We start from the raw sequence: 44309 nt of genomic DNA on the forward strand, positions 1-44309 counted from the left end.
TGAAATCCTAGCACTTTTTTCTAAAAAAGTCAATAATTTATAGTTAAATTTTATTAAAACTTTAGTCACTTATACTAAAGTTTTATGATATGTAAAACTAATATAAAGGAAATTTATGAAAAAAATAGCCTATTTAGTAGTGGCTTTGGGGCTGATAATCCTTTGCATTTTTGGCTTTATCTTTAGCTCTTTTGGTAATAAATTTATAGCCAACAAAATAGAAAAAGAGGCACTTGCTCGCGGTATCGATGTGAAATTTAAAGATTTTAACCTTGGGCTTAGCACGCTAAATTTAGAAGCGACCGTGATGAATGCCATAAATTTAAAGGCTAATGGCGATCTCTCCTTGCTTGCACAAAGTATGAATTTAAACATAGACATAAACGCCGACAAGGCAAAGGCTAGCGAGCTTGGACTTAAACAAGATATCGCGCTTAAGGCAAACGCGATCGGTAAGTTTAGCAACTTCAAGCTAGTGGCAACTGGCACGGCACTTGGTTCAAACATAAATTTAAATGCAAACTTAAAAGACTACCTGCCAAAAGCTCTAAATATTGACGCTAAAAACATCGAGCTTTCTGAGATATCAGCTCTTGTTAAAAAGCCGAATTTAGCTAGCGGTAAGCTTGATCTAACGAGCAACATGCAAGAGGTTGATGAGAAAAATGAGCCCATCATTAACGCTCAAATTTTAGCAAGCGATGCAGCGATAAACAAAGAAATTATAAAAAATGAATTTGGGCTAGATTTAGCAAAAGATATAAGTTTTAAAGGCGGAGTAAATGCTAAATTTGCAAATGAAAAAGTGAGTGCAAAAACCATTATCATCGCACCTGAAGCCACTTTAAAGGCAAATGAGACGACCTATGATCTAGCTAGTAAAAATTTAAAGAGCGACTTTTCGCTAAATGTGCCTGATCTTGCGCTTTTTGGCAAGCTCTTGGGCGAGCAGCTAAGTGGTGCAGTGGATGCAAACGGCGAAATTACAATGCAAGAAAATGCGCTTAAAAACTTAAAAGCTGAGATAAACGGCCTTGGCGGCAAGATAAATGCAAATTTTGATAGCAAAAACTTAGCACTAAATGCAACTAACATCAAGCTAAAAGAGCTTCTAGCGCTTGCTTTGCAGCCTAGCTACGCAGACGGGCAGATAAATTTAAACGCAAATTTTAGTGGCTTTGACGAGCTAAAAAAGCTTGTAGGCGAGGCTAAATTTGAGATAAAAAATGGCCTTATAGATAATGGTCTTGCAAAGCTTAAAAACGCAGCTAAATTTGAGCTAAAAGGTGGCGCCACAGCAAAAGGTGAGCTTGTAAATTTTGACGCAAACGTGCTTAGCGACCTTGGCGAGCTAAAGGATGTAAAGGGCGTTTATGACCTAAAAAACAGCCAAATTTTTAGCAAATTTGCCCTGCTTATTAGCGACCCTGAGAAATTTAAAGCAGTTAGTGGCTTTGAGGTGGGCTCAAAGATGGCGCTTGCGGGCGATGTGAAGGTTAGAGAGAGCAAGATAGATGAGCTAAATTTAGGTGGCGATGCCTTTGCTGGCAAGCTAAACGCCACCATAAAAAATGAAAATCTTGATCTTAGCCTAAAAGAGGCACAGCTAGGAGAAATTTTAGCCATAAGTGGCAACGATAGACTGGTAAATGCTAAGGCAAATGTCCAAGCAAAAGGACAAAATATCTTTAGCAAAAGCCCAAGCGTCGCCGCAACGATCGCTTTAAATGATGGCAAATTTAACACCGCAGCTCTTAGCAAAATGCTTGATAAAAAATTCCCTGAAAATGAGAAATTTAGCTCAAATTTGAGCCTAGACTATAAAGGCGATGTAGCGAAATTTAGTGGCGACTTTCTTAGCTCGCTAGCTGATATAAAGGGCCTAGACGGCAGCTTTGACGTGGGCAAAAGCACGCTAAGCTTAAAGCTTCAAGCCGTTGTTTCAGAGCTAAATAAGCTTGCATTTTTAGCTGGCCGCGAGCTTCACGGTAAATTTGCAGCGCTCATTACCGCAAATGGCAAAGTGGATGATCTAAGCGTAAAAGCTACCTCAGATGATCTATTTAAGGGCAAACTCGAGGCAAACTACAAAGGTGGCGCGCTTGATGCGGTGCTAAAAAATTTTGAAGTCAAAGGGCTAACGCAGACCCTAGCGCTTGATCATCTTTATGATGGCAACGGCGATGCTAAATTTGACTACGAAACGAAGCAAAAGTTCGGCAAATTTGACATCTTGCTAAAAGAGGGTCACCTAGCCAGTACAAATCTCACAAACAACATAAAAACCTTCACCGGCAAGGACATCACAAAAGAAATTTACAAAGACGGCAAAATTTACGGCGATATAAAGGGCGACAACGTCATCTTTAACGTAAATTTAAGCTCGCCAAAGAGCGATATAAAGGTTACAGGCGCCACTTATAATACCGTGACAAAAATGCTTAACGCGCCGCTTGTTTGCAGGCTAGAAAAGACCGACCTAAACGTGAAAATCACAGGCACGACAGATAACCTAAAATACGACGTCGGCTCGCAATATCTTGAAAATAAGGTCAAAAAAGAGATAGGTAGATTTTTAGATAAAAAGCTTGGCAAAGATGATGAAAGCACAAACGGCGAAAAGCAAAATTTAAAGGGGCTTTTAAAAGGGCTATTTTAGATGAAAAAGGCGGAAAATTTAAAGTATCTAATGGGGCTTGGGCACTTTTGTAGCGACATAAACCAAAGTGCCCTTGGCGCGATGCTGCCCTTTTTCATCGCGAGCTACCACTACGACTATGCAACAGCCGTCTCGCTCGTGACCGCCACAAATTTAGCAAGCTCGCTCATCCAGCCACTTATCGGCCGCCTAAGCGACAAAAAAGAGCTTCCCTACATCATCCCGCTTGGGCTGCTGCTTGCGGGCGGGGGCATGAGCCTCACTGGCTTTGTGACAAACTACTACCTCATCTTGGTCTGTGTGATGATAAGCGGTATCGGAGCCGCGCTCTTTCACCCAAGCGCCGCAAGGATCGTAAACTACGCCTCAAACGCACAAAATAGAGTAAAAAGCATAAGTATATTTTCATTTGGCGGAAACGCAGGCTTTGCCGTTGGACCTATTTTGGTCGCCGTTTTTGTGGGAAATTTTGGCCTAAAAGGGACGCTAGTCTTCATCATACCTCAAATTTTTCTGACACTTTTATACCTCAAAAAGGGCAAATTTATAAAAGCACTAGAAGGCAATCACAAAAAGCAAATTTCACAGAAAACTACCCTCTTAAAAGACGATTTGAGCGCATTTTTAAGACTTTGCGTATGTATATTTTCACGCTCGATCGTCGCATTTGGCTTTTCGGCATTTTTTAGCATCTACCTCATCAAAATTTTTGGCCTTAGTAAAGAGGCTGCAAATGTAAATTTGAGCCTGTTTTTTCGCCGCAGGTGCTATTTCCACGCTATTTGGCGGAGTACTAGCAGACAGATACGGTCTAGTTAGACTCATCAAAATAAGCCTAAGCATCGCCGCGCCGCTAGTCGTGCTAATGCTCTTTATCGATAGCTACGCGCTGTTTCTTGCGGCCTCCATCTGCGTGAGTGCTTGCATAAGCCTATCTTTTAGCCCTTCAATCGCCCTTGCACAGCTTTATCTACCAAATCAAATCGGCCTAATCTCTGGCGTAACGCTTGGACTTAGTATCACAATCGGCGGCATATTTGCAACGGTCATCGGAAAGATCGCTGACATTTTTAGCCTAACGCACTCATTTTACTTTATCGCTGCAGTATCGTTTACCTGCGCGGTTTCGAGCTACTTTTTAAAGCCAGTAAGCAAAACTTAAATTTATAAAAATAGCTCGCTAAAAGCGTAAAGCACGAGCTTGCCACCAAATATAACTGAGACTATCTCCCGCACAAGAGATCTCCCGCCTTTTTTTGACTTCACTACGAGGAGACGAGGCGAAATTTTACGATACGAATAGGCTCAAAAGCGGTAGTATTTTGTGATAGATTTAAATGTTGCACGGTTTAAATTTGCGCAGACTAGACGCATAAAAAATCTAAATTTTGGCTACCAAAACATCAAGGCAAAGTATCTTGTGATGATTTTAAATGTTACGAAGAAATTTTCGACCGAAGATAGAACATATAAGTTCAGCTCGTAATAATTTTAAGTTACCAAGACAAGAAAATTTTTGTTTTGTTTGGTAATTTTTAAAACCCAAGATGCAGTATTTTTTTGCTAGGCGAGGCGAAATTTTACGATACAAAGGAGCATACATATAGTATGTGACTGAAGTAGAGTGAAATTTCAACGACGTATAGCAGAAAAAGAAAAATCGCCTTATAACTTTCTCATCTTTGCTATCTCATCACGCAGCGCCGCCGCCTTCTCAAACTCCAGCTGCGCCGCCGCTTCAAGCATCTGCTTTCTTAGCTCTTTTACGATTGCGGCTCGCTCGCTAGCTGGCATCTTCTCTAAATTTTTACCTCGTTTATAAATTTCACCATCATCTTCGACGTGCAAGCTCTCTTCGATATTCCTGCTTGCAGAGTGCGGCGTTATGCCGTGAGCTTTGTTGTATTCATCTTGAAATTTACGCCTCGCAGTCGTCGTATCGATCGCCTCTTTCATCGAGTGCGTGATCTTTTTGGCAAACATTAGCACCTTGCCATTTACGTTTCTAGCTGCGCGCCCCATCGTCTGTATAAGGCTCGTTGTCGAGCGCAAAAAGCCCTCTTTATCGGCGTCCATGATCGCTATCAGGCTCACTTCAGGCAGGTCCAGCCCCTCACGGAGCAAATTTATGCCTATTAACACGTCAAATTCACCGCTTCTAAGCCCTCTAATGATCTCATTTCGCTCGATCGCGTCGATGTCTGAGTGCATATACTTGACCTTTACGCCAAGCTCAATGTAGTAGCGGCTTAGCTCCTCGGCCATCTTTTTAGTTAGCACCGTAACTAGCACGCGCTCACCTCTTGCGATGACTGCCTTTGCCTCGTCAAATAGCACCTCGACTTGATTGTCGCTATCTTTTATCTCGATGATCGGGTCAAGTAGTCCCGTAGGTCGCAAAATTTGCTCATAGACATGCCCCTGGCTGATACCAAGCTCATACTCGTTTGGCGTGGCTGAAACAAAGAGAAATTTCGCCTTTTTGCTTATAAACTCGTCAAATTTAAGCGGCCTGTTATCAAGCGCTGATGGCAAACGAAATCCATACTCCACAAGTACCTCTTTACGGCTCCTGTCACCCGCGTACATACCCCTAAACTGCGGCAAACTCACGTGGCTCTCATCTACGATAACCAGATAGTCTTTGCCGCTTATCTCAAAGTAGTCAAACATCGAGTACGGCGTCTCTCCGGGCTTTTGACCAGTTAGGTGGCGCGCGTAGTTTTCGATGCCCTTGCACATGCCCGTGCTTGCCATCATCTCAAGGTCAAACTCCACCCTTTGCTTTAGTCTCTGCGCCTCGACTAGCTTGCCCTGCTCGTTAAATTCTTTCAAACGCGCATCAAGCTCCTCTTCGATCTCTTTCATCGCGATCTTTAGTCTATCAGCGCCTACGATGAACTGGCTGGTGGCGTAAAGTGTAAATTTAGAGATATCCTTTAGTCTTTTGTTATCAAGCACGTCAAAATGATACATCGCATCGATCTCATCGCCAAAAAACTCAACTCTTAGGGCTTCGTCGTTATAGTAAGCTGGATAAATGTCCACCACATCGCCATTTACACGAAAGTCGCCCCTGTCAAAGTAGTTGTCATTGCGCTTGTAGCCCATATCCACAAGCTGTTCTAAAAGCTTTCTTTGGCTTATCTTCTCACCCACGCTAAGATATGCCACCATCCCCTTATACTCGCTTGGATTACCAAGGCCGTAGTTTGCAGAGACTGAGGCGACACAGATGACGTCGTCAAAGCTTAGCAAGCTAGCCGTTGCAGAGAGGCGCAGGCGCTCAAGCTCTTCATTTACCGAACTATCCTTTTCTATATATAGGTCGCTTCTTGGGATGTAGGCCTCTGGCTGGTAGTAGTCGTAGTAGCTTATGAAGTACTCGACATGATTTTTTGGGAAAAAGCCCTTAAATTCGCTGTAAAGCTGAGCAGCTAAGGATTTGTTATGCGTCATGATAAGCGTTGGCATGTTTAGCTCACGTATGACATTTGCCATGGTGAAAGTTTTGCCGGACCCTGTCACACCTAGAAGTGTTTGGTATTTATTGCCTGATTTTATGCTTTTTACTATCTCTTTTATCGCTCTTGCTTGGTCGCTGCTTGGGCTAAATTTAGATGAAATTTCAAATTTACTCATTGATTGCCTTTAAATTTGGGCGAATTTTATAGCAAAGATAGTGCTTTGTCAAATGAGAATTTTAATAAGAATTTAGCCTCTGCGTGTTAGAATACGAGCCTAATTATTATTTTAAAGGAATCTTGATGTTTGAAGACAACGCTATCTTAACCACACTAAGCGATAAAGTAAATGACCTGATTACAAAATATGACGAACTTTGCAAAACGAACGAAGAGTTGCGTAATGAGATCGTAACTTTAAAAGCACAAAATGAGGCAAAAAGCAATCAAATCATGCGTTTAGAAGAGGATCTTGACAAGAAAAATACCGAAGCTGACGATGTAATGAGAAAAATCGAAGCTGTCCTTGGCAGATAAGCTTGGCTAAAATATGAAAAAAATTACGCTCACGATATCATCTCGCGACTACACGATCACGCTTGATGATGATTTTGCTAAATTCTTTGAAGATGACTGGCAAAATTTAATGGGCGGACGCCAATTTATCGAGCCAAAAGAGCTTTTAAATGCCTTTATAGAAAAATGTTATGAAAATTATGCTGTGATAAAGACAGTAAAAAATTTAACTGGCAACGTTGATGAGATATTAAAGCGAGAAGAGAGATGAAGAGACGAGCTTACACCTTGCTTGAGCTAATATTTATAGTAGTTATACTAGGTATTTTAAGCACAGTCGCTATACCTAGACTATTTTTTTCTAGAAGCGATGCTACCGTCTCAAATGCCAAAACTCAACTTGCCGCTATAAGAAGTGGAATTTCACTAAAATATAATGACAACATCTTGCAAGCAAAGCCAGAATTTCCACAAAAACTAGACGATGGCGATCCAAGTAAACTTTTTAAAAATGTTATAAATATACCGATAAAAGATAGCGGTAGCAAAAATGGCTGGCACAGAATAGGCGATGACAAATACACATTTAGGTTAGATGGAAAAGTAGCAAATTTCAAATACGACAAAAGTACTGGAGATTTTGGTTGCAGTGATGAAAATGAAATTTGCAAATCACTTCAATAATGCATTATTACATACTCGCATTTTATGGGCTAAATTTAGCCCCGCTCACTTATGAAAGCGATCAAAAACTAGAAAAATTTCAAGGTGTAAAAGCTTCTTTAAGAGGCAAAATTCTCACTGCTTTTATCATAAAAGAGACTGGCAGGCCAGAGTTTAAAACAAGTAAAATTTTAGAAATTCTACCGATCAATCTAACTTCAATGCAAAGTGAATTGGCAATATTTATCTCAAAATATTACACATGCGAGCTTGGCGTCAGCCTAAATTTATTTGAACCAAACGACACTATTGCCACAGATCAAATTTATGAAAATCAAAATTTTAATGTGGCACCCAAACTAAGCGAAAAACAGCAAGAGGCTTTGGATTTTATAAATAAACGTAAAATTTCACTCATCTTTGGCGACACTGGAAGCGGAAAAAGCGAGATTTACATCGCTAAGATCAGAGAAATTTTAAACGCAGGCAGCCAAGCACTATTTTTAATGCCTGAAATTTCACTCACGCCACAAATGCAAAAACGCCTTGAGAGCTTCTTTGGCGAGGCAGTGGCTGTTTGGCACTCAAAGATCGCATCAAAGAAAAAAGAGCAAATTTTAAAAGATATAAAAAATGGGAAAGTTAGACTCGTTGCAGGTGCAAGATCGGCTTTATTTTTACCACTTGAGAGGCTAAAACTTATCATCATAGACGAAGAACACGACGATAGCTACAAAAATACAGGCTCAAAGCCCCACTACAGTGCAAGAGACCTTGCCCTCTTTCTAACTAGTAAATTTGATCTACAAGTGGTGCTTGGAAGTGCCACGCCAAGCCTTACTAGCTTTTATAAGCAGGAGCATTTTCGCTTAAAAGGGACATATTTTGATTCGCAAAAAAATTACATTTTTGATGAGAGCGAGACCGGAATTAGTGAAATTTTAAAAGATGAAATTTCAAAGACACTCGCGAATAAAAAACAAGCTGTCATCTGCCTACCAACAAGGGCAAATTTTAAATATCTAGTCTGCAAAAACTGCGGTGAAACGCTAAAGTGTCCATTTTGCAGTATCGGTATGAGCTATTACAAAAAACAAAACGTGCTAAAGTGTCAATACTGCGAGCATAAAATGGCAGTGCCAAAGACCTGCCATCAGTGCGGTAGCGAGATGATAGAGGCCAAAAAAATTGGTACTAGCGAGCTACTTGAGCGGCTGCAAGCTGAGTTTGCGAACGTCAGAATCGCTAAATTTGATAGGGATGAAATAACGACGCAAAACAAGCTCGTAAAGGCCTTAAAAGAATTTAACGACGGCAAGATAGACATCCTTCTAGGCACGCAGATGCTAAGCAAAGGGCATGATTATCACAACGTAGAGCTTGCTGTCATCATGGGATTTGACGAGCTTTTAAATTTTCCTGATTATAAAGCCAGAGAGCGAACGCTCGCTCTTGCCATGCAAGTAGCCGGAAGAGCTGGTAGAAATGGAGTTGGTAGAGTCATCATCCAAAGTAAGCAAAGAGAATTTTTTGAAGGCTTCATTAGCGACTACGACGCATTTTTAAAAGAAGAGATTGGCTACCGCGAGGGGCTTTATCCGCCTTTTACTAGGCTCCTTCGCATTATCATCTCGCATAAAGATGAAAACATAGTAAAAAATACGATGAATGAATTCGTACAAAGAATAGAACCTTTAAGAAGCGATGAGCTTGAGATTATAGGATACGGAAAGTGCCAGATAGAGTATCTTGGAAGTAAATTTAGATATGAAATTTTACTCCGCTCAAACTCTCATATACCTCTTTTAAAAGCTGCAAACCTATGCAAAAGCGAACTTAGCGATATCGATATAGACCCAGTCAATTTTACTTAAAATGTTAGTCTAAAAACTATTTAACAAAGACATGGTAAATTTTAAAATAGATAATAGAGAAACCTAAGGCTTATGAAAGCATTATGAAATTTGATAAGTTGGCTATAAAGAGTAAGTAAAATTTTAGAAACTACATCCAATAAAAATACTAATTTTTATAAACTATTAAAAATAAATTTTCAAGCCTTTTAAAAGCCATTTTTCTTTATAATCCCCAATAAAAATTTAAAGGCAAAATTTTGCAACGATACCCAACAAAACAGATAAAAATTCGCAATGTTTTAATAGGTGGCGACGCGCCAATATCCGTGCAGTCGATGACCTTTTCAAAGACAAAAGACGTAAAAGGCACGCTTGAGCAGATACAAAGGCTATATTTTGCGGGCTGTGATATCGTGCGTTGCGCAGTTTTTGATAAAGAGGACGCCAGCGCGCTAAAACAGATAGTTGCAAGCTCCCCAATACCAGTCGTTGCAGACATTCATTTTAATCACACCTATGCGCTCATCGTTAGCGAATTTGTCGATGCTATCCGCATAAATCCAGGCAACATTGGCTCAGCCAAAAACATAAAAGCAGTCGTTGATGCCTGCAAACAGCGAAATTTACCTATCCGCATAGGCGTAAATTCTGGCTCGCTTGAAAAGCAGTTTGAGGACCGCCACGGCCGCACTGTGGAGGCGATGGTGGAGAGTGCGATGTATAACATCAAGCTTCTTGAGGATTTTGACTTTACAGATATCAAAATTTCACTTAAATCAAGCGACGTTGAACGCACAATGCAAGCTTATAGAGCGCTTCGACCAAAGACAAACTATCCGTTTCATCTTGGTGTTACTGAGGCAGGTACCACTTTTCACGCAACTATCAAGTCCGCGATCGCACTTGGTGGACTTTTGCTTGAAGGCATCGGCGATACGATGAGAGTTAGCATAACAGGTGAGCTTGAAGAAGAGATCAAGGTCGCAAAGGCGATCTTAAAAGATAGTGGCCGCCAAAAAGAGGGACTAAATATCATCTCATGCCCAACTTGTGGGCGTTTGCAAGCTGATCTAATGGCTGCAGTAAAGCTCGTAGAAGAAAAGACAAAAGGGATAAAAGAGCCGTTAAACGTCTCAGTTATGGGTTGCGTGGTAAATGCGATCGGCGAGGCAAAAGGCGCAGATGTTGCCATAGCATTTGGCAAAGGAAATGGCATGATCATGCGTCACGGCGAAGTGGTCGCAAGACTGCCTGAGAGCGAGCTTGTAGATAGATTTTTACAAGAGATCGATGATGAGATAAAAAGTAGGAACTAAAGGAAAAGTTGTGGCAAAGCAAAGAGTTAACGAGATAGAATTTACCAACCTTTACGACATTGATATGGAGCGAGCTATACTAAGCTCCATTTTGCAAAACAACGATATTTTAGGTGAAATTTTTGACATTATTAAGGCAAAGGATTTTTATCTAAAAGGGCATTCGCAAATATATGATGCAATGGTGGCATGCCTAAATAGCGATGATCCTATAACTATGCCATTTTTAAAAAATAGACTTGGCGAAAAATACGACGAAGAGCTAATACTAGATATTTTGGGTACAAATTCCCTAATAGACATTCAAAAATATGCAAATGAACTAAGAGAAAAATCTATAAAACGAAGTCTTGTAAAGATCGCTCACAATATACCAAGCAAAGTAAATGAAGATAAGCTAAGCCGCGATATGGTCGATGATCTTAGCCAGGAATTTTACTCTTTGATAGAAGGTGGAAGCACTGGAGTTATAAAAGAAGGCAAAGAGATCATCATGAAAATGATGGATCATATTAATGCTCAAGCCTTGCTTGGTGAAAAAGATATCGTTGGGCTTGATACTGGATTTAAAAAGCTAAATGAGATGATAAAGGGCTTTAAAAATGGAGACCTCATCATTGTCGCAGCTCGTCCAGGCATGGGAAAAACGACACTTTGTTTAAATTTTATGAGTCAGGTTTTAAAAAATAATGCTGGAGTTGTTTTTTTCTCACTCGAGATGCCAGCTGAGCAAATAATGATGAGAATGCTAGCAAGCAAGACCTCTATCCCACTTCAAGACATAATGACTGCAAAGATGGATGATGAAGCGTTGGCTAGATTTAGCGATGCTTGCGAGGAGTTTGCGGCTAGCAAGCTTTTTGTGCATGATAGTGGCTATGTAAATATCCATCAAGTAAGAACGCAAATGCGAAAACTAAAGGCAATGCATCCTGAAATTTCACTTTGCGTGATTGATTACATCGGTCTTATGATGAGTACAAATAACTACGCTGATCGTCACGTCCAAATAGCTGAAATTTCTCGTGGATTAAAGCTTTTGGCACGTGAGCTAGATATGCCAATCATCGCTCTTTCTCAGCTAAACAGAAGCCTTGAATCTCGCGCAAACAAGCGCCCTATGCTAAGCGATCTAAGAGAGTCAGGTGCGATCGAGCAAGATGCTGACATCATTCTTTTTGTTTATAGAGATGAGTTTTATCTAGAACAAGAAGAAAAAGAGAAAGAAAAACGCGCAAGTGCTGAGGGTAAAGAGTACAAGAGCAATCACGTCTTTAATAAGCTTCAAGAAAAGGCTGAGATCATCGTTGGCAAAAATAGAAATGGCGAAACTGGTTCAGTTGATGTGCTCTTTCAAAAGCAACACTCAAGGTTTGAAGATATGTCTGCAATGCCAGTATCTGATGTTTCATTTGAAGGCTGATGCGTTTTAAAGCTTTAAAAAATAGAGAAATTTTTACTATATTTTGTCTGTTTTGCCTTTGCATTTTTTCTATAAATTTAGCTATTAGCTATCATAAATATCAAATTTTTATGGACAAAGGCGAACAAGAGCTAACAGCAACCGTGATTTCTAGCTACGAAAAGCTTGGAGATGACGGCAAGAAAAGGCAAATTTTAAAGCTTAAGACTGATGAGTTTTTATTTTATACGCTTGGAGCTAAAACAGATGAGTTTAAAGCTGGAGATAGTATATTTCTAAGCGTCATAAATTTAGACGTTAGTTTTAAAGACTATCTTGCTTCCTCTTTTTACATGCCTAGCTTTTCACGCGAAAAACTACCACGAAAAGCCACGCTAAATATCAATCAAAAATTACAATCACTAATCTACGCCCAGCATGAAAATAGTAAAATTTCACAGCTCTACTCGGCTCTATTTTTAGGCACAAGTATTGACGCAGAGTTAAGAGATGATGTCTCGCACCTTGGTATAGCGCATCTTATAGCCATAAGTGGCTATCATTTAGGTTTTATAAGCGCAGTTATATTTTTTGTATTTAGGCCGCTTTTAAAATTTTTATATGCGAGATTTTTACCTTTTAGAAACTACAACTTTGATCTAGCTATTGTCGTTTTTATAGTCTTGTCATTTTACTTTTTTATAATAGGCTTTATACCAAGCTTTTTGCGAGCATTTTTAATGAGCATTTTAGGATTTTATTGCACGTTAAAAGGCGTCAAAATTTTAAACTTCAAAACACTTTTTATAGTAGCGCTTGTTAGCATGTCGCTCTTTCCGCAGCTACTTTTTAGCGTAGGTTTTTACTTTTCACTCATGGGCGTTTTTTACATATTTTTATATTTTAAACACTTAAAAGATAAATTTTCGCCTTTCATTCATCTTATACTTTTAAATTTATATGTTTGCTTTGCAATGGAAATTTGCGTGCTTTATTTCTTTCCGCTCATTAGCTTACAGCAGCTTAGTGTCCTTGCTATCAACTACATCTTTAGCGTTTTTTATCCATTAAGTGCTGCGCTTCACATCGCTTCGTATGGCGGCATTTTTGATGGATTGCTAAATAATGTTTTTAATTTTAGACTAAGCTCGACTAAAATTTTTGTGCCAGCCATTATTTTTATCTTTTATAATATCGCTTCACTTCTAGCTATAAAATTTAGATCTATATTCTACATTTTACCGCTGCTTGGGCTTTTGTGCTTTTTCGTTGCCAGCTATAAAATTTACGCCTAAGCGATCTTCATACCATAAAATTTCATTATCTTGTTATGAATTATCAAAGATATATACATTATAACAGCGCCTAAAATTAGCCTAGTTAAGTTTGTATCCTTTTGCCAAAAGACTAAATTTACAATGATAGCAGCTGGAATGAGAGCGTTATTCATGATGGCAAGCACGCCGCTATCGACCTCGCAAGCGCCTTTGTTCCACATAAAATATCCAACTCCACTAGCGACTATGCCAAGCCAGAGAAGCACTAAAATTTGTGTTGAAGTAAGTGAAAATTTGGCTGGATTGCCAAGAGCAAGAAGCGCAACGATAGCTACAAAAAATGCACCAAAGTGAAAGTAGCCAAAGACATTTTTTTGATCCACGTCAAATTTTTCTAAAAGTGCCTTATATGCGCTCTGCCCTGCTCCAAAGCAGATATTTGCCGCTTGCACTAGCAAAAAGCCCTTTAGTACACCATCGTTAATAGCGCCGTATTTTATAACCAAAGCTCCAAAAACCGCAACGCCAACGCTAAATAGATAAAGTGGCCTAAATTTAAAGCTAAATGCGTCATATATAAGCGTCACGTAAAACGGCGTAAAAATGGTAAAAAGTGCGACTTCTGGCACACTTAGATACAAAAATGAATTGTAATAAAATAGATACATAAGTCCTATTTGCACCGCTCCGATCGCCATGATGCCAAATGCTAGCTTTGGACTGATGCCACGAAATTTTGTAAATGGTAAAAAGACTAAGCTCGCAAGCGCAACCCGAATAAAAACAGCCAAATAGCTATCAACCTTGCCAGCTAAAAACTCGCCTATCAAACTAAAGCTAAACGCCCACAAAATGGTTACAAAGATTAGTTTATTCAATTATCACCTCGTTTATTTTTCTTGCACATTCGAAAAAGTACTCAAGTTTATTTAGCTCAAGTAAATCGCCATCAAGTATGAAATTTGCCCTATCGCTAAAATTTTTCTCACTCACAAACAAAAATTCTTCATATTTTATCTCGCCATCAAGATAGCCATTTAGCAGATCAATAAAATCACTATCAAGCTTATCTTGCTTCAAATCTTGCAAATTTAACTTCGCGCTTAAGCCTTTGATCGTGCCTTCTAGCTCTTTTAGGCGAGTGATTATCCTATTTTCTTCATCGCTTAGATCAAGTGCCGCCTTTTGCTCTTCAATGCGTTTAACTTGACTTTGCTTACTAAGACTTAAGCTATCAGGCAGCTTCCACTCAAACTCCACTCTAGGCCTGTTCGCATCAGCGTAAGCGCCTATCATCTGTGAAGTCGTCCTCTCACCTTTTTTAAAGCTGTTATTATTCACACTTTGCGTATCTTTTAAGTAAATTTTTGGAGCAAATTTACTCTTTTGCTTCTCATTTTCTTGCTCTTTTATAAATTTTTCTTGCTCCATTGCCCCAAGTTTTGCGCTTATATCATCTTTGCTAAAATCTGGCATCATTATCTTTGAGCCAGCGTTAAAGCCGATCTCGCCGTTTGAGAGCAAATTTATCCTTGAGTTTAGCTCGGCTAGCTTAAGCCCAAGCTCGTCTAGCTCGGCTCTTTTTTTATTAAGAGTGAAATTTATCGCATCAAATTCGCTCTTATCTATCTCGCCATACTCAAACCAAAACTCATTTTCAGCCGCAGCCTTGGCAAAGCTATCAACAAATTTTGTCTCTAAATTTATAAGAGAATTTAGTGCAACAGCATTAAAATAGACCTTTGCGACCTGAAAAGCAGTGAGATTCATAAGCTCTTCATCTTTGTAAATTTTCTCCACGCCCTTGTGGTCTAAAATTTTATCAGCAGCCTCACTCGCACCACCGTCAAAGATGAGGTACTCGACCTTTGCCGTGATCGATCCAGCCTTTGTCATATACCCGCCCTTTAGCTCGTCAGGCACAAAGGTATATCTGCCATCAAGGGATAAATTTAGCTTGTTGCTCTTATTTTTATTTATATATTCGTTTTTATTAAATTCTTTCAAACTCTCAAGCTTCGCACTTTGCGCCAGAGCGATGATCTCTAGTAAATTTCCAGCCCAAAGAGGCAAAGCAAAGAGCAAAACCGCCAAAATATTCTTCAAATTCTCTCCCTTTCATAAAATTTTCTTATAAATTTATCAAGATTATAGACCCAAGCAAAAAGCACTGGCACGACAAGCAAGCTTAGCAAGGTCGAGCTAATGAGCCCAAAGATGATGCTTATAGCCATAGGCGAGTTGGCTTCAAAGCCAGCGCCTCTGCCAAGCGCAAGAGGCAGCATGGCAAATATCATCGCAAAAGTGGTCATCAAAACAGCCCTTAGTCGCTTTTTAGCAGCTATTTTCACAGCTTCGTTTGCCTCCATGCCGCTATTTGCAAAGTGGTTTGCAAAATCAACCACCAAAATGGCGTTTTTACCGACCATGCCAAAGAGCAAGATGACGCCAACCATGACAAATAGGCTAAATGGATTGCCGCTTATAAAAAGTCCGATCACTACGCCACAAAAGGCAAGCGGCATGGCTAGCATGATGAGAAATGGCAGCAAAAAGCTCTCATAAAGCGCAGCAAGCACCATGTAAATAAGCACCGCACTAGCGCTCACTGTAAAGATAAAAGAAGCGTTCGTATCGTCCATCAGCTCGACAAAACCAAGAAATTTATACTTGAAATTTGCTGGCAAAATTTCATCAAGCTTCTTTGAAATTTCATTTGCCACGTTATTTAGCGGAGCGTTGTTTTTGGTATTTGCTAGAAATTTGATCTCATCGGCTCTATTAAACCTTGAAATGCTAGCTGGCTTTTGCTCAAAACTAAGCGTCGCCACATCACCAAGTGTGACAAAAAAGCCCTCATTGCTTCTTATCTTGGTCTTTAAGATATCATTTGTATCGCTTCTAAATTTATCATCAAGACGCATGTAAAGCTCATACTCTTTGCCATTTTCGTTTTCAAAAACAGAGACCTCGTTCTGGCTAAATGCGCTATAAACAGCACTTGCAACGCTGGCTTTGTCTAAATTTAGCCTCTTAGCCTTATCTTCATCGATAGAAATTTGCACACGCTTTAGCAGATCTTCTTCGGGCGAATTTACATCCGTTGCGTCATTTATCTCTTTTAGCATCTTGCTAATCTTTGGTACAAATTTCTCTAAATCTTTGCCATTTTCAGAGGTGATAGTAAGCTTAACTGGCTGCACATCGCCACCTTCAACTACCGGAAGATCAGCTACAATGACGCTCATATCGTCACTTTTTAGCTTGTCGCGAAACCTCTGCATGATAGCGTTTTGCCGCTCGTGATTAGCTCTATTTTTTAGCTCCTTTAACCTAACGTAAGCTTTTACAAGATAAGGCTGCTTGGCGTCTGTGTAGCCAAGGATGAAGTAGGCGCAAGCGACCTGAGGATCGGCATTTATGAGTGAAATTTTATCTTTTAGCCTCTCTTTGCTAGCTTGCAAGCTAAGTGATGGCTCAAGCTTAAAGTAGATGTTAAACTCCGAGTTATCCTCGCTTGGCATGAAGTCACCGCCTACAAATTTAGCCAGTCCAAACGAGCAAACAACGACCACAAGCGTTATGGCTAAAAATATGAGCTTAAATTTAAGCGCTAAAGTTAAAAGCTTCTCGTAGCCATTTTCAAGCGCTTCAAAAAATGGCTCGCTCTTTATATAAAATTTGCTCTCCTTAGCATTTACAAACCTAGCGCTAAGCGTTGGCACGAGAAAAATGCTAACAAAAAACGAGATGACGATGCCAGCTGCCACGCTCATGGCAAAAGAGTTAAAGTATTTGCCAACGATACCACTCATAAAGGCGATAGGCACAAAGACGCAAAGCAGAACGAGCGAGATCGCAAAGACGCTAAATGCTATCTCTTTTATGCCTGCAAAGCTTGCTTTTAGGGCATTTGGCTCATCTTTTAGCTTGCTAGCGATATTTTCAGTGACAACTATCGCATCATCGATGAAAATTCCAATGCCAAGCGTTAATGCGATAAGGCTTAAGCGATTTATATCGTATCCTAGGGCATTTATGATGAAAAATGTCGCCACGATGCTAGTTGGTATCGCTACGACTGAGATGATGGTGATCGAGAAATTTCTTAAAAATAGATATACGATCACGATGGTTAGCAAGATACCAAGGATCATATCAAAGGCGGTTTGATCGATGTGCTTTTGTATCACTTCGCTCTTATCGTAGGCTACTTTTACGTCGTATTCGCTGCCAAGCAGGCTTTTAAACTGATCTAGCTTTGACTTAGCTAGAGCGATCACGGTTAGAGCGTTTGCGTCTGGAGCTAGCTCAAGACCAAGCAAGACGCCACTTTTTTTATCCATTATCGCTGCTTCGTTTGCGTCTTTGTAAGAGAGATCAACGCTTGCGATATCTTTTAAAAAGACCCCTTGTTTGATCGTTAAATTTCTTATCTCATCTATGCTTTTGGCGCTGAAATTTGACTTGATAGCCATTTGGATTTTTTCATTTTCTATCTTGCCAAGCGGCGCTTTTAAATTTTCAACCTTTATTAAATTTGCCACTTCGTTTGCGCTAAGAGCGTTTTTATCAAGCTTAAATCTATCTAGTAAAATTTTCACCGCTGGCTCTAAAAAACCATTTGTCTTGACCTTTGAAACGCCGCTAATTCGCTCCAAAAATGGCTTTGCCACGTCATCGATCTCTTGCATGAGCTTGGTTTGATTATTATCAAGCCTTGTGATAAAGAGACTAAAGACAGAAGATGAGAGACCATTTAGCTTTTCTATCTCGTAGTTTGCGTTTAGGCGTGCTTTTTGCATCTTGTCGCGGACGTCGTTTGTAGCGCTCTCTAGGTCTTTGTTTAGCTCAAATTCGATGCTTACCACGCTTAGGTTGTCAAAGCTAGTTGAGTAAAGCTTTTTTATCCCCTCGATGCTTGAGACCTCGTCCTCTATCTTTTGCGTGATCTTTGTCTTGATGTAGTTCATATCGCCATTTGCGTAGGTCGTGATCTTAACGATTGGGATATTTACTTGCGGGTATAAATTTACATTCATCGTCTTTAGCGAGTAGATGCCAAAGACAACGAGGCTTAAAAATATCATAAGCGTAGTTATGGGGCGGTTTATGGCTATTTTTATCATTTATTTTCGCCGATTATCACTTTTCCTTGACCAAACATGCCAGGTTTTAAGCTCGTATCATAAGCCTCGGCGTAAAATTTTCTAGTCTCTCTTTTTATCTCTGGATAAATTAGCGCGATCTTAACCTCTTTTTCATCGCTTGTTGCGTCAAGCCTAAATTTAAAAATGTTGCCAACTTTTACTAAATTTGCATATTTTTCATCGATCGATATTAAAATTTTAGCCTCTTCGGAGTTTAAGACAAAGGCTGGCTGAAGCGGCGAAGCACTCTCGCCAAGCTCAATGTTTTTACTAGCGATAACGCCATCAAATGGAGCTTTTAAAACAGCTTTTTTAAGGCGATCTTGCGCATTTAAAATAGCGATTTGTGCACTTTGAACCCGAAGTATCGCTTCGTCAAATTTATACTTTACCTCGTCAAATTCTTGCTTTGAAGTGACGTCCCTTACTTGAGTAAATTTGCTTAAAGTATTTTTTGCAAATTCACTAGCATTTTTTGCCAGCTCAAGATCATTTTTTGCCTTTTTTAGAGCGATTTCTAAGCTGCTTTGATCAAGAATAGCTAAAGCATCGCCTTTTTTAACGTGGCTTGAAACATCTACAAAAATTTTATCCACTTTACCACTGCTCTCAAATGCGAGCTTTGAGCTTTGCTTGGCATAGACTTCAAAGTCGGCAAAAATTTCCTCACTAGCAAATGAAAAAATGCCAAATATCATCAAAACTATCAGCTTTCTCAATCTCTAATCCTCTCTAAAATCGACTCGCCATTTTCAAAAAAGAACTCCGCTTTTTTAATCTCAAGCTCATCTTTTGCACTCTCAAAAAGGCTAATGGCATCAAATTTTTGAGAAAGTGCCTCAAGCAGGTCGCTATATCCCAAAAGCCCGGAGTTATACTTTTCATAGCTAGCTTTTAATGCCAAATCGCTTGCTCTTACATATTCGTTTAGTGAAGCGATTTTTGAAGTGAGCACCACGATTTCACTTTGCAAATTTTTAAGCCTTGTCTCGTTTTCACGCTTTTTATACTCCAAATTTAGCCTTGCCTCATCAAGCGCGATCTTTTGAGCCTGACTCATCTTGCTAGTGGCGAAAAAATCAAAAATTTTCCATTTAAAAGCGATACCAAATTTATTGCCATGAGTATCTTCTTTTAGGTATTTATCCACGTATGAGCGGTAAGAACTAAGCCTGCCTAGATCGATATCGTAGTTATTTTTATAAAATCCATAGCTATCATAAAGCACAACCTGAGGCAAAAAGCCAGACCTTGTTTCATCAAGCTTAGCCTCATTTATAAAAATATCCTGGCTTAGTCTATCAAGCTCGGCATTTTTTGAAGCTAAATTTGAGCTAATATCAGCCATCTTTGCTCCAGCTACTGGCAAAATTTTCTCACCAGTTAGCAAATTTATCTCATTTAAGATTTGCTCCATTTTGTTTTTGTATTCAAGCTGTGTGCTATTAGCTAAGTAATATTTAGCCCTTACATTTTCAAGCTCATCTTTTGCGGCAAGGCCTGCAATGTTTGCCTTTTCAAGCTTATCTAAAACGCCTTTTAAAAAATTTGCCTGAGCCTGCTTGGCTGCGATTATATTTTCAAGTGCAGCTGCGTTAAAGTATAAATTTACAGCCTTAAGTGCAAGGTAGTTTTTAGCTTCATCACTTGCTATGGCGGCTTTGTTTTTTAAAAGCTGACTCATCTTTAGCCTCGCCTCTCTAGCTCCGCCATCATATAGTAAAAAATCAATTCTAGCCAGCACACCGGCTGACTCTTTAGCGACTATGCTTGGAAATGTGCTTGCGTTTTTGCCGTATGAGCCCTCTAGGCTAAGGCTTGGCATATATGAGCTTAATGTGGCTTCATCGTTTAAATTTGCTCTTTTTAGCTCAAGCTCTTTGATCTTTGAAATCTCATTTTGCGTTGCCTTGTTTGCGATCACACTTAAATTTGAACCAAACAAAAATACCGGCAAAAAAATGAATAAAATTTTTTTCATTAGTGAAAGCTTTTTACAAGATTTCCTATTAGTAAATTCCAGCCATCAACAAGCACGAATATGAGCAGTTTAAATGGCAGTGAGATCATTACAGGAGGAAGCATCATCATACCCATGGCCATCAAAACGGAGCTTACGACCATGTCGATGACAAGAAATGGCAAATAGAGCAAAAACGCTATCTCAAAAGATGTCTTTAGCTCACTTATCATGAAAGCTGACATTGCGATACTTAGCGGTATCTCTTCGATATTTGCTGGATTTTGTAAATTTCTAATCCTAAAGAAAAGCGCAAGGTCTTTTTCTCTTGTGTTTTTTACCATAAATTCTTTAAAAGGCTTTAAGCTCTTATCAAGCATCTCTTCATAGCCTATTTGCTCAGCTATATAAGGCTTTATGCCATCATTATAGCTCTTTTGCCCAACTGGCTCCATAATAAAAAATGTAAGAACCATCGCAAGCGAGATAAGCACTGTTGAAGGAGGAACTTGCTGTGTGCCCATCGCTTGGCGTAAAAATGAAAATACGATAACAAGCCTTAAAAAACTTGTCATCATAAAAATGAGCGAAGGAGCAAGTGCAAGTGCGGTGAGGATTAGTAAAACGTTTAGAGAATTTACAAGTTGCTCGGCATTTGTTGGAGAATTTAGACTTAAATTTATAGTTGGTAGCGCAGGATCAGCCCCAAAAACCGTGCAAAGTAAAACCGCTAAAGCAAGCAGTGCTTTCACGACTAATTCCTCATATCAAGGATACTTTTCTTAGTAGCCTCTTTATTTTTTGGCTCAAGCGATATGAAGTGAATTTCTACTCTATTGTTCTTGACTCTGCCATCTTCTGTGCTGTTACTAGCGATCGGATCAAACGAAGCTTTGCCAGAAGCTATTATTCTATTTTGTGGCACGCCATCGTTAATTAGCTCTTCAACCACGCTTAAAGCCCTTGCAGTTGAGAGCTGCCAGTTATTTTTATAAGCTGAGTCTTTACTTGGTTCTATATTATCTGTATGGCCGATGATATCGGCTTTTACATCATTAGGCATTTTCGCCACAATCATGCCTATTCTTTTTAAAAATAGCTTCGCATCTTCGCCAGAAATTTCAGCACTATCTTTCTCAAAAAGCATAGCCGCTGGAAGCCTTACGATAAAGCCATCCTCGCTCTCTTCCATCGTAATCTCAGGTGCCCCGCTAGCAGCTAGCAGCTCATTTATCTTTTTAACATTCATATTTAGCTCGCTTTGTGAGCCCTTTTGCTTGCTTGTTTTTTTTGCACGAGTATTTTCTGGATCTGTCTCTTTTTCTATCTGATTTTCAGGTCTAGCACCACCTTCAAGCACACTTAAAGCACCAGCTAGTGAGCCAACGGCAGCCTCCATCTTTTTAGCATCCATTGTCGCCATAGAAAGCAATAAAACGAAAAAACAAAGCAAAAGCGACATGAGGTCACCAAAAGCAGCTAGCCACTCAGGCATACATTTTGGACACTCTTCTGGTTTTATTAACTTACCCATTATTCAAACTGACTTTTTCTATCTTTTGGTGGTAAAAATGCTAAGAGTTTAGCTTCAAGCGTTCTTGGATTATCGCCTGCTTGTATCGACATGATTCCCTCAAGTACGACTTGTTTTTCAAGTGCTTCATCAGCATCGCGAATAGAGAGGATATTTGCCACAGGCGCACCGATGATGTTACCTATCATCGCACCATAAAGTGTCGTAAGCAAGGCAACCGCCATTGATGGACCGATCGCACTAGGATCCGACATGTTAAGAAGCATCGCAACAAGACCAATGAGCGTTCCTATCATACCCATCGCACCCGCAAAACCGCCGACTTGCTCAAAAATTTTAATATTATTTGAATGCCTTGTGCTAGTTTGATCGATATCGATCTCCAAAAGTGCTCTAATCGCATCTGGTTCATTGCCATCGACCGCCATTGAGAGGCCTCTTTTTAAGAACTGATTTGTCTCATTATTTACTTCGCTTTCGAGCGATAAGATACCATCGCGTCTAGCTTTTGTAGAGTAATCAACTATCTTTTTTATAGTCTCAGGCAAATTTACAACAACAGGTGGCTTAACGGCAACACCGTAAAATTTACCAATACCTTTAAGCGTCTCCATCTTGAAGCCAACCATCATAACGCCGATAGTACCACCAAAAACGATCATCACAGAAGGGATATCGATGTATGGTCCTATACCAACGCCTATCGCCATTGATCCAAACAAAAGCACCAGGGTCAAAACCCAGCCGACGACGGTTCCTAAATCCATTTAAGCTCACTTTATTTATAAATTCTTAAGAATTGCTATTTTATTAGCTTTTTGTTGAAACAATCGTTAAATTAAAAAAAATGTTTGCCATTTTTTGCTACAATCTGCGAAATTTTTAACGTTAAAAGGCTTAAAAATGAACAATACTTCAATCATAATTTTAGCGGCTGGTCTTGGCACCAGAATGAAATCAAAACGCCCAAAAGTCCTATTTGAGCTATGCGGCGAGCCAATGATCATTCACATCTTGAAGCAAGCTTATGCGATCACAAATGACGTTAGTGTCGTGCTTCACTACGAAAAAGAGTTAATTAGCAAAAAGATAAAAGAAATTTTTCCTCAAACTAAAATTTTTGAGCAAGATCATACAAATTACCCAGGCACTGCTGGAGCGATAAAAAGCGTAAATTTAAGCGGCGAAAAGGTGCTAGTAACTTGCGGCGACATGCCTCTTGTAAAATCAACCGACCTAATGCGTTTAGCAAATGCTGAAGCTGACGTGGTTATGAGCTCATTTGAAGCAGCAAATCCTTTTGGCTACGGCAGAGTCATCATAAAAAATGGCAAAGTTGAAGGCATCGTCGAACAAAAAGATGCTAGTGAAGCGCAGCTTGCCATAAAAAGCGTAAATGCTGGTTGCTACTGCTTTAAACGCGAAGCGCTAGAGCAAATTTTACCACTCATAAGCAATCAAAACGTGCAAAAAGAGTACTACCTAACAGATGCCATAAAAATAGCAAATGAAAAGGGTTTAAAGTGCGTTGCAGTGAATGTAAATGAGCAAAATTTCATGGGCATAAATGATAAATTTCAGCTTAGTATCGCTGAAAAAATAATGCAAGATGAGATCAAGCAAAATTTGATGAAAGCTGGCGTTTTGATGCGCATGCCTGAGAGCATTTTCATAGACAGCAGGGCCAAATTTGAAGGCGAGTGCGTGCTCGAAGAAAACGTAAGCATCCTTGGCGAGTGCGTCATCACAGAGAGCATCATTAAAAGCTCATCGGTGATCGAAAGCAGCAGCATCAAAAACTCAGACATTGGCCCACTAGCTCACATAAGGCCAAATTCTGAAATTTCAGACACTCATATTGGAAATTTTGTCGAGGTTAAAAAAGGCGTTCTTAGCGGCGTAAAAGCTGGGCATTTGAGCTATCTTGGCGACTGCGAGATAGAAAGTGGCACAAACATCGGATGTGGCACTATAACATGCAACTACGATGGCAAGGCTAAATACAAAACCAAAATCGGCAAAAACGTCTTTGTTGGCTCAGATACGCAGCTAGTTGCTCCTGTAAATATCGCTGATAACGTTATCATCGCAGCAGGAAGCACCATCACAAAAGACGTTGAAAGTGGTGCGCTAGCAATCAGCAGAGGTCGTCAAGAGAACAAAAGCGGATTTTTTGAGAAATTCTTTGGCAAAGACGATGTTAAAAAATAAGAAAATTTTACTTGCCGTTTGCGGTAGTATCGCCTTTTATAAAGCTTACGAGATTTTATCACTGCTCAAAAAGCAAGGCGCTGATGTTTACGTGGCTTTAAGTGACGGCGCACTTGATTTTTGCTCAGTAAGTGGCTTTGAAGCGTTAAGTGAGCATAAAATTTTAAGCTCACAAACGCAAAACTGGCAAGATGGCGTAAATCACATAGCCTACTCCAAAATGGATCTAGTGCTCATCGCGCCAGCCTCGGTAAATACAATAAACAAACTAACAGCTGGCATCTGCGATAATGTCTTTATGCAAACACTAATCGCCGCCTCGCATATGCCTTTAGTCATAGCCCCTGCTGCAAACAACAATATGATCGAGCACTTCGCGACACAAAATTCGCTTGAAATTTTAAAGAAAAACGGCGCTTTAGTGGTTGAGCCAGTTCTTAAAACTCTAGCTTGTGGTGATGTTGGCAAGGGCGGTCTTGCAAGCCCTGAAGTGATAGTAGAAACAGCAATAAAAAGGCTTAGCAAGACCATTTTTGCAGGCAAAAAAGTAGTGATCACTGGTGGCGCAACGATAGAAAAGATAGATGACGTTAGAGCCATTACAAATTTCTCAAGCGGTAAGATGGCGATGGCGATTGCAAGGGCTTTTTACTACGCTGGCGCTGATGTTACGCTACTTGCTAGCTTTGAAACCGCAAACGAGCCATTTGAGATTTTAAAATTTAGCTCAAGTAGCGAACTTTTAGAGCTTTGCAAGAGCGAGTGCGAGAGTACGAATTTGCTTGTAATGTGTGCTGCGGTAAGCGATTTTGTTCCGACAAAAATTGATGGCAAGATAAAAAAAGAGGACGTCGGCGAAATTTTAAGCTTAAGTCTAAAGAGAAATGTCGATATTTTGCAAAGCTTAAAAGAGTTTAAATGCAAAAAGATCGGCTTTAAGCTTGAAATCTCAAGCGAGAGCGCACACAAAAACGCTAGAGCAATGCTAGAGCAAAAGGGGCTTGACGCAGTTTGTCTAAATATCTTGGGTGAGAAAAATGGCTTTGCAAGCGAGCAAAATGAGGTAAATTTCATCACGAAAAATAGTGAAACTTTGCTGCCGCTTGCCGCAAAAGACGAGATCGCAAGACATATCGTGGAGCTAGCGGCAAATTTATGATAGAGAAAATTTCTCGCATTCAAAAAATAGCAAAAAATGCAAATTCGCCGTTAGTAGCTATAAATTCGTCACTTCCGCTTAGTATCTTAGTAAGCCAAAAGATCGGTTTTAACAGATACATTTTAAATTTCGCAAATAGAAATTTAAACACAAAAAGCGCAAAAGAGCTAAACGTGGGCTCTAGATACTGGGGCGAGGTGCAAAGTCAGGGCGAAAATATTGTCATAAAAAATTTATACGAAAAGCCAAGAATTTTAGATGAGGATGTCTTGGCTGATGGGCTAAATCTTATCGAAAATTTGATAGAAAATGAGAATTTATCGTGGTTTTATGACCATTTATTTAAAAGTTTAAGTGAAGCTAAGACAAAAGACGAGATGAAAGTGCTAGCAAAAATGCTCTTTGCTCTGCAAGAAAATGTCGTGCATATACCATTTATTTATAATGGCATAAACGGCGTTTTTCAGCTAAAAAAAGAGGAGAGTGATATGAAAATTTTTTTAATATTTTCAAATTTTGCTCCACTTATTTTTAAATTTAAAGATGAAGTTTTATACGAGATCGTGACTCCATTTAATAATGTAGCTAGCTTGTTAAAAAGTGAATTTAGCGCCAACATAACAGTGCAAAATGTAAGTGCTCTTTGGAGCAAAAAAGAACAAATTATTGATATAAAAGGCTAAAGATTGAATGAATTAAACCACCTTGCTATTATCATGGATGGAAATGGGCGCTGGGCTAAAAAACGTGGATTTTTACGGACAAACGGGCACGAAGCCGGAGCAAATGTAGTAAGCGATATGTGCGAATTTTGTATCGATAATGGCGTGAAAATTTTAAGTCTTTACGCATTTAGTACTGAAAACTGGAAAAGGCCACAAAAAGAGGTCGAGTTTTTGATGAATTTGCTTAAGAAATTTCTCATTTTAAAGCGTGCTGACTTTATAAAAAATGGGATCAAATTTAACACGATCGGCGACGTTTCACCATTTAGCGATGAGCTAAAAAACGAGATAGAAATCACCAAAAACGCTACACGAGAGAATAAAAATTTATTATTAAATTTAGCGATAAACTACGGCTCAAAAGATGAGATCATTAGAGCTGTGAGAAAGCTAAATTTAGAAGGCTGCGAGATAAACGAAGCAAGCCTAAATGCAGCACTTGATGAGAGTGAGCCGGTGGATCTTCTCATTAGGGCTGGTGGCGAGAGCAGGCTTTCAAATTTTATGCTTTGGCAAGCAAGCTACGCGGAGCTATTTTTTACGCCAACACTTTGGCCTGACTTTAGCAAGGATGAGCTTACAAGCATCGTTAGCAAATTTAAAAATATAGAGCGAAGATTTGGCGGAGTTTAGCGAGATAATGGATAATTTAGTCATCTTTTTTACCGTTTTTGCTTTTGTTTTGGGTATTTGCGTGGGCTCATTTTCAAATGTACTGATATATCGCTTGCCAAGAAATGAAAGTATAAATTTTCCAGCTTCTCATTGTCCAAACTGCGATCATAAGCTAAATTTTTATCACAATGTTCCAATTTTTTCGTGGCTATTTTTAGACGGCAAATGTGCTTTTTGTAAGCAAAAAATAAGCCTCATCTATCCAGTGATCGAACTAATTTCTGGGATACTTTTTTCGATCTGTTTTTTTAAAGAATGCAGCGAAATTTTAAGTGTAGAAACATTGCTTTACGCGCTATTTTTAGGGCTTTGCTTTATAATGCTGCTAGCTCTTAGCGTCATAGACATAAGATATAAAGCTGTGCCAGATCCACTTCTTTTTGCGGCGCTATTTTTCGCACTTATCTACGCTCTAATGCTTTTTGTATTTAAAGGAAATTTTGCCCAGATTTTAAATTTATTCCTTTTTGCACTTATCTTTTGGACGCTTAGACTTGTCGTAAGCTTTGCCATAAAAAAAGAAGCGATGGGTAGTGCAGATATCTTTATAGCAGCGATCATCGGAGCTATCTTGCCGGTCAAACTAGCTCTAGTGGCGATCTATCTTGCAGCACTTTTTACACTTCCAGTCTATGCGCTAGTTCGCAAAAAGAACTACGAGCTAGCCTTTGTACCATTTTTAAGTCTTGGCTTACTTATTACATACGCTTTTAAAGAGCAAATTTTAGAAATTTTAAGGTTTATTTATGAGTAGAGTGAATAGATATCTTTTGTTTAACTTCCTAGGGACTTTTGCGTCGCTATTTAGTACGCTTTTTTTGATCATGTCGATCGTATTTTTCATCCAGATCGCGCGCATCACTTCTTACATTGAGATCAGCTTTGGCGAGCTTTTTAAACTCTACTCATTTATGCTTCCACGCGTACTACTTTTTGTCGTGCCTATCGCATTTTTCGTCTCACTTGCGATGACGCTTTTTAGATTATCAAAAGAGAATGAAAGTATCGTTATCTTTACGCTTGGTGGCTCACCAAATAAGATTGCTAAATTTTTCTTAATATTTTCAGCATTTTTAAGCACCGCTCTACTTGTCATCGCTACCATAATGATACCAATAGCCGCACAGCTAAATGCAAATTTTATTGATTATAAAAAGACTGTCGCAAAGCTAAATTTAAAACCAACTCAGTTTGGACAAAAATTCTCTGACTGGATGGTCTATGTGGGTAGTGAAATGCAAGATAACAACGGCACTACCTATAAAGATATCGTGATGTTTAATCCTTACATTAAAGACTCCCAACGCTTAATCACTGCAAAAAATGCAAAGATCACTAATACAAATCAAAACATTGAGCTCTCTTTAGTAGATGGAAAAATGTATGACATAAAAGATGAAATTTATCATCAAAGCAACTTCAAATCTATGAAGATAAGGACTGCCCAAAGTGAAGAGATAAGCGATATAGGCAGCATCAAAGAGTACTGGGCTGAGGCAAATAGTAGTGAAAAAAGAAGAAAAGACCTTAGCACCTACGTCCTAGTGGCCCTCTTTCCGCTTGCAAGCACGCTCTTTGCGATCAGCCTTGGTATCGTCACGTATAGATACGAAAAGGGCATGGTCTATGTGGGCACCTTTGGCGTTTTGTTTGGGTATTTTACGCTCATAATGCTATTTTCATCAAAGCCAGCTTTTGCGATTCCGCTAATATTTTTCGTCTTTTTATTGGCAGGAATTTTGCTTTTTAAAGCTAAGATCATGCGAAGATACTAATGAAAATCCAACTAATTTATAGCTACGATGGCTCCAAATTTCAAGGCTCGCAAACTCAGCCACATGAAAATGGCGTAGAAGATGAGCTTTCGCGTGCTCTAGCTCACGTTGGAATATTTGAAAAAATAGTCTCTAGCTCACGTACAGATAAAAAAGTTCATGCGATTAATCAAAGCTCAAGCGTAATTTGTGGCGATCATTTTAGAAATTTAGAGCACTTAAAAGAGCTAATCAACCGCCATGCCCACCCAAATATTCATATAAAACGTATAAATTTAGTTGATGAAAATTTTCAAGTAAGATTTGACGCCGTAGCAAGGTCTTATAGATACATTATAGATCATGGAGAATTTGATGTTTTTAGCTCAAATTATAAAGTCTTTTTGCCAAAATTTGATATCAAAAAAGCAAATGAAATTTTATCTAACTTTGTTGGTGAGCATGATTTTAGCTCCTATATGAAAACAGGAAGTGACACAAAAAGCCCAGTACGAGAAATTTTTAAGGCATTTTGCTATGAATACAAAAACCAAACTATCATAGTTTTTAAAGCGAATGGCTTTTTACGCGCTCAAGTACGGCTTATGGTTGCAAATCTACTTAAAGCCTTGAGTATAAAAAATAGTGGTGAGCTCATCAATGCTTCGCTTAATGGACACCTTGCCTTAACTCGTATCCCAGCTCCAGCTGAGGGACTTTATCTAAATAGAGTTTTTTATAAATTTAACTAGGCATTTAGAATATTTGATAGTAAGCTTACTTAAAATATTAAATAGAGAATCCTAACCCTCCTTCAAATTTTTAACGCAGTAAATGATAAAGAAAAACTTTTTAAAATTCACTCTGACTCACCTAAAGCCTGCCCACTTGGTAGCAAGATCGAGGGACTTTTAACTGGTCACTTCCTAAAAGCACAAGAAGCTTTAGAGGATAGTTTAAGAAGCATTACTTTACAAGACCTATTAGATGAGCTTATTAATTTATAAAATTTAAAAAGTAGGTAAACTAAGTTATAGAATTTAAAAAGTAGGCTGATATATAAAAAACCAATCTATTTTATTTATTAGGAACGCTATGCGCTCCTAACTATTTTTATATATCTTTATGTAAGAATTTTTATAAATTTCTAGCTTTTTATTACTCTTTACTCTTCTCTTTTTTAGCTTTACTCTTTTTCTCTGTTTTATCTTTTAGCTTTTCTTTCTTATCTTTTATCTCTTTTATACTATTATCTTTAGCGCTATCTTTTTTCTCTTTTACTTCATCACTCTTTTTACTTGCTTTTTCTTTTATCTCATCTTTTTTAGATTTTATTTTTGATTTTGTGTCATCTATCTTTGTAGTGCCTGATACTGATATATCTGATTTTAAATTTTCAAATGTCTTATCACCTATACCATTTACATTTTTTATATCTTCTATTGAGTTAAATTTATTTGCTTTTCTATACTCTATTATTGCATCTGCCTTTGAAGATCCTATACCATCTAAACTCATTAACTCTTCTTTTGTAGCTGTGTTTAAATTTATGGCTGCTAGTAATGTAGAAGCTGCTACTAATAGTGAGAATACAATCTTTTTCATTTTTGTCCTTTTTGGGTAAATTTGGGTTTGGAGTCTATCATATTTGGTGTTTTTAGTCAACACTCGCATAAAAGCATAAACTAAAAGATATTTATAAATGTAAAGATAAAAAGTCTAATTATTTAAAAATATAAATAAATATAAGATTTGATATTTTGTTATAAATTAAGAAATAATATTAAAGGAAGATTGTTTAGATAAAGAAGATTAAAAATTAACAAAGCCCGCAACGACCTACTTTTCCAACATCCCAGTAAGGGAGAGTATCATCAGCCAGGACGAGCTTAGCTTCTTGGTTCGAGATGGAGCAAGGCGTTTCCTCGTCTGTATAGTCACGGGCAGTGTTAAATAAAAGATACATTAGATAAATCTCTTATTTAACACTACTTGATAAAGTTAAAAGTCATAAACAAAGTTTTATAAAAACATATCTTATTAAGTTTTTATCCTTAACAAGGAAGTGATGCTTATTAAAAGATAAGCAGACGAGCTATTAGTACTGGTCAGCTAAAGGACTTTCATCCATTACACACCCAGCCTATCAAACACATAGTCTATATGAGCTCTTAAAAGAAGATTCATCTTGGAGTTGGCTTCCTGCTTAGATGCTTTCAGCAGTTATCACATCCCAACATAGCTACCGAGCGGTGCTCTTGGCAGAACAACTCGTACACCAGTGGTTGGTTCGACCCGGTCCTCTCGTACTAGGGTCAACTCTCCTCAATCTTCTTGCGCCCACGGCAGATAGGGACCGAACTGTCTCACGACGTTCTGAACCCAGCTCGCGTACCGCTTTAAATGGCGAACAGCCATACCCTTGGGACCTGCTCCAGCCCCAGGATGCGATGAGCCGACATCGAGGTGCCAAACCTCCCCGTCGATGTGAGCTCTTGGGGGAGATCAGCCTGTTATCCCCGGGGTACCTTTTATCCTTTGAGCGATGGCCCTTCCACACAGAACCACCGGATCACTAAGACCGACTTTCGTCTCTGCTTGACGTGTATGTCTCGCAGTTAAGCTGGCTTATGCCTTTATACTCTACGAACGATTTCCAACCGTTCTGAGCCAACCTTTGTAAGCCTCCGTTACATTTTGGGAGGCGACCGCCCCAGTCAAACTACCCACCAGACATTGTCCTACTTGAGGATAACTCAAGCTAGTTAGCTATCAGAATAAAAAAGAGTGGTATCTCAACAACGGCTCACCATAAACTGGCGTCTATGGATCAAAGCCTCCCACCTATCCTGCACATTTTTATCCCAATAGCAGTGTCAAGCTGTAGTAAAGGTCCACGGGGTCTTTCCGTCTTGCCGCGGGTAGGAGGAATTTTCACCTCCACTACAATTTCACTGGATCCCTCTTCGAGACAGCTCCCATCTCGTTACGCCATTCATGCAGGTCGATATTTAATCGACAAGGAATTTCGCTACCTTAGGACCGTTATAGTTACGGCCGCCGTTTACTCGGGCTTCGATCAAACGCTTCGCAGAGCTAACGTCATCAATTAACCTTCGAGCACCGGGCAGGCGTCACACCCTATACATCCTCTTACGAGTTAGCAGAGTGCTGTGTTTTTGGTAAACAGTCGGGAGGGACTCTTTGTTGTAACCTTCAATGCTTACGGAGTAAATCCTTCACAAAGTTAGGCACACCTTATACCGAAGATACGGTGCTATTTTGCAGAGTTCCTTGAAGAGAGTTCTTCCACGCGCCTTAGAATACTCATCCCACCCACCTGTGTCGGTTTACGGTACGGGCAACTATAACTAAACTTAGAAACTTTTCTTGGCTCGACAGTATCGGCAATTCGCTATCCATTCCGAAGAACTTCAAACGCCTGTGGGGTCTCGGCTTAAAAAGATCCGGATTTGCCTGGATCTTAACCTACACCTTTCGACTAGCACTACCATCCGCTAGCTTGCTTAACTCTAAGCGTCCTTCCATCGCACATTATAGTTGGCATTGGAATATTAACCAATTTTCCATCGCATACCCCTTTCGGACTTTGCTTAGGACCCGGCTAACCCTACGATGACGAGCATCGCGTAGGAAACCTTGGGTTTACGGCGTTGGGGATTCTCACCCCAATTATCGCTACTCATGCCTGCATGCTCACTTGTATTCGCTCCAGCACTCCTTACCGGTATACCTTCAACGCAAATACAACGCTCTCCTACCACTTAGTAAAACTAAGTCTAAAGCTTCGGTACTCATTTTAGCCCCGTTATATTTTCCGCGCAGAATCACTAGACCAGTGAGCTATTACGCTTTCTTTAAAGGATGGCTGCTTCTAAGCCAACCTCCTGGTTGTTTAAGTAACTCCACATCGTTTTCCACTTAAATGAGATTTAGGGACCTTAGCTGTTAGTCTGGGTTGTTCCCCTCTCGACGACGGATTTTATCACTCGCCGCCTGACTGCCATGATTACACACTAGGTATTCGGAGTTTGATAGGGTTTGGTACATTGGTGTATGCCCTAGCCCATTCAGTGCTCTACCCCCTAGTGTTACTACATGACGCTATACCTAAATATATTTCGGAGAGAACCAGCTATCACGATGTTTGATTGGCCTTTCACCCCTATCCACAAGTCATCCCATAGCTTTTCAACGCTAGCGGGTTCGGTCCTCCACCGGCTCTTACACCGGTTTCAACCTGCTCATGGATAGATCACATCGTTTCGGGTCTGCAACGTCTGACTAAACGCCCTATTAAGACTCGCTTTCGCTACGGCTCCGGGTTTCCTTAACCTTGCCAGACATCACAACTCGCAGGCTCATTATGCAAAAGGCAGTCCATCACCCTGATAAATCATAGGGCTCTGAATGATTGTAAGCAAATGGTTTCAGGTTCTATTTCACTCTGATCACCTCAGTTCTTTTCACCTTTCCCTCACGGTACTTGTGCACTATCGGTCTAGTAGTAGTATTTAGGGTTGGATAGTGGTCTACCCAGCTTCAGACAGAATATCACGTGTTCCGCCCTACTCAGGATACTGCCAAGTAAAACAAAGCTTTCATATACGGGAGTATCACCCTCTATGCTTAATCTTTCCAAATTATTCTATTAGCTAAGTTTAGTCTATATTGCAGTCCTACAACCCCGTTAGTAAACTAACGGTTTGCCCTCTTACGCGTTCGCTCGCCGCTACTAGCGTAATCTCTTTTGATTTCTTTTCCTGAGGGTACTAAGATGTTTCAATTCCCCTCGTTCGCTCCATATTAGGTAGTTAAGCTCGCGCTTAACTGGGTTGCCCCATTCAGAAATTCCCGGATCAAAGCCCCTTGACGGCTCCCCGAGACTTATCGCAGCCTGGCACGTCTTTCATCGCCTCTACTAGCCAAGGCATCCACCACTTGCTCTTTGTAGCTTACCTTTTCTATATTAGATTATTCTAATTCGCATCACTTCCTTGTTAAAGATAACTTTATGTTACTATATTTAAATTCTAGCCCTCAAGACGGAAAGCATTGACTACTATTTAGATAAGTTTTAAATCCTAAATAGATTGTGATGTCAAACTTTTGCATTAAATGCAAAGAGAATAGAAATTTAAATCTTTAACAAGTCCTGTAAAATTGTTTTTAAAACTTGCTTGTGACTATTAACAATATTAATTAAAAGAACATTTAGACAAAAGTCTAATTAGAAAGTTTAATTTTTAAGCTCTCTAATTAGACTTAATATAGTTAAACTATTTTATGGTGGAGAATAGCGGGATCGAACCGCTGACCTCCTGCGTGCAAAGCAGGCGCTCTCCCAGCTGAGCTAATTCCCCAATTAAATTCTCTGGTGGGCCTAACAAGACTTGAACTTGTGACCTCACCCTTATCAGGGGTGCACTCTAACCAGCTGAGCTATAGGCCCCTATAGGTCTATCAATCTTTCAAAACTAAACAAGGATGATTGAGAATATCTTTCTTATAGATATCTTGTGAGAGAATATCTATATGTACTCTAGAAAGGAGGTGATCCAACCGCAGGTTCTCCTACGGTTACCTTGTTACGACTTCACCCCAGTCGCTGATTCCACTGTGGACGGTAACTAATTTAGTATTCCGGCTTCGAGTGAAATCAACTCCCATGGTGTGACGGGCGGTGAGTACAAGACCCGGGAACGTATTCACCGTAGCATGGCTGATCTACGATTACTAGCGATTCCGGCTTCATGGAGTCGAGTTGCAGACTCCAATCCGAACTGGGACATATTTTATAGATTTGCTCCATCTCGCGATATTGCTTCTCATTGTATATGCCATTGTAGCACGTGTGTCGCCCCGGACATAAGGGCCATGATGACTTGACGTCGTCCACACCTTCCTCCTCCTTACGAAGGCAGTCTCATTAGAGTGCTCAGCCGAACTGTTAGCAACTAATGACGTGGGTTGCGCTCGTTGCGGGACTTAACCCAACATCTCACGACACGAGCTGACGACAGCCGTGCAGCACCTGTCTTAACATTTCTGCAAGCAGACACTCTTCTATCTCTAGATGATTTGTTAGATATCAAGTCCGGGTAAGGTTCTTCGCGTATCTTCGAATTAAACCACATGCTCCACCGCTTGTGCGGGTCCCCGTCTATTCCTTTGAGTTTTAATCTTGCGACCGTACTCCCCAGGCGGTATACTTAATCCGTTAGGTGCATTACTGCCAAGACTAGCTTAGCAACAACTAGTATACATCGTTTAGGGCGTGGACTACCAGGGTATCTAATCCTGTTTGCTCCCCACGCTTTCACGCATTAGCGTCAGTTGAGTTCCAGCAGATCGCCTTCGCAATGGGTATTCCTGGTGATCTCTACGGATTTTACCCCTACACCACCAATTCCATCTGCCTCTCCCTCACTCTAGATTATCAGTTTCCCAAGCAGTTCTATGGTTAAGCCATAGGATTTCACAAGAGACTTGATAATCCGCCTACGCGTCCTTTACGCCCAGTGATTCCGAGTAACGCTTGCACCCTCCGTATTACCGCGGCTGCTGGCACGGAGTTAGCCGGTGCTTATTCGTTAGGTACCGTCATTATTCTTCCCTAACAAAAGGAGTTTACGCTCCGAAAAGTGTCATCCTCCACGCGGCGTTGCTGCTTCAGGGTTTCCCCCATTGAGCAATATTCCCTACTGCTGCCTCCCGTAGGAGTCTGGACCGTGTCTCAGTTCCAGTGTGACTGATCATCCTCTCAGACCAGTTATGCGTCATAGCCTTGGTGAGCCATTACCTCACCAACTAGCTGATACAATATAGCCTCATCCTACACCGAAAAACTTTCCCTATCTAACTTATGTAAGACAGGAGTATAGAGTATTAGCAGCCGTTTCCAACTGTTGTCCTCTAGTGTAGGGCAGATTAGCTATACATTACTCACCCGTGCGCCACTAACTCATAAGAGCAAGCTCTTACTTGTCCGTTCGACTTGCATGTATTAGGCACGCCGCCAGCGTTCACTCTGAGCCAGGATCAAACTCTCCATATTAATTACCTATCAAAATTTATTTGATAGGATTTTATTATGAAGTTTTTAATCAAAAAACTTTTAGTTTTATTTATTAGTTTGTCTAATCTATTATAAATTATAAAATAATAGACTGGCTCAATCGATCACTTGTTTAGATTTCAAAGATTGACTAATAGTTTAACAATTGTAAGTTAAAAGAACTTTCTGCTCTACATTTTGCAAAACAGAAAGTGAAGTATATAGAAGTGATGCTTAAATGCAGATAAAAATCAGGCTAATTTTTTAAAAACCCATAAAGAAATTTTGAAGTCCAACTTTTCCATTAAATATAATATCTTTTTTGTTTGGATCATATTTAAATTCACTTATTACTTTTTTGTCCTCTTCTTTAAAATATCCAGCAGATATCAAAGTAGGCTCAACAAAAGCTACTTCTGGCACTAGTGTATCAAAAAAATTCGTCAGACTTTCATCGACACTTATTTTTCCACTAAGAGATAATTTATCAAAAATTTCTGACTGATTTGTTCCCTTTTTAAAGCCATTTACTGCTGCATCCAAATTTAGCTTTAAAGTCTTATCTCCTTTTTTAAAGCTTAATGTATCTATTTTTATACTTGGATTCTTTTCTAAGATTTGATCTATTATCTCATCAAAATTTAATCCAGCTAAAACATTATAATTTTCTTCATTATTTAAATTATTAAGCTTGTCTAATACATTATTTAATGCAGGCACATTGATATTTGCGATTTTGCTATCAAAGACAAAATCTGTATATTTTACTTTATCAACTGCTACTATACCTATTTTTATAACATCGTCTGATCTTCCAAGATCATTTGAGATTTCAAATTTTGAGTCATACTTAAAGTCATCTATCAAAATATTACTTACATCATTAGATGCGAAAGACACCCTTTTAAATTTAACTTTTGCTAAATAAGGCACAAGCTGACTCTCTAAAATTTTTGAAATCTTAACTGGCTCTTTATAGCTTGAGTCGATATAAAATCCTTCGATATTTAGATCAACTTTGTTGTACTCACTAAAATCTTTCAAAACAATCTTATCTGCTTCAACCTTTAAGCTGTTTATACTATCTTTTGAATCAAGCGTCATACCAATCTTTATATCTTTTGTATTAACGGCGGTTTTTTGCTTATCATTAAATTCAATATTGCTAAATTTAATATCCACATCTTTATCGCCAGTTAGGCTAACTTTTGTTTTAGTTGTTGCAATGACATTTGAACCCATGAATGTTGCGATAATATTTTTAATCATATCGTTTTGGATAGAAATTTTTGAGTCTATTTCAAAGCCATCTATAAAAGCAAGCACTGTATGAGAAATTTCATTTTCTACTTTAAAAACCAAATCCTCATTTACATTTTTACCAAATATATTTTCCAAAAGATCTTTTGAAACACTAAAATCAAATGATCCTTTTGAGCCAAAAAAACCTTTTTTGTAATTGTTATTAGAAATTTTAAAGCCCTTAATATTGTTTAGATCATTCACTATCCTTTGATAGTTTTTCTCCACCTCATTTGAAGCAAAATAAACCGCTCCAATGGCTACCACGATAACTACGATTAAAGCAGATATCACCTTTTTCATACTTTTCTCCTTTTTGTAATATGTTGTAAAAAAAACCAAATTCCAAGCAACAAACAAACCATGGCAATAGGCATAATATATCCATGCTCGCCAAGATAGTCGCTTGCACCTACAAAATAATCACCCGCTTTAAAGCTGGCAAATCCGATAATGATCGCCCAAAGCACTGACGAGATCAAATTTATAATGCTAAATTTATAAAATGAATACTTCGTAAGTCCAAGTGCGATAGGAACCAAAGTTTTGACGCCGTAGATAAATTTCTTGATAAATATTATCTTATCGCCGTGTTTTTTAGCCAAAATTCCTGCATAAGCAAGCTTTCTTTTATGATTTTTGATATAAGGTATAAGTGAGTTTTTATTAAATCTTGCGACATAAAAAATTAGTGTGTCACCGATTGTATTTGCTACAGCAGCGACAATTATACTAAGAGTGATATCCATCTTGCCAGCAAAACTTAAAATTCCAGCGGCGATTAATGCAACCATGCCACCACCAAGACTATAAAAAAACAATACAATATAGCCGTATGTTGAAACTGAGTTTATGATATCTTGCATTAATCTCCTAAAAGTTTAGATGCGGAGGCTATTAGCTGTTCATAGGCATAGCCACTTTGCTTTAAAATTTCTTCTCTTGCACTGATGACTGCTCCACCAAAGCTAGCTCCCGCAAAGAAACCATCATTTGCGGCATATGCGTAAATATCACTTGAAAATTTAAAATCGCTTACTTTACTGTAATTGCGTCCAATGTCACCAAAAGCTACTGAAAGCTTTGTATCAAGCGTGATCTTGGCATCTTTAATATCGTGGATAATGCTATCTTTAAATATAAAAAGTACAAGTGAACTATCTTCATAACCAAGCTGTATACCGATACTGCCGCCACTTATGCTAACTGGTAAAATTTCACTTGGCGAGTTAATATTGCCAACAACCATGATGCCATCTCCGCCCATGCCACCAACTACAAAACCGACCTTTTTAACACTTGGAAAGATGATCGTCGCTTTTGACTGCTCGATTAGCTCTTTTATAGGAGCGTTTCTAGCGCCTCTCATCGTTGTTATAAACGAGTTTGCCGAGTCCAGCACGAGCTCCTCGCTGGCAAAGCCAAGTGAGAAAAATAATAAAATTGAAAAAAGAAATTTCATATTTTGCCGTTATTTTGCAAAATCAACAGCACGAGTCTCTCTGATGACGCTTACTTTTATCTCACCAGGATACTGCACCTTGCTCTCGATCTCTTGAGCTATCTCTTTTGCTACAAGCACTGCCTCGTCGTCGTTTATGAGTTTAGCATTTGCGATGACACGAATTTCACGGCCTGCATTTATCGCATAAGCTTGTTTGATGCCATCTTTACTTTTTGCGATGTTTTCGATCTCTTCGACACGCTTTAAGAAACTCTCAAGCACCTCACGCCTTGCACCTGGACGAGCTGCACTTAGTGCGTCAGCTGCGCAGACAGCCGCACTTTCTATACTTGTTGCCTCTTCGTGGCCGTGGTGAGCGTAGATGGCGTTAATGACAACTGGATGCTCTTTGTAGCGTTTGCAAATTTCAGCTCCAAGATCAACGTGGCTGCCCTCATACTCGTGAGTTAGCGCTTTACCGATATCGTGAAGTATGCCAGCTCTTTTTGCAAGTTTCTCATCTCCGCCACACTCAGCTGCAATAATACCAGCAAGGTGAGCCACTTCAAGGCTGTGTGCAAGAGCATTTTGTCCGTAGCTTGCTCTAAATTTAAGCTTGCCTATTAGTTTTACGATCTCTGGATGAATTTTATTTAGACCAAGATCCATGACGATATTTTCGCCCTCTTCTTGTATGCTTTGCTCAAATTCTTCAGTCACTTTTTTGTGAAGGTCTTCTATCCTTGCTGGCTGGATTCTGCCATCCTCTACTAAAAGTTCGATCACTCTTGTTGCGATCGCACGTCTGTAAAGATTGAAGCTGCTTAGTATGATCGCGTGAGGCGTGTCGTCGATGATGATATCAACGCCAAGCACCATTTCAAGGGTCTTGATGTTACGTCCTTCTTTGCCAATGATCCTACCTTTTAGCTCATCGTTTTTAATATTTACGACATTTATCAGACGCTCAGCCGCAAATTCTCCAGCAAATCTTGACGTAGCTTGCGCCAGGATGTAATTAACCCTCTTTTTGGCTTCTCTTTTTGCTTCTTCTTCATACTTTCTAACGATATGAGCGATATCTGCACGAGATTTTTCCTCTACTTTTTTTAGCACAACTTCTCTAGCCTCTTCTTCTGTTAAGCCAGCTGCGTGCTCAAGTACCCTAATAGCCTCTTCTACTTTATTTTGATAAGTAGCCTTTAAATTTAACCCCTCTTCGTAAGTGGTCTTTGCGTCTTGCTTATCCTTCTCAAAAAGCTCCTTGCTTTCATTCAAAAGCTCTTGCTCATTTAGCAAAATTTTCTCTTTTTTGGTTAGTTCATCAAATTTATTTGCATACTCTTTTTGAAGCTTTGTAGTCTTATCGTCGTATCTCTTCTTTGCTTCAAATTCAGCCTCTTGGACTGAAATTTTAGAATTTTTAAGCGTTAGCTCGGCTTCGTATTCTATTGCTTTTGCTTTTGCTTTTGCTTGTTCTAAGAATATGTTGTAGTTTGCATCATTTATCTTTTTGGCGTATAGATACCCTGCTCCAACGCCCGCCACACCGGCTCCTAAGCCTATTAAAACCTCTATCATTTATTCCTCTTTTTATATAATTTTTATTTGGGGTTATATAAAAGTCTGCTACCGCGTCTTGTGCATTTGAAAGCACATCTTTGGTGTAAAAGTCTTTTATTTCAAGAAAAACTATCCGTTTTGGCTTAATGAGCAAAGAGTCAAAAAATCTATCATAAAATCCTTTTCCGTGCCCTATCCTAGCCATAGCTCCATCAACCCCAATCGCTGGAACTACTGCCATATCAAGTCTAACATTATCCATTTTTTTGCCAGATGGCTGTCTGACGTTAAATTTATAAGTTATAAATGGCAGTCGCAATCTTACCATCTTTAAGCTAAGACCTACCATAAAAGGGGCAAAAATTTCACATTTATGTGATAAATTTCGCCTTATTTTAAGCACATCAACTTCGTAGTTAAGTGGCAAATAAAATAATACTTTCTTGGAATTTGTAAAATTTATCAAATTTAAAAGAGTTTTTGTGGCTTTATAATGTGAGCATTTGGCCTTAAATTTAGTAAGTTGTATCAAATTTGCTCTTGCATTTTTTCTAAATTCATTTTTTTCTAAATTAACGCTCATTTTATGCTCTTTCTTGTATAATCCTGAAATCTTATTCAAAAGGAAATTTATGACATTAAAACGAGCAATTATAACATCACTTTGCATTTTTGCATTTTTTGGATGCGGCGACGAGAACAAGCAAAAAAACGAGCAAAATACAAGCGAACAAACGCAGGGCAAAATTTTAGATAAAAATGCTAGCAAAGATGAAAATTTAAGCAAAGACTCACTCACTCCAAAAATGAGTGAAAGTGCCCAAGATAGCGAGATAAAAGAGATAAATCTAAAGCTACTAAATGGTACAACTATGCAGATTACAAAAAGAAGTAATGGCTTTGACGTAAAAGATGGTAAAAAAGCAACTCTTTACGTATTTTTCGCCACTTGGTGCCCTCCTTGCAAGGCTGAGATCCCTCACCTAAACAACCTAAGCGAGAAATTTAAAAACGAGCTAGATATCGTTGGTGTGCTACTTGAAGACAAAAGTGAAGATGAAGTAAAAGATTTTGCTCAAAAATATAAAATAAAATATGAAGTCGCAGTTGGCGAAGGAAATTTTTTATTTGAAAAAGCGATGGGCGGCATAAAAGGCTTGCCTGCGTCAGCACTTTTTAAAGCAAATGGCGACTACGTTCAAGGCTACATCGGTCTTGTGCCTGAAGAAATGCTTGAAAATGATATAAATAGGGCTACAAAATAATGCTTGAATTTTTAAAAAAAGGCTTTGAAAAGACCTTTGGAGCGATCAACTCAGCTAAAAAGTCAAAAAAAATAAATAAAGATAGTTTAGAAGAAATTTTACTAGAAGCTGATGTTGCATACGAGATCGTGGAAGAAATTTTATACTACTTACCACCACAAGATGAAGTTGACAGAGCTGATCTAAGACGTGTTATGAGTAGCTATTTTATCTACGAAAACAAGCGTGTGATTGAGCCCGATAAGCCATTTGTCGATCTCATTCTTGGTGTAAATGGCGCTGGTAAGACGACAACGATCGCAAAGCTTGCAAATTTATATAAAAATAATGGCAAAAGCGTCATTTTAGGCGCTTGTGATACATTTAGAGCTGGAGCGATCGAGCAGCTGCGCCAGTGGTCAATTAGGCTAAATGTGCCAATAGTCGCAACACAGCAAGGTCACGACCCTTCGGCTGTTGCTTACGATACGATTAGCTCAGCTCTTGCAAAAGGTATCGACCGTGTGATCTTAGACACAGCCGGCAGACTTCAAAACCAGACAAATTTGGCAAACGAGCTAGAAAAGATCGTTCGAATTAGCAAAAAAGCCTACGAAAAGGCACCACACCGTAAAATTTTGATTCTTGACGGAACGCAAGGTAACGCCGGAGTTGCGCAAGCAAAGGCGTTTAACGAGATCGTCTCGCTTGATGGTGTCATCATCACAAAGCTTGATGGCACCGCAAAGGGTGGAGCACTATTTGGCGTGGCAAGAGAGCTTGAGCTACCTATATTTTATATAGGTGTCGGCGAAAGTATGGATGATATCATCAAATTTAACCCAGATGAGTTTTTAGACGAGCTGATGGACGCCATTTTTGAGTAGAGTGAAAATTCTAAGCAAAATTTGTTTTTTCGCCACTCTTTTGGCGATTGATTTTCTTGCATTTACTCCAAAAAGTCCTGTGATCATCGAAAACTCGTGGGACAAAGCAAACCATTTTTTAGCTTTTTGCGTCCTATACATCCTGCTCTATCTTGGCTATGAGTTTAAAATTTTTAAAAATTTAGCCCTGCTTTTAGCCTTTGGTGTGCAAATAGAACTCGTTCAAGCATTTTTTACCAAACAGGAGCTTTAGCTTGCTTGACATCGTGGCTGACATGATCGGAGCAGCTTTTGGAGTGATAGTAGTTGAAATTTTAAAAAGGATAATTTATGGCAAAAGCAAAGCCAGTTTTTGAGTGTCAAGCCTGCGGAAATCAGCAGAGCAAATGGCTAGGCAAATGCCCACAATGTGGGGCTTGGGATAGCTTTATCGAGCTTAGCCAGCAAGAGATAAAGATAAGCAAAGAGATAGCAAAAAGCACCGGAGTAGCCAGCAAAGCTATAAGCATAGACGAAGTTGAAATTCAAAATTTCACGAAATTTAGCACCAAAGATAGCGAGCTAGACCTCGTTCTTGGTGGTGGCGTTGTCGAAGGCTCACTTGTTTTAATAGGTGGCAGCCCGGGCATTGGCAAATCGACATTGCTTTTAAAAATAGGCTCAAATTTAGCAAAAGATGGCAAAAAAACGCTCTATGTAAGCGGCGAAGAGAGCCAAAGCCAGATAAAAATGAGAGCTGATAGGCTAAATGCGGTGGATAAAAATTTATACCTGCTAACTGAAATTTGCCTAGAAGATATCCTGCTAGAAGTGCAAAAGAGCGACTACAAGGTGCTTGTAATTGACTCCATACAAACACTTTATAGCCAAAATATAAGCTCCGCTCCAGGCTCGATCACGCAGGTTCGCGAGATCACATTTGAGCTGATGAGACTTGCAAAGAGTCAAAATATCTGCGTTTTTATCATAGGTCACATCACCAAAGAGGGTTCGATCGCAGGGCCCAGAGTGCTTGAACATATGGTCGATGTGGTGCTTTATTTTGAGGGTGATGCGAGCAGAGAGCTGAGGATTTTGCGTGGGTTTAAAAACCGCTTTGGCTCGACAAGTGAGGTTGGCATATTTGAGATGAGCCAGCACGGACTAGTGAGCGCAAACGAGGTCTCAAGTAAATTTTTCACACGTGGTGGGGCGATGAGTGGCAGTGCGATAACTATTATAATGGAAGGTTCAAGAGCACTTAGCATCGAAATTCAGGCTCTTGTTTGCGAAAGTGCCTATCCAAAAAGAAGCTCGACTGGCTTTGAGAGAAACCGCCTAGATATGTTGCTCGCACTTCTTGAGCGAAAGCTAGAGATCCCACTTGGGCACTACGACGTTTTCATAAACGTTTCAGGTGGCGTTAAGATAAGCGAAACTGCGGCCGATCTAGCCGTCATTGCAGCGATAATCAGTAGCTTCAAGAACCGCCCTATTAGCAAGGATAGCGTATTTATCGGTGAGCTAAGCCTAAACGGCGAAATAAGAGAAATTTTCAACCTCGATCAGCGCCTAAAAGAGGCAAAAACGCAGAAATTTAAAAATGCGATCATCCCAAACAAACCGCTTGAAGCGCAAGGATTAAAATGCTTTTACGCAAAAGATATCACGCAAGTGCTTGAGTGGATGTAAATTTATCTTGCCAGCGATTTAACATCAATACTTTGCTGGCTAGGCCATGTTTTTTGAAATCTATCTTTTGTATAAGTCTGAGAACATCTATGCTTTTTCTTTGAAATTTAAATTATAAAAATTCCATTCTTTGCTTATAAAATACCTATGCCCTCTTATCCACTTTAAGCTTTGCCACTTTTTCTAAAATTTCAAACATACTCTTGCCACTATCAAATTCACTCTTTATAAATTTATAAAGCTCTTTAAATCTCTCATCGGCTTCAAGCTTATAGGTGTGAGATTTTTTAGTAACTTGTATAGGTGTAAATTTCTTCTCTTTAGCGTTGTCTTCTTTTTCAAGATTATCTATATTCTGAATACCTTTTTCGTTTAGCTCTTTTAGTATATTGACAGCATTTTTAGCATCTTCACTAGACAAAGTTAGATTAAAACGCTCTTTTAACGCATATTTAGCCCACTCCTCTTTAAACTCATCAACGCTCATATCGCTATCAAGCAGATCAACAGTCCTTGAGTTTTGCATAAATAGCAAATCGCTATCGCCACGATATTCATTTAAAAATTCATTTACGGTATATGGGGTATCTCTTAAAATTTTTGGCTTATCATTGTCTGGTTTTGCTTGCTGACCTTGTATATACTCTACAAACAAACCCTTGCTTTCATTTATGAAATTTTTAAGATCTGATAGCTGCTCGCTTGTAAAATCAGGATCATAGCCTCTAAGCTTTCCTATGATAGTGACTTTTGCTTCATCGCCTTTTGTAAAGCCAGATAGTGGATATATGTGTCTATC

38 protein-coding genes, 2 tRNA genes, 3 rRNA genes and 1 pseudogene are annotated in these 44309 nt (G+C 39.2%); 23 read left to right on the forward strand and 21 right to left on the reverse strand.

Translation table 11 applies throughout. The features are described from left to right. The first annotated feature begins 115 nt into the window (after positions 1-115). From B9N62_RS09710 to B9N62_RS10665, 4 genes are all read left to right on the forward strand, one after another. On the forward strand, positions 116-2659 hold the full coding sequence (locus tag B9N62_RS09710; RefSeq protein WP_087585318.1) for a tryptophanyl-tRNA synthetase: 2544 nt from the start codon (positions 116-118) through the stop codon (positions 2657-2659). Continuing rightward, a complete protein-coding gene (locus tag B9N62_RS09715; RefSeq protein WP_180382191.1) occupies positions 2660-3478 on the forward strand; it encodes an MFS transporter in 819 nt (272 codons plus the stop codon). Next, entirely contained in the window at positions 3429-3821 is a 393-nt protein-coding gene (locus tag B9N62_RS10560) for an MFS transporter (protein WP_180382192.1), read from the forward strand. Before B9N62_RS09715 ends, B9N62_RS10560 begins: the two co-directional genes overlap by 50 nt. Positions 3822-3983: 162 nt before the next feature. Beyond that, on the forward strand, positions 3984-4145 hold the full coding sequence (locus tag B9N62_RS10665; protein WP_219336790.1) for a hypothetical protein: 162 nt from the start codon (positions 3984-3986) through the stop codon (positions 4143-4145). A gap of 179 nt (positions 4146-4324) precedes the next feature. Here the strand turns inward: B9N62_RS10665 and uvrB are convergent, their stop codons facing one another. Next, complete coding sequence (gene uvrB, locus B9N62_RS09720; protein ID WP_087585319.1) at positions 4325-6301, reverse strand: excinuclease ABC subunit UvrB; 1977 nt, start codon at positions 6299-6301, stop codon at positions 4325-4327. Between the two features lie 125 nt (positions 6302-6426). Here uvrB and B9N62_RS09725 point away from each other — a divergent pair, with 125 nt between their 5' ends. From B9N62_RS09725 to B9N62_RS09755, 7 genes are all read left to right on the forward strand, one after another. Continuing rightward, entirely contained in the window at positions 6427-6660 is a 234-nt protein-coding gene (locus tag B9N62_RS09725; RefSeq protein WP_021091279.1) for a cell division protein ZapB, read from the forward strand. A 13-nt stretch (positions 6661-6673) separates the two neighbouring features. Next, positions 6674-6910 (forward strand): hypothetical protein, encoded by a 237-nt coding sequence (locus B9N62_RS09730; protein WP_087585320.1) that lies wholly within the window; start codon positions 6674-6676, stop codon positions 6908-6910. Beyond that, entirely contained in the window at positions 6907-7323 is a 417-nt protein-coding gene (locus B9N62_RS09735; RefSeq protein WP_087585321.1) for a type II secretion system protein, read from the forward strand. The genes B9N62_RS09730 and B9N62_RS09735 overlap by 4 nt, the downstream gene beginning before the upstream one ends. Further along, positions 7323-9176, forward strand: coding sequence for a primosomal protein N' (locus B9N62_RS09740; protein WP_087585322.1), 1854 nt, complete (start codon positions 7323-7325; stop codon positions 9174-9176). Before B9N62_RS09735 ends, B9N62_RS09740 begins: the two co-directional genes overlap by 1 nt. Before the next feature lie 239 nt (positions 9177-9415). Next, a complete protein-coding gene (ispG, locus tag B9N62_RS09745) occupies positions 9416-10474 on the forward strand; it encodes a flavodoxin-dependent (E)-4-hydroxy-3-methylbut-2-enyl-diphosphate synthase (protein ID WP_087585323.1) in 1059 nt (352 codons plus the stop codon). A 10-nt stretch (positions 10475-10484) separates the two neighbouring features. Then, a complete protein-coding gene (locus B9N62_RS09750) occupies positions 10485-11897 on the forward strand; it encodes a replicative DNA helicase (protein ID WP_087585324.1) in 1413 nt (470 codons plus the stop codon). Next, on the forward strand, positions 11897-13171 hold the full coding sequence (locus B9N62_RS09755) for a ComEC/Rec2 family competence protein (protein WP_087585325.1): 1275 nt from the start codon (positions 11897-11899) through the stop codon (positions 13169-13171). The genes B9N62_RS09750 and B9N62_RS09755 overlap by 1 nt, the downstream gene beginning before the upstream one ends. On the opposite strand, the gene B9N62_RS09760 is transcribed toward B9N62_RS09755, so the two are convergent. From B9N62_RS09760 to B9N62_RS09795, 8 genes are read right to left on the reverse strand one after another with little or no spacing between them, the layout of a single operon-like run. Further along, entirely contained in the window at positions 13168-14031 is an 864-nt protein-coding gene (locus B9N62_RS09760) for an EamA family transporter (protein WP_087585326.1), read from the reverse strand. The genes B9N62_RS09755 and B9N62_RS09760 overlap by 4 nt on opposite strands. Continuing rightward, positions 14024-15259 (reverse strand): TolC family protein, encoded by a 1236-nt coding sequence (locus B9N62_RS09765; RefSeq protein ID WP_087585327.1) that lies wholly within the window; start codon positions 15257-15259, stop codon positions 14024-14026. The genes B9N62_RS09760 and B9N62_RS09765 overlap by 8 nt, the downstream gene beginning before the upstream one ends. After that, positions 15256-18282: an efflux RND transporter permease subunit gene (locus B9N62_RS09770; protein WP_087585328.1), complete on the reverse strand. Its 3027-nt coding sequence runs from the start codon at positions 18280-18282 to the stop codon at positions 15256-15258. Before B9N62_RS09770 ends, B9N62_RS09765 begins: the two co-directional genes overlap by 4 nt. After that, complete coding sequence (locus tag B9N62_RS09775) at positions 18279-19022, reverse strand: efflux RND transporter periplasmic adaptor subunit (protein ID WP_087585329.1); 744 nt, start codon at positions 19020-19022, stop codon at positions 18279-18281. Before B9N62_RS09775 ends, B9N62_RS09770 begins: the two co-directional genes overlap by 4 nt. Further along, positions 19019-20284, reverse strand: coding sequence for a TolC family protein (locus B9N62_RS09780; RefSeq protein ID WP_087585330.1), 1266 nt, complete (start codon positions 20282-20284; stop codon positions 19019-19021). The genes B9N62_RS09775 and B9N62_RS09780 overlap by 4 nt, the downstream gene beginning before the upstream one ends. Further along, the gene (fliP, locus tag B9N62_RS09785) at positions 20284-21006 is read right to left on the reverse strand and encodes a flagellar type III secretion system pore protein FliP (protein WP_374048483.1); all 723 of its coding nucleotides are present in this window, start codon (positions 21004-21006) and stop codon (positions 20284-20286) included. The genes B9N62_RS09780 and fliP overlap by 1 nt, the downstream gene beginning before the upstream one ends. Positions 21007-21017: 11 nt before the next feature. Beyond that, positions 21018-21797 carry a flagellar motor protein MotB gene (locus B9N62_RS09790; protein ID WP_087585331.1) on the reverse strand — a complete coding sequence of 260 codons (780 nt, stop codon included), beginning with the start codon at positions 21795-21797 and terminating at the stop codon, positions 21018-21020. Next, positions 21797-22564 carry a motility protein A gene (locus tag B9N62_RS09795; RefSeq protein WP_087585332.1) on the reverse strand — a complete coding sequence of 256 codons (768 nt, stop codon included), beginning with the start codon at positions 22562-22564 and terminating at the stop codon, positions 21797-21799. Before B9N62_RS09795 ends, B9N62_RS09790 begins: the two co-directional genes overlap by 1 nt. Before the next feature lie 136 nt (positions 22565-22700). On the opposite strand from B9N62_RS09795, the gene glmU reads away from it, so the two are divergent. From glmU to B9N62_RS10670, 8 genes are all read left to right on the forward strand, one after another. After that, entirely contained in the window at positions 22701-24008 is a 1308-nt protein-coding gene (glmU, locus tag B9N62_RS09800; protein ID WP_087585333.1) for a bifunctional UDP-N-acetylglucosamine diphosphorylase/glucosamine-1-phosphate N-acetyltransferase GlmU, read from the forward strand. Next, the gene (coaBC, locus tag B9N62_RS09805; protein ID WP_087585334.1) at positions 23995-25167 is read left to right on the forward strand and encodes a bifunctional phosphopantothenoylcysteine decarboxylase/phosphopantothenate--cysteine ligase CoaBC; all 1173 of its coding nucleotides are present in this window, start codon (positions 23995-23997) and stop codon (positions 25165-25167) included. The genes glmU and coaBC overlap by 14 nt, the downstream gene beginning before the upstream one ends. Then, on the forward strand, positions 25164-25850 hold the full coding sequence (locus B9N62_RS09810; protein ID WP_087585335.1) for a hypothetical protein: 687 nt from the start codon (positions 25164-25166) through the stop codon (positions 25848-25850). The genes coaBC and B9N62_RS09810 overlap by 4 nt, the downstream gene beginning before the upstream one ends. Before the next feature lie 3 nt (positions 25851-25853). Then, positions 25854-26525 (forward strand): polyprenyl diphosphate synthase, encoded by a 672-nt coding sequence (gene uppS / locus B9N62_RS09815; protein ID WP_087585336.1) that lies wholly within the window; start codon positions 25854-25856, stop codon positions 26523-26525. Positions 26526-26532: 7 nt separating this feature from the next. Beyond that, positions 26533-27321 carry a prepilin peptidase gene (locus B9N62_RS09820; RefSeq protein ID WP_087585349.1) on the forward strand — a complete coding sequence of 263 codons (789 nt, stop codon included), beginning with the start codon at positions 26533-26535 and terminating at the stop codon, positions 27319-27321. Beyond that, a complete protein-coding gene (locus tag B9N62_RS09825; protein ID WP_087585337.1) occupies positions 27314-28342 on the forward strand; it encodes an LptF/LptG family permease in 1029 nt (342 codons plus the stop codon). The genes B9N62_RS09820 and B9N62_RS09825 overlap by 8 nt, the downstream gene beginning before the upstream one ends. After that, a complete protein-coding gene (gene truA / locus B9N62_RS09830; RefSeq protein WP_087585338.1) occupies positions 28342-29073 on the forward strand; it encodes a tRNA pseudouridine(38-40) synthase TruA in 732 nt (243 codons plus the stop codon). Before B9N62_RS09825 ends, truA begins: the two co-directional genes overlap by 1 nt. 66 nt (positions 29074-29139) lie before the next feature. After that, complete coding sequence (locus B9N62_RS10670; RefSeq protein WP_257640246.1) at positions 29140-29328, forward strand: Rrf2 family transcriptional regulator; 189 nt, start codon at positions 29140-29142, stop codon at positions 29326-29328. A 151-nt stretch (positions 29329-29479) separates the two neighbouring features. Here B9N62_RS10670 and B9N62_RS11065 read toward each other — a convergent pair whose 3' ends face one another. The 11 genes from B9N62_RS11065 to B9N62_RS09890 all read right to left on the reverse strand — a co-directional run bounded on the left by B9N62_RS11065 (position 29480) and on the right by B9N62_RS09890 (position 40291). Further along, positions 29480-29926, reverse strand: a complete 447-nt coding sequence (locus B9N62_RS11065; RefSeq protein WP_087585339.1) for a ComEA family DNA-binding protein — start codon at positions 29924-29926, stop codon at positions 29480-29482. Between the two features lie 221 nt (positions 29927-30147). Continuing rightward, positions 30148-30266: ribosomal RNA gene (gene rrf, locus B9N62_RS09845) — 5S ribosomal RNA — on the reverse strand. A gap of 133 nt (positions 30267-30399) precedes the next feature. Continuing rightward, positions 30400-33303 (reverse strand): 23S ribosomal RNA (locus tag B9N62_RS09850). A 326-nt stretch (positions 33304-33629) separates the two neighbouring features. Continuing rightward, a tRNA-Ala gene (locus B9N62_RS09855) sits at positions 33630-33705 on the reverse strand. A gap of 12 nt (positions 33706-33717) precedes the next feature. After that, positions 33718-33794: transfer RNA gene (locus B9N62_RS09860), tRNA-Ile, on the reverse strand. A gap of 94 nt (positions 33795-33888) precedes the next feature. Further along, a 16S ribosomal RNA gene (locus B9N62_RS09865) occupies positions 33889-35399 on the reverse strand. Together the 16S, 23S and 5S rRNA genes with 2 tRNA genes alongside form the textbook arrangement of a ribosomal RNA operon. 264 nt (positions 35400-35663) lie before the next feature. Next, entirely contained in the window at positions 35664-37004 is a 1341-nt protein-coding gene (locus B9N62_RS09870) for a DUF945 family protein (RefSeq protein WP_087585340.1), read from the reverse strand. Continuing rightward, positions 37001-37567, reverse strand: coding sequence for a DedA family protein (locus tag B9N62_RS09875; protein WP_087585341.1), 567 nt, complete (start codon positions 37565-37567; stop codon positions 37001-37003). The genes B9N62_RS09870 and B9N62_RS09875 overlap by 4 nt, the downstream gene beginning before the upstream one ends. Further along, complete coding sequence (locus tag B9N62_RS09880) at positions 37567-38163, reverse strand: lipid-binding SYLF domain-containing protein (protein WP_054196777.1); 597 nt, start codon at positions 38161-38163, stop codon at positions 37567-37569. The genes B9N62_RS09875 and B9N62_RS09880 overlap by 1 nt, the downstream gene beginning before the upstream one ends. A gap of 9 nt (positions 38164-38172) precedes the next feature. After that, on the reverse strand, positions 38173-39726 hold the full coding sequence (rny, locus tag B9N62_RS09885; RefSeq protein ID WP_087585342.1) for a ribonuclease Y: 1554 nt from the start codon (positions 39724-39726) through the stop codon (positions 38173-38175). Next, positions 39647-40291 carry a 5-formyltetrahydrofolate cyclo-ligase gene (locus tag B9N62_RS09890; RefSeq protein ID WP_087585343.1) on the reverse strand — a complete coding sequence of 215 codons (645 nt, stop codon included), beginning with the start codon at positions 40289-40291 and terminating at the stop codon, positions 39647-39649. The genes rny and B9N62_RS09890 overlap by 80 nt, the downstream gene beginning before the upstream one ends. 49 nt (positions 40292-40340) lie before the next feature. On the opposite strand from B9N62_RS09890, the gene B9N62_RS09895 reads away from it, so the two are divergent. The 4 genes from B9N62_RS09895 to radA all read left to right on the forward strand — a co-directional run bounded on the left by B9N62_RS09895 (position 40341) and on the right by radA (position 43510). Next, a complete protein-coding gene (locus B9N62_RS09895; protein WP_087585344.1) occupies positions 40341-40973 on the forward strand; it encodes a TlpA family protein disulfide reductase in 633 nt (210 codons plus the stop codon). Beyond that, complete coding sequence (gene ftsY / locus B9N62_RS09900) at positions 40973-41839, forward strand: signal recognition particle-docking protein FtsY (RefSeq protein WP_087585345.1); 867 nt, start codon at positions 40973-40975, stop codon at positions 41837-41839. The genes B9N62_RS09895 and ftsY overlap by 1 nt, the downstream gene beginning before the upstream one ends. Next, positions 41832-42092: a VanZ family protein gene (locus B9N62_RS09905; protein WP_257640245.1), complete on the forward strand. Its 261-nt coding sequence runs from the start codon at positions 41832-41834 to the stop codon at positions 42090-42092. The genes ftsY and B9N62_RS09905 overlap by 8 nt, the downstream gene beginning before the upstream one ends. Positions 42093-42169: 77 nt before the next feature. After that, positions 42170-43510, forward strand: coding sequence for a DNA repair protein RadA (radA, locus tag B9N62_RS09910; RefSeq protein ID WP_087585346.1), 1341 nt, complete (start codon positions 42170-42172; stop codon positions 43508-43510). A 145-nt stretch (positions 43511-43655) separates the two neighbouring features. Here radA and B9N62_RS10890 read toward each other — a convergent pair. Further along, positions 43656-44309: pseudogene (locus B9N62_RS10890) on the reverse strand (hypothetical protein); the annotation flags it as partial.

The sequence above is a fragment of the Campylobacter concisus genome (assembly GCF_002165785.1).
GTDB classification, from domain to species: Bacteria; Campylobacterota; Campylobacteria; order Campylobacterales; family Campylobacteraceae; genus Campylobacter_A; species Campylobacter_A concisus_W.

Coding starts and splice junctions, on each gene's coding strand:
- B9N62_RS09710 (WP_087585318.1), top strand. CDS start 116: ATGAAAAAAATAGCCTATTTAGTAGTGGCTTTGGGGCTGATAATCCTT.
- B9N62_RS09715 (WP_180382191.1), top strand. CDS start 2,660: ATGAAAAAGGCGGAAAATTTAAAGTATCTAATGGGGCTTGGGCACTTT.
- uvrB (WP_087585319.1), bottom strand. CDS start 6,301: ATGAGTAAATTTGAAATTTCATCTAAATTTAGCCCAAGCAGCGACCAA.
- B9N62_RS09725 (WP_021091279.1), top strand. CDS start 6,427: ATGTTTGAAGACAACGCTATCTTAACCACACTAAGCGATAAAGTAAAT.
- B9N62_RS09730 (WP_087585320.1), top strand. CDS start 6,674: ATGAAAAAAATTACGCTCACGATATCATCTCGCGACTACACGATCACG.
- B9N62_RS09735 (WP_087585321.1), top strand. CDS start 6,907: ATGAAGAGACGAGCTTACACCTTGCTTGAGCTAATATTTATAGTAGTT.
- B9N62_RS09740 (WP_087585322.1), top strand. CDS start 7,323: ATGCATTATTACATACTCGCATTTTATGGGCTAAATTTAGCCCCGCTC.
- B9N62_RS09755 (WP_087585325.1), top strand. CDS start 11,897: ATGCGTTTTAAAGCTTTAAAAAATAGAGAAATTTTTACTATATTTTGT.
- B9N62_RS09770 (WP_087585328.1), bottom strand. CDS start 18,282: ATGATAAAAATAGCCATAAACCGCCCCATAACTACGCTTATGATATTT.
- B9N62_RS09780 (WP_087585330.1), bottom strand. CDS start 20,284: ATGAAAAAAATTTTATTCATTTTTTTGCCGGTATTTTTGTTTGGTTCA.
- B9N62_RS09790 (WP_087585331.1), bottom strand. CDS start 21,797: ATGGGTAAGTTAATAAAACCAGAAGAGTGTCCAAAATGTATGCCTGAG.
- B9N62_RS09795 (WP_087585332.1), bottom strand. CDS start 22,564: ATGGATTTAGGAACCGTCGTCGGCTGGGTTTTGACCCTGGTGCTTTTG.
- glmU (WP_087585333.1), top strand. CDS start 22,701: ATGAACAATACTTCAATCATAATTTTAGCGGCTGGTCTTGGCACCAGA.
- coaBC (WP_087585334.1), top strand. CDS start 23,995: ATGTTAAAAAATAAGAAAATTTTACTTGCCGTTTGCGGTAGTATCGCC.
- B9N62_RS09810 (WP_087585335.1), top strand. CDS start 25,164: ATGATAGAGAAAATTTCTCGCATTCAAAAAATAGCAAAAAATGCAAAT.
- B9N62_RS09820 (WP_087585349.1), top strand. CDS start 26,533: ATGGATAATTTAGTCATCTTTTTTACCGTTTTTGCTTTTGTTTTGGGT.
- B9N62_RS09825 (WP_087585337.1), top strand. CDS start 27,314: ATGAGTAGAGTGAATAGATATCTTTTGTTTAACTTCCTAGGGACTTTT.
- truA (WP_087585338.1), top strand. CDS start 28,342: ATGAAAATCCAACTAATTTATAGCTACGATGGCTCCAAATTTCAAGGC.
- B9N62_RS11065 (WP_087585339.1), bottom strand. CDS start 29,926: ATGAAAAAGATTGTATTCTCACTATTAGTAGCAGCTTCTACATTACTA.
- B9N62_RS09870 (WP_087585340.1), bottom strand. CDS start 37,004: ATGAAAAAGGTGATATCTGCTTTAATCGTAGTTATCGTGGTAGCCATT.
- B9N62_RS09875 (WP_087585341.1), bottom strand. CDS start 37,567: ATGCAAGATATCATAAACTCAGTTTCAACATACGGCTATATTGTATTG.
- B9N62_RS09880 (WP_054196777.1), bottom strand. CDS start 38,163: ATGAAATTTCTTTTTTCAATTTTATTATTTTTCTCACTTGGCTTTGCC.
- rny (WP_087585342.1), bottom strand. CDS start 39,726: ATGATAGAGGTTTTAATAGGCTTAGGAGCCGGTGTGGCGGGCGTTGGA.
- B9N62_RS09890 (WP_087585343.1), bottom strand. CDS start 40,291: ATGAGCGTTAATTTAGAAAAAAATGAATTTAGAAAAAATGCAAGAGCA.
- B9N62_RS09895 (WP_087585344.1), top strand. CDS start 40,341: ATGACATTAAAACGAGCAATTATAACATCACTTTGCATTTTTGCATTT.
- ftsY (WP_087585345.1), top strand. CDS start 40,973: ATGCTTGAATTTTTAAAAAAAGGCTTTGAAAAGACCTTTGGAGCGATC.
- radA (WP_087585346.1), top strand. CDS start 42,170: ATGGCAAAAGCAAAGCCAGTTTTTGAGTGTCAAGCCTGCGGAAATCAG.